The organism is Aeromonas sp. s12, from assembly GCF_040907925.1.
GTDB classification, from domain to species: Bacteria; Pseudomonadota; Gammaproteobacteria; order Enterobacterales; family Aeromonadaceae; genus Aeromonas; species Aeromonas veronii.
Window position 1 is genome coordinate 284433 of record NZ_JBFOCT010000014.1, and the last position, 57671, is coordinate 342103.

General features: G+C 59.4%; 51 protein-coding genes (1 of these 51 only partly in view). 38 read left to right on the forward strand and 13 right to left on the reverse strand.

The genetic code is table 11. From position 1 onward, the window contains the following. The 5 genes in view from cmoA to AB5Y67_RS08035 are tightly spaced (at most 52 nt apart) and all read left to right on the forward strand, a layout consistent with a single transcriptional unit that may run on beyond the window. A protein-coding gene (gene cmoA, locus AB5Y67_RS08015) for a carboxy-S-adenosyl-L-methionine synthase CmoA (RefSeq protein WP_005353159.1) crosses the window boundary here: on the forward strand, positions 1–627 show its 3' portion. The gene continues 120 nt to the left of window position 1, outside the view; the window shows 627 of its 747 coding nt (coding positions 121–747); its start codon lies off the left edge, out of view; it ends in the stop codon at positions 625–627. Further along, a complete protein-coding gene (cmoB, locus tag AB5Y67_RS08020; RefSeq protein ID WP_042056497.1) occupies positions 624–1601 on the forward strand; it encodes a tRNA 5-methoxyuridine(34)/uridine 5-oxyacetic acid(34) synthase CmoB in 978 nt (325 codons plus the stop codon). Before cmoA ends, cmoB begins: the two co-directional genes overlap by 4 nt. 52 nt (positions 1602–1653) lie before the next feature. Then, positions 1654–2442, forward strand: coding sequence for an ATP-dependent zinc protease (locus tag AB5Y67_RS08025; RefSeq protein WP_005337698.1), 789 nt, complete (start codon positions 1654–1656; stop codon positions 2440–2442). 3 nt (positions 2443–2445) lie between these two features. Further along, entirely contained in the window at positions 2446–3984 is a 1539-nt protein-coding gene (locus tag AB5Y67_RS08030) for an inactive transglutaminase family protein (RefSeq protein ID WP_005337699.1), read from the forward strand. 3 nt (positions 3985–3987) lie between these two features. Next, positions 3988–4953: an alpha-L-glutamate ligase-like protein gene (locus AB5Y67_RS08035; RefSeq protein ID WP_005353164.1), complete on the forward strand. Its 966-nt coding sequence runs from the start codon at positions 3988–3990 to the stop codon at positions 4951–4953. A 279-nt stretch (positions 4954–5232) separates the two neighbouring features. Here the strand turns inward: AB5Y67_RS08035 and AB5Y67_RS08040 are convergent, their stop codons facing one another. Next, on the reverse strand, positions 5233–5835 hold the full coding sequence (locus AB5Y67_RS08040; RefSeq protein ID WP_005337701.1) for a peroxiredoxin C: 603 nt from the start codon (positions 5833–5835) through the stop codon (positions 5233–5235). Positions 5836–5981: 146 nt separating this feature from the next. On the opposite strand from AB5Y67_RS08040, the gene AB5Y67_RS08045 reads away from it, so the two are divergent. The 3 genes from AB5Y67_RS08045 (at position 5982) to AB5Y67_RS08055 (ending at position 8022) form a co-directional block, all read left to right on the forward strand. After that, positions 5982–6890, forward strand: coding sequence for a hydrogen peroxide-inducible genes activator (locus AB5Y67_RS08045; RefSeq protein WP_005337702.1), 909 nt, complete (start codon positions 5982–5984; stop codon positions 6888–6890). A 194-nt stretch (positions 6891–7084) separates the two neighbouring features. Further along, positions 7085–7534, forward strand: coding sequence for a C40 family peptidase (locus AB5Y67_RS08050; RefSeq protein WP_005337703.1), 450 nt, complete (start codon positions 7085–7087; stop codon positions 7532–7534). A gap of 311 nt (positions 7535–7845) precedes the next feature. Continuing rightward, positions 7846–8022, forward strand: a complete 177-nt coding sequence (locus tag AB5Y67_RS08055; RefSeq protein ID WP_005337704.1) for a hypothetical protein — start codon at positions 7846–7848, stop codon at positions 8020–8022. Positions 8023–8185: 163 nt separating this feature from the next. On the opposite strand, the gene dsdC is transcribed toward AB5Y67_RS08055, so the two are convergent. Continuing rightward, positions 8186–9130 carry a DNA-binding transcriptional regulator DsdC gene (dsdC, locus tag AB5Y67_RS08060; protein WP_199427228.1) on the reverse strand — a complete coding sequence of 315 codons (945 nt, stop codon included), beginning with the start codon at positions 9128–9130 and terminating at the stop codon, positions 8186–8188. A 222-nt stretch (positions 9131–9352) separates the two neighbouring features. On the opposite strand from dsdC, the gene dsdX reads away from it, so the two are divergent. The 3 genes from dsdX (at position 9353) to AB5Y67_RS08075 (ending at position 12523) form a co-directional block, all read left to right on the forward strand. Then, on the forward strand, positions 9353–10690 hold the full coding sequence (dsdX, locus tag AB5Y67_RS08065; RefSeq protein WP_150389368.1) for a D-serine transporter DsdX: 1338 nt from the start codon (positions 9353–9355) through the stop codon (positions 10688–10690). Between the two features lie 16 nt (positions 10691–10706). Further along, a complete protein-coding gene (locus AB5Y67_RS08070; protein WP_199427229.1) occupies positions 10707–12038 on the forward strand; it encodes a D-serine ammonia-lyase in 1332 nt (443 codons plus the stop codon). Between the two features lie 308 nt (positions 12039–12346). Next, complete coding sequence (locus AB5Y67_RS08075; RefSeq protein ID WP_005337712.1) at positions 12347–12523, forward strand: hypothetical protein; 177 nt, start codon at positions 12347–12349, stop codon at positions 12521–12523. 71 nt (positions 12524–12594) lie between these two features. Here AB5Y67_RS08075 and icd read toward each other — a convergent pair whose 3' ends face one another. Both icd and AB5Y67_RS08085 read right to left on the reverse strand, forming a co-directional pair. After that, positions 12595–13848 carry an NADP-dependent isocitrate dehydrogenase gene (gene icd, locus AB5Y67_RS08080; RefSeq protein ID WP_199427230.1) on the reverse strand — a complete coding sequence of 418 codons (1254 nt, stop codon included), beginning with the start codon at positions 13846–13848 and terminating at the stop codon, positions 12595–12597. 156 nt (positions 13849–14004) lie between these two features. Beyond that, complete coding sequence (locus AB5Y67_RS08085) at positions 14005–14880, reverse strand: AraC family transcriptional regulator (protein WP_199427231.1); 876 nt, start codon at positions 14878–14880, stop codon at positions 14005–14007. A 129-nt stretch (positions 14881–15009) separates the two neighbouring features. Between AB5Y67_RS08085 and manA the strand changes: the two genes are divergently transcribed. The 5 genes from manA to AB5Y67_RS08110 all read left to right on the forward strand — a co-directional run bounded on the left by manA (position 15010) and on the right by AB5Y67_RS08110 (position 23517). Further along, complete coding sequence (manA, locus tag AB5Y67_RS08090; protein ID WP_199427232.1) at positions 15010–16209, forward strand: mannose-6-phosphate isomerase, class I; 1200 nt, start codon at positions 15010–15012, stop codon at positions 16207–16209. An 861-nt stretch (positions 16210–17070) separates the two neighbouring features. Beyond that, on the forward strand, positions 17071–18711 hold the full coding sequence (locus AB5Y67_RS08095; RefSeq protein WP_199427233.1) for a methyl-accepting chemotaxis protein: 1641 nt from the start codon (positions 17071–17073) through the stop codon (positions 18709–18711). A 523-nt stretch (positions 18712–19234) separates the two neighbouring features. After that, positions 19235–21127: a PTS fructose transporter subunit EIIC gene (locus AB5Y67_RS08100; protein WP_325793619.1), complete on the forward strand. Its 1893-nt coding sequence runs from the start codon at positions 19235–19237 to the stop codon at positions 21125–21127. 233 nt (positions 21128–21360) lie between these two features. After that, positions 21361–22113 (forward strand): DNA/RNA non-specific endonuclease, encoded by a 753-nt coding sequence (locus AB5Y67_RS08105; RefSeq protein WP_199427235.1) that lies wholly within the window; start codon positions 21361–21363, stop codon positions 22111–22113. A 300-nt stretch (positions 22114–22413) separates the two neighbouring features. Beyond that, positions 22414–23517 carry a YdcF family protein gene (locus AB5Y67_RS08110; RefSeq protein WP_199427236.1) on the forward strand — a complete coding sequence of 368 codons (1104 nt, stop codon included), beginning with the start codon at positions 22414–22416 and terminating at the stop codon, positions 23515–23517. An 82-nt stretch (positions 23518–23599) separates the two neighbouring features. Here the strand turns inward: AB5Y67_RS08110 and AB5Y67_RS08115 are convergent, their stop codons facing one another. Continuing rightward, a complete protein-coding gene (locus AB5Y67_RS08115) occupies positions 23600–23974 on the reverse strand; it encodes a DUF805 domain-containing protein (RefSeq protein ID WP_019446635.1) in 375 nt (124 codons plus the stop codon). Positions 23975–24340: 366 nt separating this feature from the next. Between AB5Y67_RS08115 and AB5Y67_RS08120 the strand changes: the two genes are divergently transcribed. Both AB5Y67_RS08120 and AB5Y67_RS08125 read left to right on the forward strand, forming a co-directional pair. Further along, positions 24341–26266 (forward strand): FAD/NAD(P)-binding protein, encoded by a 1926-nt coding sequence (locus tag AB5Y67_RS08120; protein WP_123172766.1) that lies wholly within the window; start codon positions 24341–24343, stop codon positions 26264–26266. After that, positions 26263–27468 (forward strand): cytochrome c, encoded by a 1206-nt coding sequence (locus tag AB5Y67_RS08125; RefSeq protein ID WP_123172765.1) that lies wholly within the window; start codon positions 26263–26265, stop codon positions 27466–27468. The genes AB5Y67_RS08120 and AB5Y67_RS08125 overlap by 4 nt, the downstream gene beginning before the upstream one ends. A gap of 88 nt (positions 27469–27556) precedes the next feature. Here AB5Y67_RS08125 and AB5Y67_RS08130 read toward each other — a convergent pair whose 3' ends face one another. The 3 genes from AB5Y67_RS08130 to AB5Y67_RS08140 all read right to left on the reverse strand — a co-directional run bounded on the left by AB5Y67_RS08130 (position 27557) and on the right by AB5Y67_RS08140 (position 29479). After that, positions 27557–27892 (reverse strand): DUF3634 family protein, encoded by a 336-nt coding sequence (locus AB5Y67_RS08130; protein ID WP_005353195.1) that lies wholly within the window; start codon positions 27890–27892, stop codon positions 27557–27559. Between the two features lie 106 nt (positions 27893–27998). After that, positions 27999–28967, reverse strand: a complete 969-nt coding sequence (locus AB5Y67_RS08135; RefSeq protein WP_040067899.1) for a nucleoside hydrolase — start codon at positions 28965–28967, stop codon at positions 27999–28001. Between the two features lie 218 nt (positions 28968–29185). Next, the gene (locus AB5Y67_RS08140) at positions 29186–29479 is read right to left on the reverse strand and encodes a hypothetical protein (RefSeq protein WP_005353197.1); all 294 of its coding nucleotides are present in this window, start codon (positions 29477–29479) and stop codon (positions 29186–29188) included. Between the two features lie 212 nt (positions 29480–29691). Between AB5Y67_RS08140 and AB5Y67_RS08145 the strand changes: the two genes are divergently transcribed. Genes AB5Y67_RS08145 through AB5Y67_RS08160 form a run of 4 tightly spaced genes read left to right on the forward strand, consistent with a single transcriptional unit; the run spans position 29692 to position 33471 of the window. After that, a complete protein-coding gene (locus tag AB5Y67_RS08145; RefSeq protein ID WP_199427237.1) occupies positions 29692–31137 on the forward strand; it encodes a coniferyl aldehyde dehydrogenase in 1446 nt (481 codons plus the stop codon). A gap of 11 nt (positions 31138–31148) precedes the next feature. Further along, complete coding sequence (locus AB5Y67_RS08150; protein ID WP_040067903.1) at positions 31149–31769, forward strand: TetR/AcrR family transcriptional regulator; 621 nt, start codon at positions 31149–31151, stop codon at positions 31767–31769. Beyond that, a complete protein-coding gene (locus AB5Y67_RS08155) occupies positions 31750–32268 on the forward strand; it encodes a hypothetical protein (RefSeq protein WP_199427238.1) in 519 nt (172 codons plus the stop codon). Before AB5Y67_RS08150 ends, AB5Y67_RS08155 begins: the two co-directional genes overlap by 20 nt. A gap of 18 nt (positions 32269–32286) precedes the next feature. Further along, positions 32287–33471: an iron-containing alcohol dehydrogenase gene (locus tag AB5Y67_RS08160; protein ID WP_199427239.1), complete on the forward strand. Its 1185-nt coding sequence runs from the start codon at positions 32287–32289 to the stop codon at positions 33469–33471. Positions 33472–33474: 3 nt separating this feature from the next. On the opposite strand, the gene AB5Y67_RS08165 is transcribed toward AB5Y67_RS08160, so the two are convergent. Further along, entirely contained in the window at positions 33475–33780 is a 306-nt protein-coding gene (locus AB5Y67_RS08165) for a hypothetical protein (protein WP_150389372.1), read from the reverse strand. Positions 33781–33974: 194 nt separating this feature from the next. On the opposite strand from AB5Y67_RS08165, the gene AB5Y67_RS08170 reads away from it, so the two are divergent. The 10 genes from AB5Y67_RS08170 to AB5Y67_RS08215 all read left to right on the forward strand — a co-directional run bounded on the left by AB5Y67_RS08170 (position 33975) and on the right by AB5Y67_RS08215 (position 44222). After that, positions 33975–34235 carry a GNAT family N-acetyltransferase gene (locus AB5Y67_RS08170; protein WP_005337747.1) on the forward strand — a complete coding sequence of 87 codons (261 nt, stop codon included), beginning with the start codon at positions 33975–33977 and terminating at the stop codon, positions 34233–34235. Next, positions 34222–34812: a nucleotidyltransferase family protein gene (locus tag AB5Y67_RS08175; protein ID WP_199427240.1), complete on the forward strand. Its 591-nt coding sequence runs from the start codon at positions 34222–34224 to the stop codon at positions 34810–34812. The genes AB5Y67_RS08170 and AB5Y67_RS08175 overlap by 14 nt, the downstream gene beginning before the upstream one ends. A gap of 71 nt (positions 34813–34883) precedes the next feature. Further along, a complete protein-coding gene (locus AB5Y67_RS08180) occupies positions 34884–36707 on the forward strand; it encodes a SulP family inorganic anion transporter (protein WP_368207656.1) in 1824 nt (607 codons plus the stop codon). 121 nt (positions 36708–36828) lie between these two features. Next, entirely contained in the window at positions 36829–38190 is a 1362-nt protein-coding gene (locus tag AB5Y67_RS08185; protein ID WP_199427242.1) for an MATE family efflux transporter, read from the forward strand. After that, the gene (locus tag AB5Y67_RS08190; protein WP_199427243.1) at positions 38187–38798 is read left to right on the forward strand and encodes a hypothetical protein; all 612 of its coding nucleotides are present in this window, start codon (positions 38187–38189) and stop codon (positions 38796–38798) included. Before AB5Y67_RS08185 ends, AB5Y67_RS08190 begins: the two co-directional genes overlap by 4 nt. Positions 38799–39073: 275 nt before the next feature. Beyond that, positions 39074–39289, forward strand: a complete 216-nt coding sequence (locus AB5Y67_RS08195; protein ID WP_005337763.1) for a YdcH family protein — start codon at positions 39074–39076, stop codon at positions 39287–39289. Positions 39290–39451: 162 nt separating this feature from the next. Then, complete coding sequence (locus AB5Y67_RS08200; RefSeq protein WP_199427244.1) at positions 39452–40645, forward strand: extracellular solute-binding protein; 1194 nt, start codon at positions 39452–39454, stop codon at positions 40643–40645. Continuing rightward, on the forward strand, positions 40642–42780 hold the full coding sequence (locus tag AB5Y67_RS08205; RefSeq protein ID WP_199415895.1) for a diguanylate cyclase: 2139 nt from the start codon (positions 40642–40644) through the stop codon (positions 42778–42780). Before AB5Y67_RS08200 ends, AB5Y67_RS08205 begins: the two co-directional genes overlap by 4 nt. Positions 42781–42919: 139 nt before the next feature. Then, positions 42920–43579, forward strand: coding sequence for a YceH family protein (locus tag AB5Y67_RS08210; protein WP_144715125.1), 660 nt, complete (start codon positions 42920–42922; stop codon positions 43577–43579). 85 nt (positions 43580–43664) lie between these two features. Further along, positions 43665–44222, forward strand: coding sequence for a HutD family protein (locus AB5Y67_RS08215; protein WP_042057881.1), 558 nt, complete (start codon positions 43665–43667; stop codon positions 44220–44222). Between the two features lie 114 nt (positions 44223–44336). On the opposite strand, the gene azu is transcribed toward AB5Y67_RS08215, so the two are convergent. Next, on the reverse strand, positions 44337–44777 hold the full coding sequence (azu, locus tag AB5Y67_RS08220; RefSeq protein ID WP_005337768.1) for an azurin: 441 nt from the start codon (positions 44775–44777) through the stop codon (positions 44337–44339). A 335-nt stretch (positions 44778–45112) separates the two neighbouring features. Between azu and AB5Y67_RS08225 the strand changes: the two genes are divergently transcribed. The 6 genes from AB5Y67_RS08225 (at position 45113) to AB5Y67_RS08250 (ending at position 54627) form a co-directional block, all read left to right on the forward strand. Beyond that, positions 45113–46159 carry an FAD:protein FMN transferase gene (locus tag AB5Y67_RS08225; protein ID WP_199427245.1) on the forward strand — a complete coding sequence of 349 codons (1047 nt, stop codon included), beginning with the start codon at positions 45113–45115 and terminating at the stop codon, positions 46157–46159. A 159-nt stretch (positions 46160–46318) separates the two neighbouring features. After that, positions 46319–47965 carry a tetratricopeptide repeat-containing response regulator gene (locus AB5Y67_RS08230; protein ID WP_199427246.1) on the forward strand — a complete coding sequence of 549 codons (1647 nt, stop codon included), beginning with the start codon at positions 46319–46321 and terminating at the stop codon, positions 47963–47965. Between the two features lie 66 nt (positions 47966–48031). After that, positions 48032–48994, forward strand: coding sequence for an ion channel (locus AB5Y67_RS08235; RefSeq protein ID WP_075115232.1), 963 nt, complete (start codon positions 48032–48034; stop codon positions 48992–48994). A 115-nt stretch (positions 48995–49109) separates the two neighbouring features. Further along, positions 49110–49916, forward strand: coding sequence for an exodeoxyribonuclease III (gene xthA / locus AB5Y67_RS08240; protein ID WP_199427247.1), 807 nt, complete (start codon positions 49110–49112; stop codon positions 49914–49916). A 397-nt stretch (positions 49917–50313) separates the two neighbouring features. Continuing rightward, positions 50314–51513: an efflux RND transporter periplasmic adaptor subunit gene (locus tag AB5Y67_RS08245; protein ID WP_199427291.1), complete on the forward strand. Its 1200-nt coding sequence runs from the start codon at positions 50314–50316 to the stop codon at positions 51511–51513. Positions 51514–51522: 9 nt separating this feature from the next. Then, positions 51523–54627 carry a multidrug efflux RND transporter permease subunit gene (locus tag AB5Y67_RS08250; RefSeq protein WP_325793617.1) on the forward strand — a complete coding sequence of 1035 codons (3105 nt, stop codon included), beginning with the start codon at positions 51523–51525 and terminating at the stop codon, positions 54625–54627. Positions 54628–54687: 60 nt separating this feature from the next. On the opposite strand, the gene AB5Y67_RS08255 is transcribed toward AB5Y67_RS08250, so the two are convergent. From AB5Y67_RS08255 to AB5Y67_RS08265, 3 genes are all read right to left on the reverse strand, one after another. Next, positions 54688–55773 carry an HlyD family secretion protein gene (locus AB5Y67_RS08255; RefSeq protein WP_265775795.1) on the reverse strand — a complete coding sequence of 362 codons (1086 nt, stop codon included), beginning with the start codon at positions 55771–55773 and terminating at the stop codon, positions 54688–54690. Then, on the reverse strand, positions 55770–56225 hold the full coding sequence (locus AB5Y67_RS08260; protein ID WP_123172753.1) for a hypothetical protein: 456 nt from the start codon (positions 56223–56225) through the stop codon (positions 55770–55772). The genes AB5Y67_RS08255 and AB5Y67_RS08260 overlap by 4 nt, the downstream gene beginning before the upstream one ends. Positions 56226–56371: 146 nt before the next feature. Beyond that, positions 56372–57556 carry an OmpP1/FadL family transporter gene (locus AB5Y67_RS08265; RefSeq protein WP_123172752.1) on the reverse strand — a complete coding sequence of 395 codons (1185 nt, stop codon included), beginning with the start codon at positions 57554–57556 and terminating at the stop codon, positions 56372–56374. Between the last annotated feature and the right edge of the window lie 115 nt (positions 57557–57671).

Here is a 57671-nt window from a genome sequence, read left to right on the forward strand (position 1 = left end):
AACATCATCTCCGCCATCGGCATGATGGCCGCCCGCTACGCCCAACCCGAGAGCCGACTCTATGATCTCGGCTGCTCACTGGGCGCCGCGACCCAGGCGATGCGTCGCCATGTCAGCCAGCCCGGCTGCCGCATCACCGCGGTGGATCTCTCCCATCCGATGATCGAGCGCGCCCGCGCCCACCTCTCCGGTTTCAAATCCGAGGTGCCGGTGGAGCTGGTGGAAGCAGATATCTGCGACATCGAGATCGAGAACGCCTCCGTGGTGGTGCTCAACTTCACCCTGCAATTTGTCGAGCCAGAAAAACGGGCCGCCCTGATCCAGCGCATTCATGATGGTCTGCGCCCGGGCGGGATCCTGATCCTGAGCGAAAAGTTCCGCTTCGAAGATGAACCGGTCAACGAGCTGCTCATCGATCTGCATCTCGACTTCAAGCGGGCCAATGGCTACAGCGAGCTGGAGATCAGCCAGAAACGCACTGCCCTTGAGAACGTGATGCGCACCGACAGCCTGCCGGTGCATCAGGCCCGTCTGCGGGATGCCGGTTTCGTCCATCAGGATCTCTGGTTCCAGTGTTTCAACTTCGGCTCCATGATTGCCATCAAATCCAGCGACGCCCAGCCATGATCGACTTTGCCAATTTCTATCAACTGATTGCCAAAAACCGGCTGAGCCACTGGCTGCATACCCTGCCCGCCCAGCTGCACGCCTGGCAACATGACAACCAGCATGGCGACCTGCCGCGCTGGAACCGCGCCCTCAACAAGCTGCCGGTGGTCTCCCCCGGCAACGTCGAGCTGAAAAGCCGGGTCGAGATTGGCTCGGCCGAGAGCCTTGGCGAAGGGGAGCGCAAGAAGGTCGAGAGCCTGCTGCGCCACTTCATGCCCTGGCGCAAGGGGCCGTTCACCGTGCACGGCATCCATATCGATACCGAGTGGCGCTCTGACTGGAAGTGGGATCGGGTGCTGCCCCATATCAGCCCGCTCGAAGGCCGTTACGTGCTGGATGTGGGTTGCGGCAGCGGCTACCACCTCTGGCGCATGGTGGGTGAAGGGGCTCGGCTTGCAGTCGGCATCGACCCTAGCCCGCTGTTCCTCTGCCAGTTCGAGGCCATTCGCCACTTCGCAGGCAATGATCAGCGCGCCCACCTGCTGCCGCTCGGTATTCAGGAGCTGCCGGAGCTGCGTGCCTTTGATACCGTCTTCTCCATGGGGGTGCTCTATCACCGCAAATCCCCCATCGAGCACATCGAGCAGCTGCGCAATCAATTGAAAGATGATGGCGAGCTGGTGCTGGAGACCCTGGTGATCGATGGCGGGGTCAACGACGTGCTGATGCCCACCGACCGCTACGGCAAGATGCGCAACGTCTGGTTTATTCCTTCAAGCCGCGCCCTCAAGCTGTGGGTCGAGCGCTGCGGCTTCACCGATGTGCGGATAGTAGACGAGAATATGACCAGCACCGACGAACAGCGTCGTACCGACTGGATGATTAATGAATCCCTGAGTGACTATCTGGATCCAGACAATCCGGCACTCACGGTAGAAGGACACCCGGCGCCGAAACGTGCCGTACTGATTGCCCGCAAGGCCAAAGACTAGCCGATGGCGATTCAGGAAGTTACACTGACCCAATTCCAGGAAGCACAGTTAAATGAATGACATGAAAAGCAAATTAAAAGGAATGACCCTGCTCTCCCTGCTTAGTCTCGGCGGGTGTGTCAATATGGAAAAAGCGCCTCAGGTCCCTGCTCTGACGCTGGCCGAGCTTCGTAGCGAGCTGAGCCAGAGCGAGCAACGCCTGCAAACATCCATGGAACAGCAACAGAAGCAGTATGTGCAGCAACAGCACCTGCTGGTTCAGCTCAACACAGATGTCACCAATATGAAAGAGTCCGTCAAGCAAGTAGACCACAAGCTCGCCACCCTCCCCTCCGAGCCGCCCAAGCCGATGGCCATCCCCACCGAGAAGTGCCCGGCCCCCAATCAGGGTCACACCATCGATGGCAAGCTGATGGTCGGTGAAGCCGAGTGGATCTGGGTTGATGCGGCCAACGACGCCTTCCAGGCGCGGGTCGATACCGGTGCGACCACCTCCTCCATCAGTGCGCAGGAGATCACCATTTTCGAGCGCAACGGCAAAAACTGGGTGCGCTTCTTCCTGAGCCATCAGGAAGTAGACGACAAGATCCAGATCGAAGCGCCGCTGGTACGCCATGTACGGGTGCGTCAGGCCTCTGCCGACGATCTGGACCGCCGTCCGGTAGTGCGTCTGGCCGTGCGCATTGGCGACATGACCGAGAAAGCCGAATTTACCCTGAAAGACCGTAGCGACATGACCTTCCCTGTGCTGCTGGGTCGCGAATTTTTGAAAGACATCGCCGTGGTTGATGTGGCCCGCGAATATATCCAACCCAAACCCAAGCTCAAGGATGTGAAATAATCCATGGTTTCCCGTAAGCCGTTCTATTTGCTGGTAGCCCTGCTGTACATTGTCGGCCTGGGGATGACGATCTATCACCATATCGCGTTGGATGTACCGCTGACGCCCGGTGAAAAGCGCCAGATCTGGTCCATCGAAGCCAAGCTGGAGTTCGAGGCGACCGGTGAGCCGGTGATCGCCTCTCTGGCCATTCCGGGCACCCAGCCCGGTTTCACCCTGATGAACGAGAACGCCGCCAGCCCCGGCTACGGCCTCTCCTTCGTCGAGAAAGATGGCGATGCCCGCGCCGAGTGGTCCATCCGCACCGCCTCCGGCCGTCAGGAGCTCTACTACCGCGTCGACATGATGGCGGATGCCCATGCCAAACCGGCCGCCAATCCGCAGCCGCCCGCCATCGAGAAGCAGATCGAGAGTGAGCCTTATGCCACCGCGATGAAGCAGATCCTCGAGCGGGCACAGGAGCGCTCTGCCGACGGCTACACTCTGACTCGCGAGATCATCAAGGAGATCGAGAAGCAGGAGCAGAACGCCGAGCTGCTGAAAAAGCACAAGAGCCGCGCCAACCTGATCGCCGAGCTGCTCAACAATGCTGACGTCCCCACCCGCGTGGTGCATGCCCTGAATCTGGAAGATGGCCGCCGTCGTCAGGAGCTGGTGGATTACCTGCAGGTATTCAACAGCCCGACCGACTACAAGCTGTTCAACCCGCAAACCGGTGAACAGGGTCGTCCGGCCAACCTGCTGCTGTGGGAATACAACTCCGGCGCCCTGCTGGACGTGACCGGTGGTCACAACTCCCGGGTCAGCTTCTCGATGATCGAACAGGAACAGCCGGTCAGCGTGGCACTGGCGCAGAAGTTCGAAAAATCAGAGATGATGAACTTCTCCATCCACAGCCTGCCACTGGAAGAGCAGACCCTGTTCAAGGGCTTGCTGCTGATCCCGATCGGCGTGCTGATGGTGGTGTTCCTGCGGGTGCTGGTGGGGATCAAGACCTCCGGTACCTTTATGCCGGTGCTGATCGCGGTCGCCTTTATCCAGACCTCGCTGGTCACCGGTCTCATCGGCTTCCTGCTGATCGTCGGCACCGGTCTCATCATTCGCTCCTATCTGTCTCGGCTTAACCTGCTGCTGGTCGCCCGAATATCGGCCATCATCATCATGGTTATCTCGATGATCGGCATCTTCTCCGCGTTCGCCTTCAAGCTGGGGCTGACCGACGGTATGAAGATCACCTTCTTCCCGATGATCATCCTCTCCTGGACCATCGAACGGATGTCCATCCTGTGGGAAGAAGAGGGCCCGAAAGAGGTGTTCCGCCAGGGTGGTGGCTCTCTGCTGGTTGCCGTCATCGCCTATCTGGCCATGGATAACGAACTTATTCGTCACCTCACCTTCAACTTCCTCGGCCTGCAGCTGGTGCTGATGGCGACCGTGCTGTTGATGGGTAACTACACCGGCTACAAGCTGAGCGAACTGAAGCGCTTCAAGCCGCTGGTGGACGAGATGAAATCTGGCGTCACCCCGGGTAAGGACAAGTAACCGATGTGGTTCTGGGAAAAATACACCACCCCGTGGAGCCTGTCCCAATCAGGCATCCTCGGCATGAACAAGCGCAACCACTCCTACATCAGCCGCTACAATCCGCGCAGCCTCTATCCGCTGGTGGATGACAAGCTGCAGACCAAGCAAATTGCGCTGGATGCAGGGGTCACCGTGCCTGAGCTGATCGGTACCATTCGTGCCCAACACGATGTGGGTCGCATCACCGAACTGGTAAAAGATTGGCCGGGCTTCTGCATCAAGCCGGCCCGTGGCTCGGGCGGCAAGGGGATCCTGGTGATCCTGCGTCAGGAAGATGGCCTCTTCTACAAGCCCAACGGCAGCGCCTCTACCGGTCAGGATCTGGAGCGCCATGTCTCCAACATTCTGGCAGGGCTCTATTCGCTTGGCGGCAAGCCTGACGTGGCACTGGTGGAAGGCCTCATCAACTTTGATGATGTGTTCGATGGCTACTCCTTCGAAGGGGTACCCGATGCCCGGGTCATCATCTTCAAAGGGTTCCCGGTGATGGCGATGATGCGCCTCTCCACCGCCGCCTCCGATGGCAAGGCGAACCTGCACCAGGGCGCCGTGGGGGTGGGTCTGTGCCTGCGTACCGGTCGTGCCCTGCGGGCAGTGCAGTTTGGCAATCCGCTGCGCCACCATCCGGATACCGGCCTCGACCTCTATGAGCTCAAGGTGCCCCACTGGGATACCCTGCTCACCCTGGCCGCCTCCTGCTACGAGATGTCGGGTCTGGGCTATATCGGTACTGACATGGTGCTGGACAAGTTCCGCGGCCCCATGCTGCTGGAGCTCAACGCCCGTCCCGGTCTTGCCATCCAGATCGCCAACGGTCGCGGCCTGGTGCCCAATCTCAAGACCATCGAGAAGCTGGGACAGGTGAAGATGAACGTGGAGCAGCGGGTCAATTTCGCCAAGGATCACTTCGGGATCTTTGAGGAATAACACCTCCGCTTGTGAACTGAGCGCGCTTATGGCGCGCTTTTTTTATGGCTATTGTCTGTCGGCATATCCCCCCACCCAACCATACGGATCAGCACCTCATTTCGAAACAACGAGTACGCCAGCGAACGGCTGCTTGGAATAGCGATGGAACGATGGAACGATGGAACGATGGAACGATGGAACGAGAAGAGTGTGGCCACTATGTCAGAGGATGGATAAATCTCAGGTATAAAAAAACCGGCGCCAAGACGCCGGTTCTTCAAGGAGAGTACGACTCGATTACAGGGAGTCAGCATTCTCGGACAGGTACTTGGCAACGCCGTCCGGAGAGGCTTGCATACCTTTTTTGCCTTTTTCCCACTGAGCCGGGCACACTTCGCCGTGCTCTTCGTGGAATTGCAGGGCATCGACCATGCGCAGCATCTCGTCGATGTTGCGGCCCAGCGGCAGATCGTTGACAACCTGGTGACGAACGACACCGTTCTTGTCGATCAGGAAGGAGCCACGGAACGCCACACCGGCTTCCGGATGCTCAACGTCATAGGCTTTGCAGATTTCGTGTTTCACGTCGGCGATCAGCGGGTACTTGACCTGACCAATACCGCCATCTTCCACTTTGGTGTTGCGCCATGCGTTGTGGGAGAACTGGGAATCGATGGAAACACCGATCACTTCCACGCCACGCTTCTGGAACTCTTCATAACGGTGATCGAAGGCAATCAGCTCGGACGGGCAGACGAAGGTGAAATCGAGCGGGTAGAAGAAGACAACGGCAGCTTTGCCTTTAATGTGGGATGACAGGTTGAATGAATCAACGATCTCGCCATTACCCAGAACAGCTGCGGCGGTAAAATCGGGTGCGGGACGGCCTACCAATACCATATTCAATTCCTCTTTATGTGAAGTGAACAATCCGGTGAGGATTGGGCTACCTAGAGCCAAGTCCATCTAATTCAAGCGACAAACTATAGACCCGGTGGTAGATTAGTTAAATCAAATTAAATAGATAGCATTAATCGGGTTTTTCTATGCAACGTTGGCCCAGCCTCAAACAGCTGCAATATCTGGTCGCTCTTGATGAGCACAAGAACTTCAACCGCGCCGCCAAGGCCTGTCATGTCAGCCAGTCGACCCTGAGTACCGGGATCCAGACGCTGGAGGACATGATGAACCTGCAACTGGTGGAGCGGGACCACAAGAGCTTCATTATGACCCCGGTCGGCATGGAAATCGTCGAGCGCGCTCGCAATTTGCTCTCCGATGCACGGGATCTGATGGAGCTCGGGCAACATCAGGGCGGCGTGATGCAGGGGACGGTACGTCTGGGCTGCATTCCCACCATCGCCCCCTTCCTGCTGAGCAAGCTGCTGAAAGAGTGCAGCAAAACCTATCCTGACCTCGAATTGTTGCTGCGTGAAGACACCACCAGCAATCTGCTCAAGCAGCTGGAACAGGGTCAGCTCGACTTGCTGATCCTTGCCCTGCCCATCGAGATCGGTGGATTTCACTGCAAGACCGTCGGCCAAGATCCGTTCCACATGGTGATGCCCGCCAGCATGGCGGCCGGTCTGCATACCCCGTTCGACTACAAGGAGCTGCCCAACCAGAGCATCTTCCTGCTGGAGCGGGAGCACTGCCTCACCGAGCACGCAGTAAGCGCCTGCCGCCTGCGGGACAAGAGCAAGATCAACCCGTTCGCTGCAACCAGTCTGCACACCCTGGTGCAGATGGTGGAAGCGGGTCTTGGCACCACCTTCCTGCCGCAGATGGCCATCGATGCCGGCATTCTTGCCAACTCCGATCTGGTGGCCATCCCGCTGCCGGGAGAGACCTCCTATCGCGAGATTGGGCTGGTCTGGCGCCCTAGCACCACCCGGGTACAGACCTTCTACAAACTGGCCGAGCTGCTTAAACCGCTGATCAGCCACAACGAGTGACAACAAACGCCAGCCCTCGGGTTGGCGTTTTTCAGTTCCCCGCCACATTTTTCCTCTCGGAGACTAGGTCTGGAGCCAGATCCCTGTTTATGATGGAAAAGTTGTCGCGTGCCCTCCTGCCCCCAGAACGATTTGGCAGGATATAGCGTTCGATAAATGTCTCGTTTGGTAGACCCGTCCGTGGAGAGAGCCCGATGTATCGCAAGCTGCTGCTATCCCTGCTGACTCTGCTGCTGGCCGCCTGTTCCAGCACGCCGGAGCCGCCTCCGGCACCCCGGCAGAGCAGTGCCTTTGATGGCTTCTACCAACAATGGCGCGGTGTTCCCTACCGCATGGGCGGCGCCAGCCGCGCCGGGCTAGACTGCTCCGCCTTCACCCAGCTCGCCTACAGTCAGGTGCTGGGCTTCAACCTGCCAAGAACCACCGAATCTCAGGCCAGCATTGGCAAACCGGTGGATCGCTACCGGCTGCAACACGGGGATCTGGTCTTCTTCAAGACCGGCTGGCAGCAATACCATGTGGGGGTCTACACAGGTGCCGGCGAGTTTATTCACGCCTCCACCAGCAAGGGAGTGATCCGCTCCCGCCTCGACAACGTCTACTGGAACAGTCGCTACTGGCAGGCACGTCGGGTGACCCAGTAGCCGCTCAAACGCCTGCTTGCGGCACAAGTTGCGTGCCGATATTCTCCGTCAATCCCTGTCGCTATGTCGGGACACACAACCCACGCTTATAACTCAATTGGCCCCAAAGCCTGCATATCACACCATTTTGTGATAAGGTGGTGGCCAATTTTTAACACTTTCGCCTTTTTCTCATACGCTCTCTGTCCTGATTGACAACACGCGCGGCGATAACAAGCAACGCGCGGCGAAAGTGGAGTGTGGCGCGACACTGCCGGACGGGTGTCCCACAGCTGCAGTATCAAGGGTTAAATAGATAAGGAGATCGTGCAATGAAACAGTATCAAAGCTGGCTGGGGCAATACCTGATGAGTCGCCGTGACGGTGACCACGCCATGGCATGCGAGATGGCGAGTTCCATCTGCGAGTTCTGGCAGCAGCAGGGTGATGAAAACGAGCTGGACAAGTGGCAGCAGATTTACCAGAACCATCTGGAAAAGACCACCTGATCCCGACCGTCCCCTTGCTGCCAGCCATCAGGTGTTGGCAGCAAGGCCACTCGCTACCATCCGCTGACCCCTCTCCCCCTATTTTCCCGCTACGTTAAACCGCTACCTTCGTTAACTCGCGTTTTGCCGCCTGCATGTTGCTCTCTTGCGTACCAGCCTCTGCTCATTCCATCTCGGCAGCCATCCCCTGCGCCCAGTCGATAAAGGCCTGGATCTTGGGGCACGCCCGATTGGGCAGGGTCGCCATGTAATAACGCTGCTCGCACTTGACCTCCAGCCCGGGGAAAGGGGCCACCAGCTCGTTGCGCGCCAACCGCTTGCTCACCAGATTCTTGCGACCCATGGCGATACCGGCGTGATTCATGGCGGCGATGATGGCGAGATCCGAGCGATCAAAACCCATGCTCAGCTGGCATGCCTCGAGGCTGACCCCGGCGTGGCGAGCCCAGCAGCTCCACTCATCGGTATCCGAGTCAAATCCCCACGCCTGCCGATCATGGAGCAGACGACACAGGGACAAGTTGGCGGGATTGCCGACAAGCCCGTGCTGCTCGGCATATTCCGGGCTGCAAACCGGCAGCATGAACTCATCCATCAGCGGGTGGATGGCAAGCCGATCCGGGCTCTTCTCATCGAAATAGAGGGTCAAATCAATGCCATAACCGTGCAGGTTGATGTTCTCGTTGCCGGTGATGATATTGAGCTCGATCTGCGGATGCAGGCGGGAGAAATCAGCCAACCTGGGCACCAGCCAGCACTGGGCGATAGAGGGACGCGAATAGATGGTCAGGGTACCGGAGAGTTCCTGATTCTTGATCTCCAGGATCTCCTGATTGATGAACTCCAGCGAGGATTTGAGCGCCCAGAACACCCGCTGCCCATCCGCCGTCAGTACCACCTTGCGGTGAAAACGCTCAAAGAGCTTGAACCCCAGCTCCTCTTCCAGTGCGCTGATCCGGTGACTCACGGCACTGGGACTCAGCGACAATTCATCAGCTGCCATGGCAAAGGATCCGTGGCGGGCGGCCGCCTCGAAGGTGTGCAGCTTGGCCAGCTGGTAGCTGCTCAGCAGCTTGTTGCGCGATATGTAATTATCCCCGTTATACATTCATCCCCCTCTTCGCAATGGCCGCCGATCATACACCCACAGGCCACCTTCAGGATGAAACCAAAATACCCAAAGAGTGTAATTTCGATAAATTGTGACCAATGTAGCGCCTTTGAATCACCTCAGTTCACCCAAGTGGTCGATTTCATCATTTGTCAGCCCCGCCTCATTTTCATTCAATAGCGCATAAACAATCACACACAACAGATGTCGAGGCGCAGTATGAGTTCAGAGGTATGGGTCATCGCTACCTTGCTAAGTAGCATCGTTCTTATCGTGGTCACCATAGTGAAGGGCAAGGTGCATCCTTTCCTCGCCCTGCTGCTGGCGAGCTTCTATGTCGGCACCCTGATGGGGATGAACCCGGTCAACATGGTCAATGCCATGGAAGCGGGCATTGGCGGCACGCTAGGCTTTCTCGCCGCCGTCATCGGTCTTGGCACCATACTTGGCAAGATGATGGAGGTGTCAGGGGCAGCGGAGCGCATCGGTCTCGCCCTGCAGAGATGCCGCTGGCTCTCGCCTCAGGTCATCATGGTGCTGGTTGGTCTGGTGTGCGGTATCACCCTGTTTGTCGAAGTGGGGGTAGTGCTGCTGATCCCGCTCGCCTTCTCCATCGCCCGCAAGACCAGAACCTCGCTGCTGACCCTGGCCATTCCGCTCTGCACCGCCCTGATGGCCGTGCACTGCATAGTGCCGCCCCACCCGGCAGCCCTCTACGTCACCAATCAGCTGGGGGCTGACGTCGGCTCCGTCATTGTCTATGGCCTCGCGGTCGGCCTCTTTGCCTCGCTTATCGGCGGCCCGCTGTTCCTCAAACTGCTGGGCAACCGGCTCCCGTTCAAGGTGGTACCCGATGCCTTTGCCGACATCAAAGCGCGCGATGAGGCCACTCTCCCGACCTTAAGCGCCTCGCTCTTTACCGTGCTGCTGCCCATCCTGCTGATGCTGGCCAAGACGGTCGCCGAGTTCAATATGGAGCACGCCAGCCACCTCTACACCGTGCTGGAGTTTATCGGCAACCCCATCACCGCCATGTTTATCGCCGCCTTCACCGCCTACTACGTGCTGGGGATCCGCCAGCAGATGAAGATGGAAGGGCTGCTCAACAAGACCGAGGAGTGCTTCTCCTCCATCGCCAATATCCTGCTCATCATCGGAGCGGGCGGCGCCTTCAACGGCGTACTCAAGGCAAGTGGGCTGGGCGATAGTCTGGCCACTATCCTCTCCCAGCTGGATATGCACCCCATTCTGCTCGCCTGGCTGGTGGCCATCGTGCTGCACGCCGCCGTGGGCTCCGCTACCGTTGCCATGATGGGCGCCACCGCTATCGTCTCCCCCATCATGGTGCACTACCCGGATATCAGCCCGGAGATCATGACCCTGGCCATCGGCTCCGGCGCTATTGGCTGCACCATGGTGACCGATTCCCTGTTCTGGCTGGTCAAGCAGTATTGCGGCGCCACCCTGAACGAAACGCTCAAGTACTACACCACCGCCACCTTTGTTGCCTCCCTGATGGCGCTGGCCGGTACCTTCCTGCTCTCCTTTATCGTGTAACAAGACCGAGAACACTATGAAAAACATCGACGTCCAACAGCTCACAGCGCAATTTCCACTGGTGCAATCCCTGATCGCGCTTGAGCCAGTCACCTGGTTCAACCCCAACACCACCACTCTGGCTGCCGGTCTGCCCTATGTGGGGCTCGATAGCAGCAATGTGGCAGACGCATCCGCCCGCTTGGCCCGCTTTGCCCCCTACATGTGCGAGGCCTTCCCCGAGACCCGCACCAGCAACGGCATTCTGGAGTCCGAGATCGCCGCTATTCCGGCGATGCAGGCTACGCTCAACCAGCGCTACGGGGTCGAGGTCACCGGTCGACTGCTGCTGAAAAAAGACAGTCATCTGCCCATCTCAGGCTCCATCAAGGCGCGCGGCGGTATCTACGAGGTGCTGACTCACGCCGAACAGTTGGCGATCAAGGCTGGTCTGCTGCGGGAAGAGGATGACTACCGCAAACTGTTCAGCGACGAGTTTCGCCAGTTCTTCAGCCAGTACAGCATCGCAGTGGGATCCACCGGCAACCTTGGCATGTCCATCGGCATCATGAGCGCCAAACTGGGCTTTACCGTCACCGTCCACATGTCAGCCGATGCGCGGGAGTGGAAGAAGCGCAAGTTGCGTGAACACGGCGTCATCGTGGTCGAATATGCCGAAGATTACGGGGTGGCGGTGGAACAGGGGCGCAAAGAGGCAGAGCGCGATCCCAACTGCTTCTTTATCGACGACGAGAACTCCCGCACCCTGTTCCTCGGCTACTCGGTTGCGGGCGAGCGGGTGAAAGCGCAGTTCGACCAGATGGGTATCAAGGTGGATGCCGACCACCCGCTGTTTGTCTACCTCCCTTGCGGCGTGGGTGGCGGCCCGGGCGGCGTGGCCTTTGGTCTCAAGCTCGCGTTCGGGGATAACGTTCACTGCTTCTTCGCCGAGCCCACTCACTCCCCCTGTATGTTGCTGGGGGTCCACACCGGATTGCACGATGCCATTGCGGTGCAGGATCTGGGCATTGACAACCTCACCGCAGCCGACGGCCTCGCGGTAGGTCGCGCCTCCGGCTTCGTCGGCCGCGCCATGGAGCGGCTGCTGGCGGGCTTCTACACCCTGAGCGATCAGGAGATGTATGACCTGTTGGGACTGCTGGCGCGCGATGAGCAGATCACACTCGAACCTTCTGCTCTGGCGGGTATGGCTGGCCCGTGGCGGGTGGCAACCAATCCCGAGTGGCTCACCGGGCGCGGTTGCGATGCCGCAACCATGGCACAGGCCACCCATCTGGTGTGGGCCACCGGCGGTGGCATGGTGCCCGCCGAAGAGATGGCAAAGTACCTGGCCAGCGCCAAGATCTAGGCTGTTTTGCCACTTTTATCTGCAAATCAACCCGCCATCACGGCGGGTTTTCTGTTTTGGGAACAAGGGGATGGGGCAGTTCTGTCGCAATCCATGGCGACAATTTCCCCAAGTTGGTCAGTTTGTGCTAAAATGGCGCTCATTTTTTGACATCTCGCGTCACGTTCGCCGCCAGATGGCCCATCGGGCTCTCTGCCCGGGTCGTGACTTTGCACCATCATGCCTGATGATGTTCCCCCCAAGATGAGCCGACAGGCTTCCGTCAAGGTGGGCACCCTCAAGGGCACATGAGATAAGGAGATCGGGTAATGAAACAATATCAAAGCTGGCTGGGAGATTATCTGATGAGTCGACGTGACGGAGATCACGCGATGGCTTCGGAACTTGCCAACACCATCTGCGCCTTCTGGAAGGCCCAGGGTGATGAAGCAGAAACCAGCAAATGGCAGCAACGCTATCAGCAACACGTAGAGCAGGCGCAATAAGCCCCTGCACTCTTTCACGATAAAAAACCGGCGCACATGGCGCCGGTTTTGCGTTTCTGGCAAGCAGCAGATTACATCTGGTCGATCATGTCCTGAGCAAACTGGGAGCAGGAGCGCAGGGTGGCCCCTTCCATCAGACGCTCGAAGTCATAGGTGACGGTCTTGTTGCGGATCGCCGCTTCCATCCCCTTGATGATGAGATCGGCCGCTTCGACCCAACCCATGTGGCGCAGCATCATCTCGGCGGAGAGGATCAGGGAGCCCGGGTTGACCTTGTCCTGACCGGCATACTTCGGCGCAGTACCGTGGGTCGCTTCGAACAGGGCCACACCGTCACCGATGTTGGCACCCGGTGCAATACCGATACCGCCTACCTGAGCGGCCAGCGCGTCGGAGATGTAGTCGCCGTTGAGGTTCATACAGGCGATGACGTCATACTCGGCCGGGCGCAGCAGGATCTGCTGCAGGAAGGCGTCGGCGATGACATCCTTGATGACGATGGCCTTGCCGGTTTTCGGGTTCTTGAAGGAGCACCAGGGACCGCCGTCGATCAGCTGGGCACCATACTCGTTCTGAGCCAGAGCATAGCCCCAATCCTTGAAGGCACCTTCGGTGAACTTCATGATGTTGCCCTTGTGCACCAGAGTCACGGAGTCGCGATCGTTGTCGATGGCATACTCGATGGCGGCACGCACCAGACGCTCGGTACCGGCTTTGGACATCGGCTTGATGCCGATACCACAGGACTCGGGGAAGCGAATTTTCTTCACGCCCATCTCGTTTTGCAGGAAGGCGATCACCTTGTTTGCTTCGGCACTGTCGGCCTTCCACTCGATGCCGGCGTAGATGTCTTCGGCGTTTTCGCGGAAGATCACCATGTCGGTCAGATCAGGACGTTTCACCGGGCTCGGGGTGCCGTCGTAGTAACGCACCGGGCGCAGGCAGATGTAGAGATCCAGCTCCTGACGCAGGGCCACGTTGAGGGAGCGGATACCGCCACCGACCGGCGTGGTCAGCGGGCCCTTGATGGCCACGCAATATTCACGAATGAAATCCAGGGTTTCGGCCGGCAGCCAGGCACCTTCGCCATAGACATGAGTCGATTTCTCGCCGGTATAGATCTCCATCCAGGCGATCTTGCGCTCGCCCTTGTAGGCTTTCTCGACCGCAGCATTCACCACATTCAACATGGCCGGGGTTACGTCAACACCGATGCCATCCCCTTCAATAAACGGAATGATCGGATGGTTGGGAACCTGCAGCTTGCCGTTGGCATCGACTGTGATTTTCTGACCCTGGGTCGGGATTACTACTTTGCTTTCCATCGGCATCTCCTAACTTCCGTTTGTTATCAACTTGTTTGTTGCGCGCGGCCATCTTAGCCCATTCATTTTCATAAGAAAACGACAAGAAAGCATGTCAGACCAAAGAGGTAGCCACCCGCAAGTGCGCCGTCACCACGCCTTCCCGACCCAGCCCCGTTATCCCTCCAGCTCGCTGGCCGCAGCCTGCGGCTGACTCAGGGAGCGGTACTGGGAAGGGGTCAAGCCGGTCTTCTGTTTGAACACCCGGCAGAAGTAGTTCACGTCACTGTAACCGCAGCGACTGGCCACCTCTTCAAGACGAAAGCGGTACTTTTTCAGCATGAATTTGGCCCGATCGATCCGCACCCAGCTGATGTAATCGGCAAGGCGCATATGACCCTGCTCGCGGAACAGGTGGGAGAGATGGCTGGCTGAAACGTTGAAGCGATGGGCGATGGAGTCACGGGTGATGGAGCGGTGAAAGTTCTCCTGGATATAGATGCAGATCCCGTGAAAGAGCTCTGCCCCCCGTGGCCGATCCGTGGCGGACTCCAGCAACAGCTGACGGGCACTCGCCAGCAGAGCCTGCAGCAGGTGATCATCGGTGGGGGAGCGACCGGGATCCTCGGTCAGTACGTTCAGCGCCGCCAAAATGTGTTCGATCACATGGCCCGCCCGCGCCATGATGCTGTGCTTTTGCACATCGAAAAAGTCCGGATCTTCACGGCGCTTGCTCACCAGACTGAACCCCAGCTGGCGTTTGCCAAACAGCAGGCTCAGCACCGAGCAGTCGGTGGTCCAGAGCGGCTTGTTCCAGCCGTTGGGGGGAATGTAGAGCGCCTGTCCCGGCAATACGCTGATCTCCCGGATCCCCTCCTCCCTGTCCCAGATCTGGTTGAGATACTCGCCGCTGAACACCAGTTCGAGGCGGGGAAAGTTGACCTGATAGCTGAAACTGGGTGGTACCCCCTGTTCACTGGCAAACCAGATTTGGTCAAATGGAACCTGTTCGCTCAGGGCTCCGTCGAGCAGTTGGCTGAAGATGAGAGACATGGTGATCCTGATCAAGAGAGAGGCAAGCGGTTGCGGCGCGCGCGACCGCCCATGTTATAGTCCGGTCCACAGCAGTAATGCCACCCTTTTCTGCACCCGATTTTCTTCAAACTAGACGAGGCGTCCCTTATGAGCAGTAGCGATCTGCCCTCCTTTCTGTTGATGCAAAACCCGATTCAAGGCTATGACTGGGGCAGTCATGACTCCCTCACCACCCTGTTTGGCATTCCCAACCCGCAAGGCAAACCCCAGGCCGAGCTCTGGATGGGCGCCCATCCCAACGGCTGCTCCGAGGTGACGCTGGCGGGCAGTGTGCAAAAGCTCTCTTCGGTGATCGACAGGGCTCCGGCCGCCGCGCTGGGTGAGGCCACCCTCGCCCGTTTTGGCAGCCTGCCGTTCCTGTTCAAGGTGTTGTGTGCCGAGAAGGCTCTCTCCATTCAGGTGCACCCGAGCAAGGCTCAGGCTGAAGCGGGCTTTGCCAAAGAGGAGGCCGCAGGCATCGATATCAAGGCGAGCAATCGCAACTACAAGGACCCGAACCACAAGCCCGAGCTGGTCTTTGCCCTCACCCCTTATCAGGCGATGAACGGCTTTCGCGCCATTCCCGCCATTCTGGCACTGTTCGAGCGGGTCAATCTGGCGGCCATCGCCGATCTGACCGCTGCCCTTGCCGCCAGCCAGAATGAAGCGGGCCTGCAGCACTTCTTCCACCAGCTGCTGGTACTGGAAGGGGCGCGCAAGGACGAGGCGCTGGCAGGGCTGCTAACCTATGCCGCCGCCCATCAGGATGAGGAGACGTTTGCCCTCATCACCAGTCTGGCGGCCCAGTACCCGGGAGATGTGGGCCTCTTCTCGCCGCTGCTGCTCAACGTGGTGACCCTCAAACCTGGTCAGGCGATGTTCCTCGATGCCTGCACCCCGCACGCCTATGTGCGCGGCACCGGCCTCGAGATCATGGCCAACTCCGACAACGTGCTGCGCGCCGGTCTCACCCCCAAATACATCGATGTGGCAGAGCTCTTGGACTGCACGCGCTGCCAGGCCAAACCGGATGACCAGATCCTGCTGGCCCCCCGCTGTGATGGTGCGGTACAGCACTTCGACGTGCCGGTACCTGACTTCACTTTCAGCGTCTACCCGGCTGGCGAGCATCAGCTCACCACTGCCAGCGCCGAGATCCTGTTTGCCATCGATGACACAGTGACCCTCAAGCAAGGCGAACAGTCACTTCGTCTGGAAAAGGGGCAATCTGCCTTTATTCCTGCAGCGACTGGCAGTTATCAACTGCTGGCCGAAGGACGGGTCGCCCGCGCCGGCAACCGCTGCTAATCAGCATAAGAGCCGACTCTCGTTGGAGGGGGAATATGCCTCCCCCTCCCAACAGAGCAATATGGCCTACCAATCAAGTCAGTCTGTATCTCTACAACTCTCTTATTCCTACCTTCCTTCAGGCATCTCGCTCTGAAGCCCATCCCTGACTGCATCCTGCCCACAACCAGCTCCACAGGTTTGTCGCCTGAGCTTGGCGCTACCCTGATGCAGATGACTTGGTTTGCTGAAACGAAGAAAATTCCAGCCTGCACAAGCAACGGCGACACTCTGAGTATCCGGCTAAAATGGAGGAAATAAAAATAACAACTCTACCCTCTAATATTTTCACCACCTGATGAAAACTAAAACAGCGCATAGATGCATTATCATTAAACCTTCCCCAGCCATCATCATTTGGTCTGTAAACATTTAGCACACGTAGTCATACAGAGCCATTGGTAATAAAAACGAAAGGAGTCTCTTTTGATTTTTCGAGATGCAGCCCTATTTTTTAGTCGTTCTATAATTTAATTCCAAGCAGACCATTCGATCTCTGTCGAAAACAACAACTTAAGAAAAACCATAACATTTTGATATGTAACACATTTTACTTTACACCACACCTTCAGTTGACGTAATCCGTAAAAAAGCCAGGCCGCATGGACTGACAATTCAATCAATTTAAAAGCAGGGTAATGAGAGATTTGATATTTATTTTTTGATATGCCAACCAAACCTCATTGCAGTAAAGAAATAGACCTTAAATACCCTCTGTGATTAAGATCTCTTTTATTTGATTTATTTTTAAGGTATCACATCTATTCGCCGATATAAATTTCACACAAAGATCCGCTGACAAAAATAGATAAACGAGGATATATGCTGACAAAAATGACAATTGGGCAAAAGCTGACCATGGCGTTTACCACTCTCGCAATGCTGATGCTGGGTTTTGCCTGGTTTGCCACTTTACAACTCTCCAATATTTACCGTGACGCCAGTGAGGTCAGCGACAATATCGTGCCCTCCATCCGGGCATCCAGCCAGATGCATGTGTCCTTGCTGGACGCGCGCCGTGCCGAACTGAACATGGTGATAGATGCACTGGGCAAGGATCCCGACTCCCTCAACAGCAGCACACAGTCTTTCGAAGCAGCAAAGAGTCAGTACATGGCCGCCGAGCAACGGTATGGATCGATGCCTTTTGTGTCGGAGCGAGATCGCAACATGTTTGCAGAGCTGAAAACTGCAGCAGCCAAATATTTTTCAGCCCATGGTGACTTGGAAACAGCCATACGGCAGGGAGATATTGCCAAGGTGCAGTCGCTGATCAAAAACGAATCCCGCGCAGCCCTTGAGCAGGCCGGACAGGATGGTCTGGAGCTGCGCAAGGAGAACGATCGGGTCGCCAACCTGCTGACCAAGCAGAGTGAGGCCTCCTATGAACGGGCAAAACTGCTGAGCACTACAGTCGGTGCGCTAACCTTGCTGTTCGTCGTTATTGTGGCCTGGCTGCTGATCCGGCAGATCCGCAATCCTGTGATGACCCTGCTGGAGCAGACCCGCCAGGTGGCGGCAGGCAACCTCACCAGCCAACTCGACATGAAGCAATTCTCCCATGACGAACTGGGTAAGCTGGCTCAAGGGTTCAACGAGATGCAATCCAATCTGCGTATGCTGGTCAACGAGGTCTCCGGCTCGGTAGTGCAGTTGGGCGCGGCCGCCGAAGAGATCAGCGCGGTGGCACAGCAATCGGCCAACAACATGGGCGCCCAGCAACATGAGCTCAATCAGCTGGCCACAGCCATGAACGAGATGCAAGCCACGGTACAGGAGGTGGCCCGCAACACCAACGACGCCGCCAGCGCAGCAACGTCGGCCAGCGACACAGCCGCACAAGGCAGCGAGACCGTCAATGACTCAATCGGCAGGATTGAAAAGGTGGCTACCGCCATCGAAGAGACTGCTCTGGTGATCCGCCAGCTGGGTGATGACAGCCGAAATATCGGCATGGTGCTTGAAGTCATTCAGGGGATTGCCGAGCAAACCAACCTGCTGGCACTGAATGCGGCAATCGAGGCAGCCCGAGCCGGTGAACAAGGTCGTGGTTTCGCCGTGGTAGCAGATGAAGTCCGCACTCTGGCCAAACGAACCCAAGACTCCACTTCCCAGATCAACCACATCATCTCCGAACTGCAGCAGCGTGCTAACGAAGCGGGCGTCACCATGCAACAGAGTCAGGATATGATGTCCGAGACGGTCCACACAGCTCGTGAAGCGGGAGCCTCTATTGCCGAAATAAGCAGCTCGGTTAACAGTATCTCCCACATGAATATTCAGATTGCCACCGCAACTGAAGAGCAAGGCGCGGTAAGCGAGGAGCTCAATCGCAATGTAGTCAACATCAGCAATGCCTCGGAAGAAGTGGCGACCGGCGCCAAACAAATGGCTCAGGCTTGCAACGACCTCAACCTGTTGGCAACACAACTGCAGGAGGTTGTACGCAAGTTTCGGACATAACGCCCGATTCTCCTCCCCTCATTAATCAGCTCAATAAGGCTGAAGCACTAAACAGCCCGCCATCCATAAAAGTGGCGGGCTTTGTTAAATAAGGGCTCATACAAAACCCGAAGACACCAATGCTGCACATAACAAGTGATCAGTAGATGGATTGACTCACATCAAGAGCAGCCCTCCCTCTTTCTGATTGTTCTCTCAACGCGTTTTGCCAGCACCTTCACATTTTCCGCCCTCAAAGCAGCACACAAATCTCCATACCACCGAAGGCGAAACTTTTTCGTTGCACTCATGCAAGTAGCAAGATGCATTCGCAACCAATTGTTTTTATTTAAAAAAATAAAAAATCAGGTATAGATTGGCTTTCATAATGATATGCGAGCTGGGTCACATGACGACTTGCACAGCACAAAAATCCAGTAAACGGCACATTTGTCCGATTTCGACACAGCGCCAACGGGAGAACAATATCCAGGTCAATTGTTCCCCCCATCATGCGGCTCGGCAACGGAGCCAGGAGTGTAATATGTTACCCACCATGACCAACGGCAGACTCATCTGCCTGGAGTTGAAGGCCACCAGCAAGGAGGCCCTGTTCGACGAGATGGCACAGATGCTGGCGCGCGATGGCGCCGTGTCTGATCAACAGCAATTCATCAAGGATATCTGGGCCCGCGAGCTGCTGGACTGCACCGGCTTCGAGCAGGGTGTGGCCCTGCCCCACGCCAAGAGCAAGGCGGTCAGTCGTCCGGCCATTGCCATCGGTGTCAGCCGTCAGGGTATCGAGTACGGTGCCGAAGATGGCAAACCGACCCAGCTGATCTTCATGATCGCCTCCCCGGATGGTGGTGCCAATCACCACATCGAAGTGCTGGCCGAGCTCTCTACCCGTCTGCTGGAGCCGGGCTTTATCGAGCAGATGAAAGCGGCCACTACCGTTGAGCAAGCCCTGACCCTGCTCAAACAGGGCCCGAAAATGGAAAAACCGGCGCCAGCCGCCAAACCGGCAGCCACTGCCCCGGCGGCCCCCGAAGAGCGCACCTTCAAGGATCGCCTCAACACCATGAAGCAGCACCTGCTGTTTGGTACCTCCCACATGATCCCCTTCATCGTGGCAGGCGGTGTGCTGCTGTCACTGTCGGTGATGATGAGCGGCAAGGGCGCCGTGCCGGAAGCGGGCTTCCTTAAAGACATGGCGACCATGGGTATCGCCGGTCTGACCCTGTTTACCGCTGTACTGGGTGGCTACATCGCCTACTCGCTGGCTGACAAGCCGGGCCTGGCCCCGGGCATGATCGGCTCCTGGATTGCCGTTCAGCACTATCAAACCGGTTTCCTCGGCGCCATTCTGGTGGGCTTTATCGCAGGTTTCGTGGTCAATCAGCTCAAACGGATCAAGCTGCCTGACTCCATGACCTCCCTTGGTTCGATCTTCATCTATCCGCTGATCGGTACCTTCCTTGTGTGTGGCATCGTGATGTGGGGGATCGGTGCCCCGATCGCCGCCATGATGGAAGGGATGAACCACTGGCTCTCCAGCATGGCGGGCTCAGGTAAAGTGATGCTGGGTGCCATTCTGGGTGGTATGACTGCCTTTGACATGGGTGGCCCGGTCAACAAGGTTGCGACCCTGTTTGCCCAGACTCAGGTCAACACCCAGCCCTGGCTGATGGGCGGCGTCGGTATCGCCATCTGTGTACCGCCGCTGGGTATGGCGCTGGCGACCTTCATGTCTCCGAAGCGTTACAAGAAAGAGGAGCGTGAATCCGGTAAAGCGGCCGCCATCATGGGCATGATCGGTATCAGTGAAGGTGCCATCCCGTTTGCCGCCGCTGACCCCATGCGCGTTATCCCGGCCATCGTCGCAGGCGGTATCGTCGGCAACATCACCGGCTTTATGATGCACAGCATCAACCACGCCCCCTGGGGTGGCTGGATTGTCCTGCCGGTTGTTGAAGGCAAGATGGGCTACATCCTGGGTACCATCCTCGGCGCCCTGACCACCGCCATCATCGTCAACCTGCTGAAAAAGCCGGTGAGCGAAGAAGATGACGTGACCACCACCCAAACCAGCTTCGAGATCATTGAAGCGGAAGGAGAAGCAGACGTACTTGCCATCACAGCCTGCCCGTCTGGCGTTGCCCACACCTTCCTCGCTGCCAAGAGCCTGCAGAAGGCCGCCGCCAAGCAGGGGATCAAGATCAAGGTCGAGACCCAGGGCGCCAACGGCATCATCAACCGCATCACCGCCAAGGATGTCGCCAACGCCCGCTGCGTCATCTTCGCCCACGACGTGGCTATCAAGAACCGCGAGCGCTTCACCAATATCGAGGTCATCGATGTGAAGACCAAGGAGGCGATTCACAATCCGGAAGCACTGTTGGCCCGCACGCTGGGCAACAAGGCAAACGCCGCCTGATAGCAGTCAGACAGCTCATCACAAGGGGCCCATCGCGGGCCCCTTTTCGTTGTCTGCCGAGCAACCGCATATCATCCCACCGACCAAGCCACTGATTTAAAACATATTAACCAGTCACATCACGGATCTTGGCGAGCCGTCACAGAACTGTGACGTGTAAAAAAACAGCAATTGAAGCGCTGGTCAGATCTCATGTCAAATGGCTCCGCCTACTAAACTGGAGCATCACAAAAATGATAAAAATCAATAAATTGGTTCTGGCTGTTACCCTCACCCTCACTGCCCCCCCCTTGCTGGCGGCTCACTGGACGTGTGGCGACCACGTACGCTTTGGCCTGCCCTCCGAATCGGATCAGAAGCTCTGCCGTGAAGGGTATGCGGTCGGCTACAACTACGACTACAAGGTGGCGGACTGGGTCTCCTACCGGATGACCGCCCAAAGCGCACAGGGCACAGTGCCGCGCAAGGATGCCTTCGCCGAGGACAGGGAGATCCCGGTTGCCTACCGCGCCACCCTCTCCGACTACAAGGGCTCGGGCTACGACCGTGGCCATCAGGCCCCGGCGGGGGACATGAAATCGAACAAGAACACCATGAAAGAGAGCTTCCTGCTGAGCAACATGACACCGCAGATCGGGGTGCTCAACCAGAAGGCGTGGCGCGTGCTGGAGGACAAGGTGAACAAGTGGGCGGTCTCCCGCAAGGATGTGCAGGTGATCACCGGCCCCATCTTTACCGGCTCTGAAGAGTCCATCGGTCAGGGTGTGGCGATCCCGAGCGCCTACTACAAGATCGTGATGGACCCGGCCAGACTGCAGGCCATCGCCTTTATAATGCCGCAAGAAGAGGTGCCCATCAGCCAGATCGCCGACTACCGAGTCTCGGTGCGCGAGGTGGAGGAGCAGACCCAACTCAACTTCTTCAGCGATATGCCCGAAGAGCAGCAAGAGACGCTGGAAGCCCGCATCTCCCCGATGTGGAACTGACCGCGAACACTCGCCAACAGATGGATTGACACACCATCTGTCTTGCATCACAACAGAGGGAGGGGGAGTCACGCTCCCCCTGTCCCTTTCAGATGGCTGCTGACCCGTTGCGGCCACTTTTGCGGCCACAGGTGTGGCATCACCCGACGACTCGCCCCGACTCACAGTTTACCGCACCGTTAGCTGCTATATTGCCCTCTCTTTGGCACTAACAGACTGAATTGACGCACATTTGCCTTATCCCATCGGCCCACAAGCCGCTGCGCCACGGCGCGATTCAGCCCGACAGAGGACCTTTTGATGAAACAGACCCTTCTTGCCCTCACCCTCGGCGGCCTGCTGGCGCTCTCGCCCCTCGCCCTGCAAGCGGCCGAGAGCTCGATGCAAATAGAGCACGACCTCAATACCCTGGTCAGCAAACGCCAGGCGGTGGACATGTTGCTCGGCGAAGCGCTGCAGATCTACAAGTCGCCAGCCAAAATCTCCCACGCCGGTTTTACCGCCAAGATGCCGAGCAATATGGAGCTGGTGACCGAGCGGCTGCTGGCCGCCTACCAGCTTGAACCCTACCGCACCGACCTGCTCATTTCGGCGGCCAACGCCCAGATCTACAACGGCAACCTGAGCCGCGCCATCACCTTGCTGGAGCAGGCGCAGGCCGTCGCCCCCGATGATCTCGACATCAACAGCTATCTCGCCATCTGGCAGCTGGTGAAGGGTAACAAGGAGGCTTCCCGCAGCTATCTGGCGAAAGTGGCGGATCGCAACAGTGGCCGCGCCGCGGATCTGGAGGAGATCATCGCCCGGGTGCAGCGGATCACCGCCGCCCCGCTGCAGACCGAACTGACCGAGGATCAGGTCAAGGCCACCAAGGAGGGAAAACGCGCCATCGTCACCCTGGGCTACGCCCTCAATCCCGACGGCAGCATGGACAAGATCCTGCTGGGCCGTCTGCAAACCACTCTGGCGCTGGCCAAAGCCGACCCGGAAGCGCTGATCATCCTGACCGGCGGTGTGCCCCAGAACCGCCAGACCGAGGGCAAGCTGATGGCCGACTGGCTGGCCAACCATGGCATCGACCGCAGCCGCCTGATTGAAGAGAACTACGCCACCAGCACGGTGGATAACGCCCTCTACAGCGCCTATGCCCTCGCCCGCCACCAGATTGACTATGCGGTGCTGGTAAGCTCCGCCAGCCATGTACGTCGCGGCCAGACGGTGCTGGAAATCGCCTGCGACCAGATTGGTCCGGCCAACATCAAGGTGGCGAGCGTCAGCTACCCCGACAAGCCCCTCGAGGAGCTGGCCACCCCGAGCGAGAGCGAGCTGCTCGGCATCTACCGCGACGCCCTGCGCACCTACGGCATGTGGAGCTACCGCTCCGCCCCGCTGATCGAGCGTTGATCGGCCATCAACACGAAAAAGAGAGGGAGGCATCACGCCTCCCTCTCTTTTTATTGACCGATGATTGGCCAAGCCGCGCCCGTTAGCTGACGATAAAGCCCTGTGAGGGGGCCGCTTTGGGATCGTCACCGAAGCGGTTTGGCCCCTGCTGACCGTTGCAAACCATAAAGTAGATAAGCACCAGGGTACCGATAATGGGGATAAGCCCGAGCAGCAGCCACCAAGCGCTGCGGTCGGTATCGTGCAGGCGACGGGCCGCCACCGCCAGCGAGGGCAGCAGCACCGCCAGCGAATAGATGGAGCTGATCAGCTCCTTGTCGCCGCCGATCAGCTTGTCCACCATGCCCAGCAGCAGCATAACGATGACGTTGCACAGCACGAACATCCAGTATTCGGTGCGACGGGCCCGCCCGCTGAATACCGCATATTGCTTGAGGACCGAGATATACCAGTTCATTACGCCTCCTGAGTGGCCTTTATGCCTATGAATAAAAAGAGAGTCGATAAAACAAGTAGTTAAGAGCTTAGCGCGATCATCCCCCCGAGTCGACAATGATGCCCTAACGCCTCCCAAACTAATCAGCTGCGGCAATCATTGACCGACCGAGCCGGAAGATAATTTGCCCTGCAACAGGGAAAATCACCCCCATCAGCGCATCACTCTCGTCACAAGCAGGAAAATGGTGCTTAATAATCCATTAGCAATCGTATGGACTCAGCGTGAGGATAGCGGTAGATTCGGCGCCCAATCCTGAACAGGATCTGTGTCTCCCTCCCATAATGAATCCACTTATTCATTACTTCTCCTAACACAGGGATAGCCATGAGTATTACACGCAGAGATTTTCTCAACGGCGTTGCCATCACCATTGCGGCAGGCGTCGCTCCCATCAATCTGCTCAAGGCTGCCGAAGGCGGCAGCACGCTGGCGGATAAAACCCTGGCCTACCCGCCCGCCCTCACCGGCCTGCGCGGTAACCACCCGGGCTCCTTCGAACCGGCCCACAGCATCGCCCGTGATGGCAAGCAGTATGATTTTGCCAATATTCCCCTAGAGGGAGAGTACGACCTGGTGATCGTCGGCGCCGGGATCAGCGGTCTGGCAGCCGCCTGCTTCTACCAGCAACTGCTTGGCGCGGATAAAAAGATCCTGCTACTCGACAACCACGACGACTTTGGCGGCCACGCCAAGCGCAACGAGTTCACCACCCCCGATGGCCTGCGTCTGGGTTACGGCGGCAGTGAGTCCCTGCAATCACCGCGTTCGGTCTACAGCCCGGTGGCACTCGGTCTGCTCAAGGCGCTGGAGGTCAACATCGACGAGCTGGCCGCCGGTTTCCAGCAGACCTTCTATCCGGATCTGGGGCTCAGCCGCGGCGTCTATTTCGACGAGAAGCACTTTGGCGTCAACAAGATAGTGAACGGGGATCCGGGCCACAACGTGGCGGATGATATCCCGCGCGATCGCCTGAACGGCCGGCCGCTGGCAGAGTTTATCGGTGACTTCCCCCTCGATGATGCCGACAAGGCCGCCCTGTTGGCCCTGCACGAAGCGAAGATCGACTACCTGAGCGGCATGACCCGCGAGCAGCAGGATGAGTGGGTGACTCGCAACAGCTACACCACCTTCCTGCGCGATAAAGTGGGTCTCAGCGAGCGGGCGATCACTTACTTCCAGCAGCGCACCAACGACTTCCAGGCGGTCGGCATCGACGCCACCGCCTGCGCCGATGCGCGCCTCTGCGCCTTGCCGGGTTTCGACGGCCTCAATCTGACGCCGCTGGATGCCGAGGAGCAGGCGGAGCTGGACGATCCCTACATCTTCCACTTCCCCGATGGCAACGCCGGTCTCACCCGCCTGATGGTGCGCAAGCTCATTCCGCAGGTGGCGCCGGGTCACACCATGCAAGATGTGGTGCTGGCCAAGTTTGACTACAGCAAGCTCGACCTGCCTGAGCACAAGGTGCAACTGCGCCTTGGCAGCACGGCGTTGCAGGCCAAAAACGTGCGCCTCGCCGACGGCAAGCTGGCGGTGGATGTCACCTACATCAAGGAGGGGAAACTGCATCGGGTGCGGGCCAAGCAGTCGATCATGGCTGGCTACAACATGATGATCCCCTACATGGTGCCCGAGATGCCGGAGCCCCAGAAGGAGGCGCTGCGCCAGAATGCCAAGGCGCCGCTGGTCTACACCAAGGTGGTGATCAAGAACTGGCAAGCCTTCGTCAAGCTGGGGGTACACGAGGTCTACTCCCCCGCCGCCCCTTACAGCCGGGTCAAGCTCGACTATCCGGTCAGCATGGGTGGCTACGAGCATCCCAAGAGCCCGGATCAGCCGATGTGCCTGCACATGGTCTATGTGCCGACCCTGCCGGGCAGCGGCCTCTCGGCACGCGAACAGTCCCGCAAGGGGCGCGCCATGATCCTCGGCATGCCGTTCGAGCAGCATGAGCAGATGATCCGCGAGCAGTTGCAGGGGATGCTGGGCAGCGCCGGTTTCAACCATGAGCAGGATATCCTCGCCATCACGGTCAACCGCTGGTCTCACGGTTACTCCTATGTCACCAACACCCTGTTTGATGACGAAGCGCAGTGCGAAAAATGGATTGAACTGGGTCGCCAGCCGATCGGCAACATCACCATCGCCAACTCGGATGCAGGCTGGAGCCCCTACGCCCACGCCGCCATCGACGAAGCGTGGCGCGCCGTCAACGAGCTGGTAGCCATGAGCAAGGGAGGTGCCCAATGAGCCGCGCCCTGTCACTGACCGCCAGCGCCCTGCTGCTGGCCCTGCCCGCCCTTGCCGCCAACGCAGCCCCCGCCATGTCTGCGGGGGAATACGTGGCCAAGCTGGGCGATTGCGCTGCCTGTCACACCAGCGAAACCAGCAAGCCGCTGGCGGGCGGCAAAGGGTTCCCGACCCCCATCGGCACCGTATTTGCCACCAACATCACCCCCGACAAGACCCACGGTATCGGCAACTACAGCCTGCCGGAGTTCATCAAGGTGATGCGCGAAGGGGTGGCCCGCGATGGCCATCGCCTCTATCCGGCCATGCCCTACACCGCCTACGCCAAGATGAGCGATAAGGATCTCGAAGATCTCTATCACTACCTGATGAAGGAGGTACAGCCGCTGGCTATCGCCAACAAGGAGAGCGACATCCCCTGGCCGCTCAACATGCGCTGGCCGCTGATGGGCTGGAACTGGATCTACCACGATGACAGCCGCTTCACCCCGGTGGCGGGCAAGAGCGAAGAGTGGAACCGCGGCGCCTATCTGGTGCAGGGTGCCGGTCACTGCGGCAGCTGCCACACTCCGCGCGGGCTTGGCATGCAGGAGAAAGCGCTGACCGAGGCGGATCCTGTCTACCTGAGCGGTGCGGCGCTGGATGGCTGGTATGCCCCCGATATTCGCGGCAGCCGTTACAGCAAGCAGGCGCTGATCGATCTGCTGAAAACCGGCCGCAGCCAGCATGAAGCGGTCGCGGGCCCCATGGGGGAAGTGATCACTCACAGCAGCCAGTATTTCAGCGACGCAGATCTGGCCAGCATCGCCACCTATCTCACCGATCTGAAAGATGAACCGGTGGCGGAGAAAGGGGCCCGTGCCTACGCCAGTGCCAGCGGCAAGGCGGACTACGCCATGTACTGCTCCACCTGTCACGGGGTCAACGGCAAGGGCAATGACCACGTCATCCCCTCGCTGGTCAACAACCGCACCGTGCTGGCGAGCGATCCGTCGAGCCTGATCAACGTGTTGCTGCACGGCGCCGAAACACCGGTCACCCACGGCCATCTGGGTTACCACATGCCGGGCTATGGCTGGACCATGGATGACGAGCGGCTCGCCGAGCTGGTCAACACCCTGCGCGCCTCCTGGGGCAATGAAGGCACCGCCGTCAAGGCGGCGGCGGTCAAGGCCCAGCGCGAGCTGCACGGCAAGGAGTAAGGGCTGTCAGCTCTCTCTTGGCCAAGTGCCATAAAAAACGGGCCTCCACTGGAGGCCCGTTTGCTATTGATGAACCACGTTCCGGTGCTTATCCCTTGCGGGATTTGGGCCCCGGCAGCGGCGCCGTTGGCTGGCGGTAATCGCCATAGGGGAAGATATTGCGAAACCGCTGGGCCACCGGCTCGGGGATAGAGCGGGAGAAGATCAACTTCACACCATCGCCATCGCGCTGCCCCACAATGCGACCGCGCACCGTATCGTGGCGCAGGATCTGCTTGGCATGCTCAATAAAAGCGGGTGACACCTTGCCCTGCTTGACCACTACCTTGCCGGGGGCAAGGCGGATTTCGAACAGGGCACCACGCCCAAGCTTCATCAACCACCAGATCAGCGCAATCGCCACAATCAAGGAAATCCAGGCCATCTTCATCCCTCCCAAGCTCTTGATATCAGGCAGTATAAGCGGCCGTGCGCTCCGATTGTTTGGCGCCGATCACAGCCCCCGCGTCAGCGCAATAGCGCCTCTTTGCTCAGCAATCCTTGCCCCAGCCCACCAGCGTCTCGCGATAGAGTGCCAGCAAGGCTTTATCGCGCACCGCCACCCCGACCTGCTGCGGGCGATAGGCTGCCCAGTCATCGTGGGAGTGGCGTTTGCCATCGAACTTTTGCAGGGTGTGGCCGATGGCCGGGCCGCTGGTGATAACCCGCACCGGCCCTTCCCGCAGGGTAAAGAGGGTCGGGTCAATGACATAGGCGATGGCGGACGGGTCGTGAACGTGGCAACCGGAGAGCCCCAGCTTCTCGGAGTAGAAGCGCAGATAGAAGCGGCTGACATCCCACAGGAAGCGGCCCGGCTCCCCCGCCTTATCCCTGAGTTCATCCAGATAGGCGCTGCTGAAGAAGCTCTGCTGGGTCACGTCCAGCCCGATGATCACCAACGGCCAGTCGGCGGTAAAGACCCGGTCGGCGGCATCGGGATCATCGTGAATATTGGCCTCGGCATAGGGGGTCACGTTGCCACGATGGCCGTTGACGCCAAAGGCGCCGCCCATCACTACCACCTGTTTCACCAGCGAGACAATCTCGGGCGCCTGTTGTAGCGCCAGCGCCAGATTGGTGAGCGGGCCGATAGTGACGAGGGTGATCTCCCCCGGCGCGGCTTTCACCGCCTCGACAATATATTGCCAAGCGGGGCGAGGATCCGGAGCGATAGTCACCTCCCCCGCCTCCATGTCGCCAAAGCCGCTCGGGCCGTGGACTATGGTGGTAGGGCCGACCGGCTCGCGCAGCAGCGGGGCAGCCGCACCTTTGGCCACATCCGCCTTCATGCCGTACTTCTGCTTGAGCCAGAGGGCGTTGCGGGTGCCATTGTCGATGGTGGCGTTACCAAAAACAGTGGTGATGGCGAGCAGCTCGATGGCGGGATGAGCCTCGGCAAACAGGATGGCCATGGCATCGTCGATACCCGGATCGGTATCCAGAATGATTTTATGGGTCATGAGAAATTCCTACGGTGACAAACCCTTCGGCAAAAGGGAGAGTCTACCCGGCTGACGCCCCCATATCCCGGCATGGGATCACAGAGCGGGCCTTTGCTCCCGGCAGCGGGGCGCTGCTGGCGACAATTAGCATATAAAACGCGGCCCTGTTGCCAGCGCCGCGCCCTTTATCGTTGTTCGTTATCTGCTATCTGGCAGTGATCTGCCTGACCGGATCCTCAGTGTTTGCGGTGCCAGCGCGGTGAGGTCGCCTTCTCCCCCCAGGGAGTGACGCAGGGGAGCAGAGCCCCTTCAATCACCATCTCGCTGCCTGCCAGCGCCTCGGCGATCTTCTGGTGCAGCACCCGCAGTACCTTGCCCTCGTGCTCGGCCAGCGAGTGGCCCGCAGCAAAGAATTCCGGCTGATATTGCAGTGCCAGCTTCTGGGCGAATTCGTAGGTGTTGAAGCAATCCGGCATCCGCTCAACCACATCTTCAAGCCGGGCCAACAAGCTGTTCAGTTCCCTGGTCATAGTGCTCTCTCCGTGTAGGTTAATAGCCAAAAACTACCCCTTATTAGATAAGCCACCAACGAGCAAACCACAAAAGTGTGGGGAGACACACAGTTCTCTCTTGCGTCTGGCTCGTGGTGAACGGCAGACAGCTTGCCAGCTTTACATTCCGGTAACAAACAGCTAGATTTAGACCGACTAATCAGTCGGTCATTTTTCATGCGGAGAACAACATGGGTGCGGCGCAGCTTCAACACACTCCTGAGGATATCCTCGCCATCAAATTGTCCCTGCCGGATCAGCTGGCGCGGCTCAAGCGGGCGAGTCTGGCTCATCCCATGCCTACCCTGGCCGAGCGCCGGGCGCAGCTGACCAAACTCAAGCAGGCGTTGCTCGCCCACAAGGGGCAGCTGTGCAAGGCGCTGGCGGCAGATTATGGTCAGCGCAGCCACTACGACAGCCTGATCGCCGATGTGCTGCCCTGCATCATGCAGATCAACTACACCCAGAAGCGGCTCAAGCGCTGGATGCAACCCCACCGCCGTCACACCGGCCTGCTGCTGGCCCCCGCCAAAGTGGAAGTGCACTTTCAGCCGCTCGGGGTGGTCGGCATTATCGTGCCGTGGAACTTTCCGGTGATGCTGAGCCTTGGCCCCCTCATCACCGCCATCGCGGCGGGCAACCGGGCGATGCTGAAACTCTCCGAGTTCACTCCCCATACCAATGCCGTGCTGCGCACCATGCTCACCAGCGTGTTTGACGAAAACGAGATCGCCATCATCGAGGGGGATGCCCAGATGGCGGCGGCGTTCAGCTCACTGCCGTTCGATCACCTGCTCTTTACCGGCTCCACCATGGTGGGCAAGCTGGTGATGGCCGCCGCCGCGCCCCAGCTCACCCCCCTAACCCTTGAGCTGGGTGGCAAGAGCCCTTGCCTCATCGCCCCCGACATGCCGGTCGCCACCGCGGTCGAGCGGATGATCTTCGGCAAGAGCCTCAACGCCGGGCAGATCTGCGTCGCCCCCGACTATGTGCTGCTGCCCCGCAGCGAGGTGGATAACTTTATCGCCGCCTATCGCCGCCACTTCAGCAAGCTCTACCCGCAGGGGCTCAATAGCGCCGACTACGGCGCCATCATCAACGACCGCCAGTATCAACGTCTCGTCAGCTGGCTCGATGAAGCCGAGCAGGCGGGTGCCCAGCTCCACCCCTGTGGCAGCCCGGCCCGCGATGACCAGCGTCGCCTGCTGGCGCCCCACCTGCTGACCGGAGTGCCGGGCCAGTGTCAGGTGATGCAGCAGGAGATCTTCGGCCCGCTGCTGCCGCTTATCCCCTACGACACCCTGGAGGAGGCGCTCACCTATGTGGCTGAGCGGCCCCGCCCGCTGGCCCTCTATCTGATGAGCTTCGACCCCGAGCTGCAGGCGCGAGTGACCCAGGAGACCCACTCCGGCGGCATGGCGATCAACGAGAGCCTGTTTCAGGTGGCGGCCGACGATGTGCCGTTTGGCGGCATCGGCGCCTCCGGCATGGGCCACTACCACGGCCACGAGGGGTTTCTTACCTTCTCCAAGGCGAAAACCGTGCTGACCCGCGGCAAGTTCACCACCGGCTCCCTGATCCATCCCCCCTACCACAGCTGGATCCAGAAGCTGATGATGGCCTTCTTCCTGCGCTGATGGAGATGACCATGAACCAGGCTATCCCGCAGCCACAAAACATGACCGACAAGCGCCGCCAGATCCTGGATGCCGCCCTCGCCCTCTGCGCCGAAGATGGCCTGCAGGGGGCCGCCACCGCCCGTATCGCCAAGGCGGCCGGGGTGGCCAACGGCACTCTGTTCCACCACTTTCCGAGCAAGGAGGCGCTGATCCTCGCCCTCTATCAGGATGTGAAAACCCGGATGGGGAGCGCCATCCATGAAGCAGATCCCACCCTGCCGCTGTACGACCAGACCCGCCACTACTGGCAGCTGGCGATGGAGTGGATGCAGGCTAACCCCAATGAGCTCAAATTTGTGCTGGGTTTCTTTCACTCCCCGCTGCTGGCCAGACCGGCCCGCAGCCAGATCCTGAACGATGCCCTGCGCTTTCTGCCTGCCCTGCTGGCAAAGGGGCAGGCCAGCGGCGAGCTGATGCAGGCTCCCGCACCACTGTTGCTGGAGGTGTGTCAGGGCCAGTTCCTCGCCTGCGCATCACTGTTTGTCGATCAACCGGAGCTGGGACAGGACGACTACTGGCAAGCCAGTGCCTTTGCCCTCTTCTGGTCAGCCATCTCAGGAGCCAATCCCCATGCAAACACGGATGTTTGAACCTGCGGCCGCCCTTGGCCGCCGCCTCTGGATCACCACTCTGCTCTGGGTGGTAGGTCGCACCCTCTGCCGCGCCGCCCGTACCGATGAGGCGGTACGCCGCGAATTGGCGCCTTTGCCGGACGGGTTGGCAATCCGCCTCGAAGTGGGCGGCATCGGCTACGCCATGAACATGCACAAGCAGGGTGGCCGCTGGTATCCCGGTGCGCCAGTCGCCCCCCATGCCACCATCCATCCGCTGCGGGTGCGCTTCAAGCATCCCAATATCGCCTTTCGCGCCCTGAGTTTTCGGCTCGGGGTCAATCAGGCATTTGGCGAAAACCGGCTGCTGGTGGAGGGAGACCTGACCGTTGCCATGCATCTGGTGCGGGGGCTTGAGCAGTTGCAGTCCCTGATCCTGCCCGCCTTTATCGCGCGGCCGCTGCTGCGCCACTATCCCGCCCCGACCAACAAGATCAGCCGGGCCTGCAACATCTATCTGGGTCTGGTGACCGGCTAACGCGCAAGGAGCCTTGAAATGAGCCGCTATTACGATTTTTTCTGCCCGGTCAAACTGCTGGCCGGTGAACAGGCGCTGGAGCAACTGGCCAGCGAGCTGGCCAGCCTCGGGGCCCGTCGCCCGCTGCTGCTGACCGACAAGGGGGTCAATGCCACCGGCCTTGCCACCCTGCTGGCCAATGTGCTGGCCGAGGGGGAGCTGCCGGTTGCCGCCATCTGGGACGAGATCCCGGCCGACTCTTCCACCGCCGTGGTAGAGCGGATCGCCAAACGCTATCGCGAGCTCGACTGCGACAGTCTGGTGGCGCTGGGGGGCGGCTCGGTCATCGACACCGCCAAGGCAGTCAACATTCTCACTTCCATGGGGGGGGATCATCTGCTCGACTACTCGGGCGCCGGTTGCCTGACCCGTCCCCTCAAGCCGCTGGCGGTGGTACCAACCACAGCGGGCACAGGATCAGAAGTGACATTGGTTGCAGTGATCAAGGATGAGACGAGCGGGCGCAAGGTGCCCTTCACCTCACCCTTCCTGCTGCCCCAGCTGGCGGTGTTAGACCCGCGCCTGACCCAGGGGCTGCCCCTCAATATCACCGCCGCCACCGCCATGGACGCCATGACCCACGCCATCGAGGCCTTTATCGGTACCGCCAAGAACCCGGTGAGCGATGCGCTGGCCCTGATGGCAGTGGAGAAGATCGCCAGCGCCCTGCCGCAAATCATCCACGACCCGCAAAACAAACTGCTGCGGCTGCAGCTGGCGGAAGGCTCCACGCTGGCTGGCATGGCTTTTTCCAACTCTATGGTGGGGCTGGTGCACGCCCTCGGCCACAGTCTGGGAGCCCGCTGCCATCTGCCCCACGGGCTGTGCATGAACCTCTTTTTGCCGACCGTGCTCGACTACAACCGCCCCGAGGTGGATAGCGAGCTGGCCCGGCTGCTGTTGCCGCTGGTGGGGGCAGAGCGCTTTGCCGCCACCCCGGCCCATCAGCGGGCGGAGGCGACCATCACAGCCATTCGCACCCTGCGCGACACCTTGTGGCAAGCGGTCAAGCTGCCGCGCACCATGAGCGAGGCAGGGGTAAGCGATCGCTCGCTACTGACCGAGATCCGCGATCTGGCGGTCAACGACGGTGCCCTGCTGTTCAATCGCAAGGACGCCGACCGTGAGCAGTTACTCACTCTGTTGGAGCGAGCCTGGGCCTAGTGGCTAATCGGCTACAACCTCACAAATAAACTGGAATGGCGCATCAGGATGGTGCGCCAACAATAAAAAGAGTTGATCAAAATCATCTTGGTTCTTTTTGCTCGCTCGGTTGTGGCTATACCAAATAGCCCCCGTATCCCCCATCCACAATGAGATTCTCCTGGCCAACAACAGCCGAATTTTTCTATTTTTACCTGCCATTTCAAACTGAGCCTTGAGTTCAGGGTTGGATGCATCAGAAATCGCAATCTGCCGCTGATCTGGGCTGTTCTGACTTTGAGCCAACACCTTCCGGGTAACTTTCAACATTACCGTGTCCATTTTTACCTCTTCCGAACTTGCTGATTATTGCCACATCGATTCGTGCCAAGATAAAAGCCAGAGAGCAAGAGCTGGCTCAATAATCCTGATAACAATCGATACATCATCCACTATCTGTTCTATACCTTGGCTAACAGTTATGTTGTGCCGAGAGACCCAACTTTATGCCAGAGGTGCCCACCATGAGCGACATCATCCATCAGGCCAACCAGCAGCAGTTCATCTGTATGGTGGAGGGAAAAGAGTCGAGACTGCGCTACCGGCGGCTCGACGCCAAGACCATCGACGCATACAGCACCTTCGTGCCCCCCGAGCTGCGGGTGCAGGGGATTGCCGATCAGCTGGCGCGCGCCTTCTTCAACTGGACTCAGGCGGAGGGGCTCACTATAGTGCCGAGCTGCCGCTACATTGATGTCTGGTTACGCCGCAATGCCAACAACTGAACCTCTGAACTCCGCCCTCGAACAGCAATTCCAAGCCAAAACAGAAGCCCTGCTGCGGGCCGATCCGCAGCGGATAGCCTGCCTGCAAGCCGCGGCCGAGCTCAATCTGCCCGACTGGGCGCTGGGAGCCGGTTTTATCCGCAACCTCATCTGGGATCACCTTCACCACAAGGCGGTGCCCACCCCGTTCAACGATATCGACCTTATCTATCTCGATAAAAGCGACCCGCAAGGGCTGGCCGAAGCGGAGCACGAAGCTTGGCTCGCCAAACGCCTGCCCGGCCAGCAGTGGGAAGTGCGCAATCAGGCCCGCATGCACACGCGGCAGCTGGTGGCGCCGTTTGCCAGCAGCCTTGAGGCGCTCAGCCACTGGGTCGAGGTGCCCACCTGCATCGGCGTACGCCTCACCCGGGATGGCGAGTTCGAGTGGCTTGCCCCCTACGGCTTTGCCATCAACTGGTCGCTGCAAGTGAGTGCCAACCCCAAATGTCGCCAGGACAAACAGATTTTTACCCAGCGCATCAAGGAGAAACGCTGGCAGGCTATCTGGCCTGACCTTCAGGTAAACTGGCCATAACCTGATTGCAATCTTTCGATAACCTTGGGCACACTAGGGGAAAAGCTGGTTGTAACTCAATGGGTTAAATAATGCGCGACTTCTTCTCTCTCGAACGCTGGCTACCGGGCCTCGCCGCCCTGCTGCATTACCAGCGCGCCTGGTTGATGCCAGATCTTCGCGCCGGACTCTCGGTGGCGGCCGTGGCACTGCCCGTCGCCATCGCCTATGCCGAGCTTGCCGGGGTGGGTGCCATCGTCGGCCTCTACTCCTGCATCCTGCCCATGCTGGTCTACGCCCTGTTTGGCACCTCCCGCCAGCTGATTGTCGGCCCCGATGCCGCCACCTGCGCGGTCATTGCCGCCGTGGTGACGCCGCTGGCCGCAGGCGACCCCACCCGTCACTGGCAACTGGTGATGACCATGACCGCCATGACCGGCTTCTGGTGCCTGATTGCCAACCGTTTCAAGCTGGGGGTGCTGGCGGACTTTCTCTCCCGCCCGATCCTGATGGGGCTGCTCAATGGTGTGGCCATCACCATCATGGTGGGCCAGCTCTCCAAGATCTTCGGCTTCACTTTCAGCGAACGTTACCTCATCGAGCGGATCGCCAGCGGGGCCACCTATATCACCCAGACCCATCTGCCGACCCTGGCCATGAGTCTGGTGGCCCTGCTCACCCTGCTGCTGGCCAAGCGCTACAAACCGGCATGGCCCTCCTCCATGGTGGCCATGGTGGTGACCGCTGCGCTGGTGTGGGGCTTTAATCTCGGCCAGTTTAATATCGCCACCCTGGGGACGGTGGGCTCCGGCCTGCCCGCGTTCCAGATGCCGGAATTTCCCCCCGGTCTGATGCGGGAGCTGGTACTGCCTGCGCTTAACCTGGCCATGGTGAGCTTCGTCTCCATGATGCTGACCGCTCGCAGCTTTGCAGCCAAAAACGGTTACGAAATCGACGCAGACAAAGAGTTTCGGGCCCTCGGTATGGCCAACCTCGCCTCGGCGGTCTCCCAAGGCTTTGCCATCAGCGGAGCGGATTCGCGCACCGCGGTCAACGATGCCAACGGCGGCAAGAGCCAGCTGGTCTCCATCATCGCAGCGGCGGTGATCGCCCTCATCACCTTCTATCTGACGGCGCCGCTCAAATATATACCCACCGCCGCCCTCGGGGTGGTGCTGGTGATGGCCTCCCTGTCGCTCACCGATTTTCGCGGTCTCTGGGCCCTGCGTCACTCCGATCGCTCCGCCTTCTGGCTAGCGCTGGTCACCTTTATCAGCGTGCTCACCATGGGGGTGATCCCGGGGATCACCCTCGCGGTTTTGCTCGGCTTGTTCCAGTTCCTGCGCAATGTGATGCGCCCCACCGACCAGCTGCTTGGCATGGATGACGAGGGGGTGGTGCGTACCCTGGGGGACAACGAACAGGCCAAGGCGATCCCGGGTATTCTGGTCTATCGCTTCAACTCGCCGCTCACCTACTTCAATGCCCCCTATTTCAAGCGGCGGGTGCTGGCCCTGCTGGTGCAGGATCCCCGAGCCCCCAAGTGTCTGGTGATCGATGCGGTCGCCTGCTTCACCCATCAGGACATCAGCGTGATGAGCATGGTGGGAGAGCTGCACAAAGAGCTGAAACGGCGCGGCATCCATATGGTGATGGCGGGTCGCCACGGCCAGATGACTCACTGGCTAAAGCAGGCGGGCGTGCGGGTCGGCGATGAGGGGATCATCCTCTGCCCCGACATGTATCAGGCGCTGCGCCTGACCCGCTGCTACCGCGAGCCGGTGTTCAAGGATGATGCGGTGGTGGAGAGCACCACAGATGCCATCCGCTCGAATTGGCCACAGGATGATGCCCTGCCCGACTCGGCTCGCCTCACCCTGCCAAGCGAACAGGAGGCGGGCGCCACGCCTGCCTGACCCCTTGGCCTGCTCCCCTGGCCGGTGCAATCCTGCACAAGGATTGCACCGGCCTTGGCCTTGGTGTTAAATGCGCCCCCAGAGGGCACTCCCCCGTGCCCTCCCAGCTGTTGGACATGCCATGCAATCTCAATCCCATGCAGGCCCGGGCACGCTCTTTGCGCTGACCTGGCCGCTCTTTATCGATCTCGCCCTGCACTTTCTGACCGGTGCCCTCAACACCTTCATGGTGGGTCACGTCTCCTATCAGGGAGTGGCCGCGCTGGCGGTCGGCAATCAGGTGTTCGATCTCGCCATCACATTGTTCAGCTTCGTCAGCATCGGTACCAGCGTGGTGATCACCCAGTATCTGGGGGCAGGCGATCGGGAGAAGAGTCGGGTGGTGATCCACACCGCCATCGGCTTCAACCTGCTGATCGGTCTGGTAGCGGCCATTGGCGTGATGGCGGGGGCCAGCACCATGCTGGCGCTGATGAACCTGCCTGCCAACCTGATGAGCGACGGGACGCTTTACTTGCAGATCATCGGTCTCTGCCTGTTGCCGGAAGCGGCAGCCCTCTGTCTGGCAGCCACCCTGCGCGCCCACGGCCACACCCGTCAGGCGATGTATGTGACCCTCATCGTCAACCTCATCACCTTCGTTGGCAACCTGCTGCTGCTCTACGGCTGGTTCGGCCTGCCCCAGCTTGGTGTCGCCGGTGTCGCCATCAGCACGGTCACGGGGCGACTGGTGGGTGTGGTGCTGCTGGTGTGGCTGGTAGCCCGCAAGACCAGTATTCGACTGGTGGTGCGCGATATCGTCCATCCCAGCCGGGAGATGCTGGGCAAGGTGCTCCATATCGGCCTGCCGGCGGCGGGGGAGAACCTCTCCTGGATGCTGCAGTTTATGGTGGTGACAGCCTTTGTCGGACTGCTGGGTGACAAGGCGCTGGCGACCCAATCCTACTTCTTCCAGATCTGCCTGTTTATCCTGCTGTTTGGCCTCTCCATCGGCCTTGGCAACGAGATCATCATCGGCCATCTGGCGGGGGCCAGACAGTTCGATCGCGCCTATCAGCAGCTGCTCAAGAGCCTCAAGCTGGGGCTGGCGGTCACCTGCGTCATCGCCGTGGCGGCAGCCCTCAACGGCCGCACCATCATCAGCCTCTTTACCGATGATGCCGACATCATCACCCAGGTGGCGCAACTGTTTCTTATCAGCCTTATCCTCGAGCCCGGCCGCACCTTCAATCTGGTGGTGATCAACGCCCTGCGGGCCACTGGGGATGCCCGTTTCCCCCTCTACATGGCGTTGCTCTCCATGTGGGGAATTGCCGTGCCACTCTCCTATTTCCTCGGTATCATGCAGGGTTATGGACTGGTCGGTATCTGGCTGGCGCTGGCCTGCGACGAGTGGGTGCGCGGTCTGGCCATGTTCTGGCGCTGGCGCAGTCGTCGCTGGCAAAACAAAATTCTTGTTGAAACAAAAGCGGAATCACAATGAAGAAGATAGGACTCTTGCTGGCTGCCATCCTGCTCAGCCCCCTGGCCATGGCGCAAACTGCCCCTGCCGCTCCCAAGGCTCAAGCCACCCAGACCTGGTATGTGGCCCCCATCGCCATCGATGAAACCAGCGACGCCCAGAAGGCGCTGACCAAGGACTTCATGGCCCAGATGATCAAGACCATCAAGATCAACGAGTACCAGACCGGCAAGGCGGTGGGCAACACCAAAAAGCCCAAGTGGCTGATCCGCACCAAGCTGCTCCCCGCCAGCAACGAACCACTGGTCGGCAAGAAGCACCCGCAGGGTCTCACCTACGGCAAGGGCAATCCGACCCAGGAGATCGTCGGCGAGCTGCTGATGAACGGCACCCTGGTGGCCCACATCGGCCAGGGCTGGCGCGAGCCTATCGTCCCGGGCACGCCGGTGGCCGAAAAGCTCTCCATTGCCAACTATCGCTACGCCATCGGGGATCAGGCCAAGTCGGCGGACCTGGAGGAGCTGGCGGCCCAGATTGGCTTTGAAGCGGGCAAGGTGATCCACCGCGATGGCAAGCCGCTGCCCGAGAAGAAAAAGAAAAAAGAGCAAGCGGACGAAGAGAAAGAGTAACGTCGCTGCATCCATAAAAAGGGGCCATTCGGCCCCTTTTTTGATCCTGCGCCCTCACGCCAACACTGCCCCTGTTGTGACTTGTCGCACAGTTTGGCTCACCATTCAGATTGATAAATCACTTATCTTGTTTTGATTCAACAAGTTATAAATATCCCGCCGAATACTCCAAATCATTGCCCCCAAATCCGATCAGGATCACATTTATCCCCGGCACTAAGGGGTAGCTTTGGTCTTACAGGCACAATCAAACGAAACCAAGGAGGCTCCATTACATGTTCCCAGAGTACAGAGAACTCATCTCGAAACTGAAGAGCAGTGATGTCCATTTCCAGAAGAAGTTTGACTTGCACAACGACCTGGATGCGGAGATTAGAAAGTTGGAAAAGCATCACGCCAGCGACTATAGCGCCGAGGTGAGAGATCTGAAAAAACAGAAACTCAAACTGAAAGAGGAGATATACGACATCCTCAAACAACATCCACAATAGATGCCTCGAAGAATATGCGGATAAGCAATTTATCCTCCAGCCCGGCCCACGCGCCGGGCTTTTTGTTGTTTCAGTCAATTAGTTGACACCCGAGCCTACCGATCTTGCCGGTAGTTTGTTACATTTTTCCCTTGGAATTCAGGGAATAACGGTGATGATAACATGAGCAGAAAACGATCTTTTTATCATCTCTTGCTGCTTTGCCTGTTCGCATTGAGCCACCCCCTGCAGGCTCAGGAGCCTGAACTGGAGCTGTGGCACTCCCAGCAGGCCGGTTACGTGATCGACGACGTGATCGCCCGCTTCAATCAGGAGGGGAACCACAGAGTACGGGTCACCCAGATTGAGCCGGGCAAGATCAAGGCGGATCTCCTGCTGGCGGCTCAGGCAAGGGGGCTGCCCGACCTGATGCTGATCCCCTCCGATTTTATCGGCCTCTATCGCCAGATGACCCTCGCACCCCTCCCGGCCGAGTGGTTTTCCCCCGCGCTGATGGACAGCGCCTTGCGTTATGTCACCCTGGATCGGCAACGCTGGGGCATGCCCATGATGCAGGGCAACCATCTGATGCTGTTTTACAACAAGGCGCTGGTCTCGACTCCGGTGACCCAATGGCAGCAACTGACAGCTATCACCCCGGCCCTCAAGGCCAAGGGGGTCGACCCCGTCAGCTGGCCCTATCACGACATGTACTACTTCGCCGCCTTTTTACATACCTTTGGCGGCTCGCCGGTGACCGAAGGGCGCATCTCCCTCGACAGCCCGGCCATGGTGCAGGCACTGGAGGCCTACCGCACCGTCGTCAGCGAACAGTGGGTCGATCCCGAGTGCGACTATGACACCGCCCTCACCCGCTTCAATGAGGGCAAGAGCGCCTACCTCATCAATGGGGACTGGGCCTTCAACGATCTGGTGAAGAACATGGGGGATAAGCTGGGCGTTGCCCTGCTGCCCCGCTGGCAAAGCCATCCCATGCACTCCATGAGCGGCGCCTACGTGATGGGAGCCTCCCGCTGGGCGATGGACGATGAGGATCGGCAACCCGTCATCAAGGCATTGATGGCCTTTATCCAGCGTCAGGATATTCAGCAGTCCATCTATCATCAGGGGGCGCTGCTGCCGGTCAATCAGCAGGCTTTTACCGCCATCAGCCGCCGTCCCACGCCTCAGGAAAAAGTGCTGCTGGAACAGTTCACCCTCAGTACCCCCATGCCCTCCGACAGCGCCATGTCCATCGCCTGGCAAGCGATGGAGAAAGGGTTCGAGCGCTTTAAAGAGGGGATCAGTGCCGCCGACACCGCCCGCTATATGCAGCAGCTGGCCGATCAGCAGTACCGGCAGGTCAAAACACCATGAAACATCGCACCTTTCGGCTCGGCCCGACCCTCATCATCATCCTGTTCACCGTCGCCTTGCTGCCGGCACTGCTGGCCAGCACTGTGCTGCTGATCCGCCAGCACCAAATCATCGCCCAGAGCGAGCAATCGCAGCTGGAGCGAGCCCTCACCAGCATGACCCGCGAGGCCCGCTTTCGCAGCGAGCTGATCGGCACCCAGCTCAATCAGCTCAGCCAGGATCGGGTACTCCATCAGGCCCTCGACAACTTTCTCTTCTCCAGCCATGCCCGGCTGGCGCTGGCCACCTTTGTCAAATCCAACAGCCTGCTCACCTCGGCCTACCTCATCGATGACAAGGGGTTGGTGGTGGAGTACATCAATGGCCAGGCCTCCCACCTCGAGTCGAGCAACCTGATGCCGCAGCTGATGGCCTGGGGCAAGACCCGCGAGGCAAAACAGGGCAAGCATCTGCTGCTGCCCGTCGATGATCCCGTGCTGGTCGACGACATGGAGCAAAACCGCAGCGGCGGGCTGGCGCTGGTAGCCCCCATCTATCGCAACCACCAGCGAGCAGGGGTGATGCAGACCCCTTCCGGCTTCGTGATGGCCATTCTCCCCTGGCGGCAGATGGCCCAGTTGCTGGAACCCTATCTCAAGGGGAGCGAATATCTGGTGATCTCCCAGGGCGAGAACCGTCTCTACGAAGGGGCTCACCAGAGCGCCAACGCCATGGATGACAGGGAGCCAAGCAAGATGGCGCAGCCCCTGGCCATTGGCTGGCCCCAGCTGGAGCAGGAGATCACCCCCACCATCACCCTCTACAGCTACAGCAATGACAGGGTCAGCGAGCTCAACAAATCCCAACAGCTGCTGACCGTCAGCATCGCCGTCATGTTGCTGCTGGTAGCCATCGGCTGCGTCTGGCTCACCCGCTGGCTCACCCGACCGCTGCGCTCGCTGGCCGCGCTGGTGCGCAGCTATGGCAAGGGCAATTACCAGCAACGGCAGGCGCCGCTGCGCTTTGTGGAGTACGACGAGGTGCGCCAGTTGCTGCAGGAGATGGCCAGCACCATCTCGGATCAGGTGCGGGCGCTCTATCAGCAAAATGAACAGCTGCAGCAGGCCAATAGCGAGAAAGAGGCCTTCAACCAGCGGCTGCTCGGCTTCAACGACGAACTGGAGCAAGAGGTTGCCTCGCAAACGACCGCCCTGCGCTCGGCCCTGAGCCGGGAGGAGCGCAGCCGCCATATCCTGCAATCCTGGTTGCAATTCGGTCTGCACCAGCAGCTGGATATCGATATTGCCGAGCTGGCCAGCTCCGCCCTGCTGCAACTCTCGCAGCTCTATCCTGGCCACCGCTGGGGACTGGTGATCCGCCGCGATGGCCAGCCCCACTACTCCCTGACCCAGGGGGTCGATGCCCCCTTGCGGGATGCCCTGCAGGAGAAACTGGCTCAACTGATGGATGAGGAGGTCAAACACTCCGAATGCCAGTGGGATAACGCACTCTGGAAGATCATGACTCTGCCCGGTAGCCAAAGTGGCGTGCTGTTTGGTTATCTGATGGTGAGCGCAGAAGGGCTGGAGTCCGAAGACAGGGCCATCTTGCGGCTGTTTGCCAAGCAGTTGGCGGTGGGCATCGAGGGGCGCCTCTTCACCGACGAACTGGCGCGGGTCGCCCGCACCGACAACCTCACCGGGCTGCCCAACCGGCAGGCGTTCGAAGAGGCCTTCCACCACTATCAAGCAGTGCTGGCGCGCCATCCGGAGCGTCACCTCGCCCTCTTCATGCTCGATCTCAACGGCCTCAAGCGTACCAACGACCAGTATGGGCACGAGGCTGGCGACGCCCTGCTAATCCAGATGGCTCGCCAGCTGCGCACCCTCTGCCGTCAGGATGAGAAGATTTTCCGCATCGGCGGCGACGAGTTCGTGCTGCTGGCGGAGGCGGATCACCTCGCCAGCCAGCTGCTGGCAGGTAGACTTGAGGCAAGCCAGCAGCACGCCATCGTGCAGCATGGGGAGCACAGCTTCCCGCTGCGTTTTGCCATCGGCTGGAGCAGCAGCGACCAGACCCCGCTGGCGGAGCTGAGCCGGGTGGCTGACGATGCCATGTATGCCAATAAGGCGCGCTTCTATCAGGGGCAGCGATAAAAAGCAGAGGTCCGTGGCGTTGGCGAGCCTTTCGCCAACGCCCTGATCAGCTCGCAAAAATGGCGCGCAACGCTAGACGCGGCGCGGACCATGACTAAGATAGGGGCTCTTGATGTCTCGATTTGGAAGGGAGTAGGAAATGGAGTTAGTACTTGGCCCACTGGAAGCCCGCGTCATCGGCTGTCTGATTGAAAAAGAGATCTGCACCCCGGATCAATATCCCCTCTCCCTTAATGCACTGGTCAACGCTTGCAACCAGAAGAGCAACCGCGAGCCGGTGCTGGAGCTCTCCGAGCTCGATATCCGCGCCGTGGTGGACGAGCTGATCCGCAAGCGGCTGGTGGTCAACACTGCAGGCTTCAACGCCCGGGTGCCCCGCTATCAGCACAGATTCTGCAACACCGAATTTGGCGAGCTGAAATTCAGTGCCCAGGAGCTTGGCATCGTCTGCGAACTGCTGCTGCGCGGCCCGCAAACCCCGGGGGAGCTGCGCTCGCGCACCAACCGCCTCTGCAGCTTCGATGATGTCACCGAGGTGGATGCGGTGCTGACCCAGCTCATCGAGCGTGGCCCCTACGTGGTCAAGCTGCCGCGTGAGCCGGGCAAGCGCGAATCCCGCTACGCCCACCTGTTTAGCAGCGAAGTGGATATTCAGGCGATGATGGATGCCGCCCCCGCCGCGGCCTATGCCTCCCCTGCTGCCGACCGTCTGAGCGAGCTGGAGCTGGAAGTGAGCGAGCTCAAGAGCCGTCTCGCCGCCATGGAAGCGCGGCTGGCTGCGCTGGATGGTCAGGGCTGACCGCCTTTACCATCGCCACTCTCTATCAGGGAGCCGGGGCAGATGTCCCCGGCTCCCTGCGTTTTTTCATCGTGAGGAAGTGCCCGTGATCACCCTGATTAAAGAGTCTGACCACCAGAAGATGCCCTGGAAAAACCAGCAGGGCACTACCAGCCAGATCCTCATCTCTCCCAAGGGGAGCAGCCTTGCCAAACTCGACTTTGACTATCGACTGAGCTCGGCCCCCATCAAGAGCGCGGGCCCCTTCTCCCCCTTTCCTGGCTATCAGCGCATTTTGCTGCCGGTGAGCGGGGCTGGCTTTGTGCTCAATGGTCACCCCTACGCCACCTTCGAGGCGGCGCACTTTAGCGGCGATGAGGAGACCCACTGCGAGTTGCTGAAAAAAGAGGTGACCGATCTGGGGCTTATCTACCATCCGGATCGCATCAGCGCCAACGTGCGGGTACTGAACCTCCCCTTCCCGCTGACCCTTACCCTCGAGCCAGAGAAGACCTACCTCTGTCACCTGCTGAGCGGCCAGCTGGCCGTGCAGGGCAAAGAGGTGGCCATCAACGAGACGCTGGTGGTGACCGGGGAAGAGAGCATTCACTTCGAATGCCAGAAGAAGACCGCCATCGCCTTCTTTACCCTGCAGGCCAAATAGCGCAAAAGTCGGCGGTGTGCAGTCATGCCACGCCACACACAAACAGCAGAGATGAAAAAGCCGGGAAATCCCGGCTTTTCTATTGAGGCAACCGGCTCGATGCCGGTCAACACCTTAGTTGACCTTGAAGGAGCCCTTCATCATGGCAAAGTGGCCGGGGAAGGAGCAGAAGAAGGTGAGATCCTTGCCCGCCAGACCGTCGGTCTTGAAAGTGACGCTGCTGCTCTCGCCGCCGCCGATCAGCTTGGTGTGAGCCAGCACACGGGGATCATCCTTGGGCAGATAGCCGTTCTCGGCCCCGGCGCTCATCCCGGCAGTTGCCACGGTCTGATAGTCGGCGGTGCTGGCCAGCACCCAGTTGTGACCCATGGCGGTCACGGGCAGCTTGCCGGTGTGGTTCAGGGTGACTGTCACCTCCTTGCAGGTAGCCGGCACGCTCATCTCTTTGAGGTTGTACTGCATGGCATCATTGCCTTCAATGACCAGTGCACACTCATCCGCCAGCACGGGGGCAGCCAGGGTACTCAGAAACAGCAGGGTAATCGCCTTTTTCATCATCTTCTCCTTTGATTGGCAATGGATGGCAACGACTTGGCGGATGCGGTGAACGCTTCGCAAAGATGCCGTCTAAATCGACCTTCATTTTACTCAGTTGTCTTCAATCGGCTATGGCTTTTGGCCAAAGCTGCGGGCCAGGTCACCAGACGGTGCTCTACTCGCCACTCTCTCCCTCACGGATGGACGATACGACCCGCTCCCGCCACAGGTTCAAAACTGTTTAATTTTTTCTGCTCTTTTCCCTCCGATTGCCCCTATCAGGGCTCGCCCGGCGGGCGCCCCTTGGCTAAGCTAGCGCCCCGATATGAACCTTCTCCAAATGAGAGCGCCGGATGAATGCGATAACCCCCGTGGCGGCCATGCGCGGCCTGCTGCTGACCCTGCTGCTGGCGCTGGCCGGCTGCCAGCCCACCCCGCCTGCCCAGACCTGTATTCAGGGCAAGACCATGGGCACCTACTATGTGGTGACCCTGAGCGATAGTTATCCCGGTGGGGAGCCCGCCCTCAAAAGTGACGTAGAAAGTTTGCTAGCCCGGATGAACAAAGAGATCTCCACCTACGATCCGGGTTCGCTCATCTCCCGTTTCAATCAAGGGCCCGCCAACACCCCGTTTGCCATCCCGCCCGCCATGGCCATCATAGTCCAGCAGGGGATTGATGCCGGGAAACTGACCGACGGCAAGCTGGATGTGACCGTGGGGCCTCTGGTCAATCTGTGGGGCTTTGGCCCGGACAAACGGCCGGTCAAGCGGCCCGATGAGGCAGCCATCGCCGCCGCCCGCCACAAGGTGGGCATCGACAAGCTGACCCTGACCCCGCAAGGGGATCACTTCCTGCTCGAAAAAACGATCCCGGATCTCTATCTCGACCTCTCCACCCTTGGCGAGGGGGCCGCCTCTGACGAGATTGCCGCCCTGCTCGAAGGCAAGGGGGTACACAACTACCTGATCGAAGTGGCCGGTGCGGTGCGTAGCAAGGGCAACAACAGCAAGGGCTCGCCATGGAAAGTGGCCATCGTCGAACCCTCCGATCAGCCGGGAGCGTTTTCCGATATCGTCATCCCCAACGGCATGGCGCTCAGCACCGCGGGCAGCTATCGCAACTACTACGAGCTGGATGGCCAGCGTTACTCCCATATCATCGACCCCGCCACCGGCCAGCCGGTCACCCACAAGCTGGTCTCCGCCAGCGTCATCACCCCGACCGCGCTGGAGGCCGATGCTCTCGATACCGCGCTGATGGTGATGGGGCCTGAAGCGGGGTTGGCATTTGCCAAGCAGCACCAGCTGGCTGTCTATCTCATCATCAAGACCAAACAGGGGTTCAAGGCCGAGTACACGCCGCAATTTGCTCCCTATCTGGCAGAGAAAAAACGGTGAGTTCAAGGCCCTGGCAACAGGGCCTTTTTCTTTCACTCATCGCGGACAAAAGGCGGACAAACGGAGATGGTTCGCAATCGACAACTTGGCCAATTGCCTCTTCGGGCGCTTTGGTGGCACACTTTCTCCCATCAGCCCGCAGCGCCTCGACTCAGACAGATGCAGACACCTGAACAAGAGCCAGAAAAAAAGAGCCCAGCCAAGCCACAACGCATTCTGATGGTCAATGAGCAGCGCTCGTTTCAGGTGATGATGAAGGCGATGCTGCTCAATCTGGGTATCAGCAACATCACCTACTCCAATACCGCCGAGGATGCGCGGCGACGCTGCCAGAAGAGCAGTTTCGACATCTATCTCATCGATTACGATCTCGGGGTTGGCGAAAATGGTCGCCAGCTGCTCGAGAGCCTGCGCGACAAAGATCTGATCCCGCCCCAGAGCGTGGTGATCATGGTGAGTGGCGACAGCTCCCGCGCCATGGTACTGAGCGCGCTGGAAGCCGAGCCCGACGAATACCTGATGAAGCCCTTCTCTCAGGAGCAGTTCTCGTTTCGCTTGAAGCGTGCCCTCGCCCGGCGCAACGCCCTGGCCAGCGTCTTTACCGCGCTGGCCGATGACAATCTGGCAGCCCTCATTACCGCCTGTGCCGAGCGGGCCGATGCGGTCCCCCGTTTTGCCAACTACTGCCGCTGCCTGCAGGCCGATACCCACCTCAAGCTGGGTCAGGCGCAAGAGGCGCGCGCCCTGATGCGCCAGCTGCTGGCCGGGCAGGAGAACAGCTGGGCCCGCCTGACACTGGGCAAGGCGTGCAACACCCTGGGGCTCCACGAAGAGGCGGTCAGCCATCTGCAGGCGACCCTCAAAAATACCCCGCTGATGGTGGAGGCTCACCTCTGGCTGGCAGAATCCCTGCTGGCCCTTGGCAATGACGAGCAGGCGCAGCAGGAGCTGAGACGGGCGGTGGATATCTCCCCCCAGTCGGTGCAACTCTCCCGACGACTGGCGGAGGTGTGCCTGCAGCGTCACGACTACGCCCAGGCCAAGGATGTGCTGATGTCGCTGATCGACCTGTCACGCAACTCCATTCACCGCACCCCCCATTATCTGGGGGCCTATATCCAGACCCTGACCCTCTACGCCCTCAACAGCAACGACAGCTACCACATCGCCAACCTGCAAAAGCAGGTCAATTCTGCCCTGTCGCGCATCCGCGATTCGCTGATGATGTCGGAGTTCAACTACCCGGTGTTCGAGCAGATCTGTCAGGCCCGGGTACAGATTGCGCTGGGGGAGCTGCTCAAGGGCAAGAAGATGCTCTATCGCGCCAATCAGAACTGGCTCGATGAACCTGCCACCATGCCCCCCGCCCTGCTTGGCGAGACCATCCTTGCCCTCTATCAGCTCGGCGAGTTCGAATATGCAGAGAGCCTGCAGGGGCTGCTGGCGGAGGACGAAGATCGGCTGCTCACCACCTGCATTCAGGCAACCCGGGATGACAAGACGGTGCTGGAGCGGCGTCAGCGCTACCAGCAGCTCAACGATCTGGGGATCAAGGCCTATCAGAGCGGCGAGCTGGAGCAGGCCCTCGGCCATTTTCGCGAGGCCCTGCGCCGCGCCCCCGCCAATACCGGTGCGGCTCTCAACAAGATCCAGGTGCTGCTGCAACTAATGCAGAAAAACCGCAAGAGCCCGGAGTTTGGTGCCGAGTGCAAGGACACCCTGGACGTGCTCGACGGCATCCCCCTCAACCCGGCCCAGCAGGAGCGTTTTCGCAAGCTGCGTCAGGAGTTCAACCAGTTCAGCTAAGACGCCGCCGCGCCCCCCTTTCCCCGCCTATGCTGAAACCAGTTCGGCAATGCGAGGGAAACGAAGATGGCGATGTGTCGTTATCTGGTGGCCGATGGCCGCCACTGCAGTGAAGAGGCTGGCGATCACGATCTCTGCCACTGGCATGATCCCCACCATACCCATCAGGAAGCCCGCAGCGCCGAGGCGCTTGAACAGTACGTTCGCGCTGGCGGACTCTGCCACGGCCTGCAGCTGTCACGGGCCAATCTGGCGGGTCTCAATCTGGTCAACAAGGAGTCCGATCAGGGATTTTTGCTGGAGCAGTGCAACCTCTATCGCGCCAACCTGCGCGGTGGTCACCTCTACGGCCTGCGCATGAAGGGCGGCAGCCTGATGAAGGCCGATCTCAGTGATGCCAACCTCCAGTGCGCCACCCTCGATGACGTCAACCTGCTCGGCATCCGCTGGCACAACACCCGGCTCGACAACATGCAGACCGGCAAACGGGTGATGCAGGATCGCAAGGGGCGCCGCGAACGGGATCCCAAACAGGCGCGCATCTGGTTCAAGGAGGCGGAAGAGACCTACCGGGATCTGCGCAAAGCCTCCGAGGCACAGGGGATCTTCACCATGTCCGGCAACTATATCCAGCAGGAGCTCACCATGCGCCGCCTGCAACTGCCGTTCTGGTCGACCCAGCGCTTCACCTCCTGGGTGGTCGATCTCTTCTGCGGCTATGGCGAGGCCCCGATGCGGGTGGTGCTCTTCTCGTTGCTGCTCATCTTTATCTGCAGCATTTTTTACTTCTTCTGCGGACTGCATTTTCAGGGCGAGCACCTCATCTACCAACCCGGTGCCCCGCTCGAGCAAAATGCCATCTTCCTGCTCGAATGCCTCTACTACAGCGTGGTCACCTTCACCACATTGGGGTACGGCGACTTCACTCCGGTCGGTCTCTCCAGGATCTTCGCCGCCTTCGAGGCCTTCACCGGCAGCTTTACGCTGGCGCTGTTTGTGGTGGTATTCGTCAAAAAGATGACCCGCTGACACCTCTGCCCACCCCGCGGTGCCTGCCACTGACGCAGGCCCGCGGCCAAACTTGCATCCACCGCCGATTCCTAGTCCAATAGCCACTTATAAAAATGACATGAGCATCCCGGACATGAAGATTATCTCTTTCAATATCAACGGCCTGCGCGCCCGTCTGCACCAGCTGCAAGCCATCATCGACAAGCACCAGCCCGATGTGATCGGCCTGCAGGAGATCAAGGTGCACGATGAAGCCTTCCCGCTGGCCGATGTGGAGGCCATGGGCTATCACGTGGAGTTTCACGGCCAGAAGGCCCACTACGGGGTCGCCATCATGAGCAAGCAGAAGCCGGTCAAGGTGGAGAAAGGCTTCCCCACCGATGATGAAGAGGCCCAGCGCCGGATGATCATGGCCACCTTCGAACATGAAGACGGCTCTCTCATCAAGGTGATGAACGGCTACTTCCCGCAGGGTGAAAGTCAGGATCACGAGACCAAGTTCCCGGCCAAGCAGAAGTTCTACGAGGATCTGCAGCACTACCTCGAGACCAACCACACCCCGGACGACCAGCTGGTGCTGATCGGGGATATGAATATCTCCCCCACCGATCTCGACATCGGCATCGGCGAGGCAAACCGCAAACGCTGGCTGCGGGATGGCAAATGCTCCTTCCTGCCCATCGAGCGCGAATGGATGGAGCGACTGAAAGGGTTTGGCCTCACCGACACCTTCCGCGCCGCCAACCCCACCGAGTGCGAGCGTTTCTCCTGGTTTGACTACCGCTCCAAGGGCTTTGACGAGAACCGCGGCCTGCGCATCGACCTCATCATGGCCTCGGACGCCCTCAAGGACAAGGTGACCGAGACCGGTATCGACTACGAGCTGCGCGGCATCGAGAAACCCTCCGACCACGCCCCCATCTGGGCCTGCTTCGCCTGATGCGGCGCAAGATTAACCGATGAGCCGCGACGAATTCGTAAACTGTGAAGCGGCTCGCGGTTGCCTGCGATAAAAGGGCGTAAAAAACCCATCCAGACAAGGTGCCTTATGGCACCTTATTTTTTGCAGCAAGGAGTGGCTGGCGTGATACGGTTACGAAGAGCCCGGGCCCGGGATGAACATCCCCGAAGCCCCCCGCCCAAATCGGAAAAGTCAGACTTTTTTCGTCAATCGGCAACCCTAATTGTCACTTTGAGAAGGTTGTGTTCAAGGTTGCCGCCCTATCATCTCCCATTCCAATCATAAAGAAGTTGTTTTTTTAATCATGAAGTTAATGATGTATATGGAGAAACATGCTGAACGCAGCAGCCGAAATCGATCCAACAGGAGTGTGATGATGAAGGTGCCCAATGCCGGAAGAGAGGTTTACAAACGCAGCTTGCTGACCCTGGCGCTGATCAGTGGTCTGAGCGCCTGTGGCGGCGAAACGACCCAAACGGCCCAGACCATGCCCGCCGTCCCTGTGGTGGTCGCCGAGGTCAAGCTGACCGATGTGCCGCTCACCACCGAGATGGTGGGAGAGACCGCCGGTTTTCGCGAGATCGATGTGCGCTCCCGGGTCAGTGGCATCCTGCTCAAGCGCACTTATGTGGAAGGCCAGCCGGTTACCGCCGGTCAGGAGCTGTTTCTGATTGACCCTGAGCCCTACAAGGTGGCGCTGGAGCAGGCCAAAGGGACTTTGGCTCAGGAGCAGGCCCGTCTCAACAAGGCCCGTGCCGATCGGGATCGCATCATTCCCCTCTTCAAGCGTCAGGTGGTGAGTCGCAAGGACTATGACGACACCATCGCCAACTACGAAGCGGCCATCGCCAGCCATCAGGCCGCTCAGGCCAAGGTGAAAGAGGCGGAGCTCAACCTCAGCTACACCCAGGTGACCGCCCCCATCAACGGCATGGCGAGCAAGAGCTCCCAGTCCGAGGGGAGCCTTATCTCCACCAGCGGCGACAACGGCCTGCTCACTACCATCACCCAGTTTGATCCGCTCTACGTCAACTTCTCATACTCGGAGCAGGATCGCCTCAACTTCGAAAACTCGGTAAAGAAAGGGGTGATTGAGGCGAAGGATGCCACCACCTGGCGCACCCATATCCGTCTGGCCGATGGCTCCCTCTATCCGGAGGCGGGCAAGCTCAACTTCTCCGACAATCGGGTCGATCCCCAGACCGGTACCATCCGTGCCCGGGCCATCTTCGACAACAAGGACGGCGTACTGCTGCCGGGCCAGTTTGTCCGCATGACCATCGATCTGGGCACCCGCAAAAACGCCATCGTGGTGCCGCCGCGCGCCATCGTCCAGTCCCAGGCTGACCGCATGGTGATGGTGGTCGATGCCGAGAACAAGGTGATCCCCCGTCCGGTCAAACTGGGCCCGGTGGTCTCCGAGGGCGTGCTGATCGAGAGCGGCCTGCAGGCAGGTGAGCGCTATATCGTCGAAGGCTTGATGAAGGCCCGCCCCGGCGCCGTGGTGAAACCTGTCTCTGCCGACGAGATGAAGGCGATCACCGGCAAGGTGGTCAGCCAGTCTGCGGCCAAGTAAGGAGCCCGTATGTTTTCCAAGTTCTTCATAGAACGCCCCATCTTCGCCAGCGTGATTTCGATCATCATCGTGCTGGGCGGTTTGGCGGCGATGCGGGCGCTCCCCATCGAGCAATATCCCCAGATCACCCCGCCGGTGGTCTCGGTCACGGCGTTTTATCCGGGCGCAACCCCGGAGGTGATCTCCCAGACCGTGGCAGCGCCGCTGGAGCAGCAGATCAACGGCGTCGAGCGGATGATCTACATGCAGTCGGGGTCGGCCTCCAACGGCCAGATGAACCTCAACGTCTACTTCGAGATCGGCACCGATCCGGATCAGGCCACCATCAACGTCAACAACCGGGTCTCGGCCGCCATGGCCCAGCTGCCGGAAGAGGTGAAAAAGCAGGGAGTGACGGTCAAGAAGAAATCGACCTCCATCCTGCAGGTGGTCACCCTCCAGTCACCGAACGGCTCGTTTGATACCACCTATCTGTCGAACTACGCCCTGCTCAACATCATCGACGAGCTCAAGCGGATTCCCGGCATCGGTGATACCACTCTGTTTGGCGGTACAGACTATGCGATGCGCATCTGGCTGCGGCCGGATCGACTGGCCCAGCTCGAGCTCACCCCGAGCGACGTGATCGGCGCCATTCGCGAGCAGAACACCCAGTTCGCGGCGGGCAAGATCGGTGCCCAACCCACCACGGCTCCCATCGACTTCACCTACACAGTGCAGACCAAGGGGCGCCTTGAGGATGTGAAGGAGTTCCAGAACATCATCGTCCGCTCCATGCCCGATGGCTCCAAGATCCGGGTCCGCGATGTCGCTCGGGTCGAGCTGGGGGGCAAGGATTATGATCTGGTCGCCCGCGCCAACGGCAAACCGGCCATCGGTATCGCCACCTATCTGCAACCGGGCGCCAACGCCGTCGCGGTCGCCGATGCGGTACACGCCACCATGGAGCGACTCAAGGAGCGCTTCCCGCAGGATATCGAGTACCAGATCCCCTACGACACCACCGAGTTCGTGAAGATCTCCATCGAAGAGGTGGTACACACCCTGTTCGAGGCAATCGTACTGGTATTCGTGGTGGTCTACCTGTTCCTGCAAAACTTCCGCGCCACCCTGATCCCCTGTATCGCGGTGCCGGTGTCGCTCATCGGGACCTTCGCCGGCATGCTGGTGCTCGGTTTCTCCATCAACCTGCTGACCCTGTTCGGCATGGTGCTCGCCATCGGTATCGTGGTGGATGACGCCATCGTGGTACTCGAGAACGTCGAGCGGATCATGAGCGAGAAGAAGTGTTCGGCCAAAGAGGCTGCCATCCTCGCCATGCAGGAGGTCTCCGGTCCGGTGGTCGCCATCGTACTGGTGCTCTGCGCCGTGTTCCTGCCGGTCGCCTTTATGGGCGGCATGACCGGGGTGATGTACAAGCAGTTCGCCATCACGGTCGCGGTCTCGGTCGCCATCTCCGGTCTGGTGGCTCTGACTCTCTCTCCGGCCTTGTGCGCCGTGTTGCTCAAAGAGGGACACCACAAACCGGCCCGCTTCTTCGTCTGGTTCAACGAAAAATTTGACCAGCTGACCCGCGGCTATGTGCGGGGTGTGGCCTTCCTGAACCGTCGGGTGGGGGTCGCCTTTGCCATCATCGCCGTGCTGATCCTCTCCATCTACGGCCTCTTCCTGAAAGTGCCGGGCGAACTGGTACCGAACGAAGATCAGGGCTACCTCATCTCCGCCGTCATGCTGCCGGATGCCGCCGCGATGAGCCGGACCCAGGCGGTAGCGGATCAGTTCGACAAGATCGCCATGGCCAACCCCCATGTGAAGGATGTGATCACCTTCTCGGGCTTTGACATTCTCTCCAATGCCATCATCAGCAACAGCGGCATGACCTTCATTACCCTGAAGGACTGGAGCGAGCGTCAGGGGGCCGGACAGGACTCCTTCTCGCTGGCCAAGATCTTCCAGGGCTTGAGCCTGATGGGGCTGGCGGATGGCTTTGTCGCCTCCTTCAACCCGCCTCCCATTCAGGGGATGTCCACCACAGGTGGCCTTGAGGCCTATCTGCAGAACCGTGGCACCGGCAACGCCCAGGCCTTCTCAGGCGAAGTGCAGCGCTTCCTCGAAGCGGCCAGGGCGCGCCCGGAGTTTGCCAGCGTCACCAGCACCTACCGCGCCAACGTGCCACAGGTCTATCTGGATCTGGACCGCGAAAAAGCCAAGGCACTTGGGCTGCCGATCAACGCGGTGTTCGACACCATGCAGGCCACCTTCGGCCAGGTCTATGTCAACGACTTCAACCAGTTCGGCCGTACCTACCGGGTGCAGTTGCAGTCCGAGGCAGACTATCGCGCCAAGAAGAGCGACATCCGCAACGTCTATGTCCGCTCCGACAAGGGGGAGATGATCCCGCTCAGCAGTCTGGTGACGGTGCGTGATGCCACCGGCCCCGAACTGGTCGAACGCTTCAACATCTTCCAGGCCGCCAAGATCATGGCCCAGCCCGCCCCAGGCTACAGCTCGGGTCAGGCCATCGCCGCGCTGGAAGAGGTCGCCAATGAGGCTCTTGGCAACGACGCCAAGCTGGAGTGGACCGGCTCCGCCTATCAGGAGAAAGCGGCCGCAGGCAGTGCAGGCATGGCCTTTGGTTTCGGTATCGTGATGATCTTCCTCATTCTGGCCGCTCAGTATGAACGCTGGAGCCTGCCGTTTGCGGTGATCACCGCGGTACCGTTCGCCCTGTTCGGTGCCCTGCTCGCCACCTGGCTGGTGGGGCTGACCAACAACGTCTACTTCCAGATCGGGCTGGTGACCCTGGTCGGCCTTGCCGCCAAGAACGCCATCCTGATCGTGGAGTTCGCGGTGATGAAGCACGAAGAGGGGATGAGCCTCATCGAGTCGGCACTGGAGGCGGCGCGCCTGCGTTTCCGCCCCATCGTGATGACCTCGCTCGCCTTCATCCTCGGCTGTGTGCCGTTGGTCACCTCCAGCGGGGCCGGTGCGGCAAGCCGTCACGCCCTCGGCTGGCCGGTCATCGGCGGCATGCTGGCGGCCACCTTTATCGCCATCTTCTTTATCCCGCTCTTCTTCCGCCTCATCATGAGAGGATCGGAAAAAAGGGCCTGACTATTCCGGTAAAGCTCACCAAGCCCCTCCTTCACGGAGGGGCTTTTTTATGTCACTCCGTTACATCGCAAACAGATAGGCCTTCATCGCCTTGAGGCGTACGGTGGCGGCACCGATGATGTCGATAAAGCCAAGCAGCGGATGGGGTTTATGTGCCGAAATCCAGGCTGAGCCGGTTGCCCCAATTGGCAGGTCCACACCGTCCGGCGCCAGCATGTCGAGTACCACTGTCCGGCCATGGCTCGACATGTTGTTGCCCACATGCTGTCGTACATCTTGATCCCCCTGCGCAACACTCATCTGGGCCTCCCCCGTACCAGTCAGTACTGAGTGCACCCGTGCCCGAAAGATGCGCCCGGGATAGGCATCTACATAAAACTCGGCAAACTGGCCTGGTGCTATGTTGCGAAAACTCTGATCCGGAATGCGAAACTCCAGAAACTTGCGAGAAGTGTCGTATAGGTGCATGTTGCCGGTACGGGAACCGCTGGCAATATTGACTATCGAGACCTGACCATCAAACGGAGCCCTGATCACCTTCTCTTCATTCCGTCGCTCCTGCAAGGCCAGCTCTGTCTCTAGATTCAACACCTGAGCTTCAATCGCCTGAACCTTCGCTTCACTGGCACTCAGTTGCGCCAGATCGCCATCAATTTGGGTCTGCAGCTGGTCACGGCTCTGAATACTGGCAAAGTTACCCAACTGGGTCAGCCGAGCCAATTCCTTGTGATTGAGGTTCAGTCGTGACTGGATCGCTCGCTGCTGGCTTACCTCTGACGCCACCTGGGCATGCTGGGCGTCAATCTGATAGCTCAACGCCTGAGACTTACCGTTACTCTCCCAGTCCGCAAGACTATAAATGGGCTGACCACGCGCAACACGCTGATTATGCGCAACATAAATCTGATCTATCTGATGAAACTGGTTGATGCCTAGTAAGGGTCCCAACACCGCATGAGGTGCCTTGACCGTCGCTGAATCGGTAAAATCCACCGGAGCCAAATGGCGAGAGGTAGTCAACAAACCAAGCGCCAATAACGCGCCAATTGCGGTACTCCAAAAACCCGTTTTTAGGTTCCAAGGCAATATGTTCAGCTTGACCAGCAACCAGACGATCAGGATATAGGGCAGCAGGATCTCTTTCATGATGCCTCCCCCTGATGACGGCCACGTCGAATACCATGGCCGATAATAAGGCTCATCCGCTCGCTCAGCACATCCCAACGGGCAAAGGCGATGATGACGGCAAGCACCCACCAGGTCTTGTCGATAAACAGTCCGCACAAGGAGAGCGCAAACACCAGGGTGATATGCACCGACTCAGACACCTTGGCACGGTGCACAGCGATCTCATGCAGTTGCCACAGCAGATAGACCAGATAGAGGACCACATAGAGAGTGATCACAGTAATCACCCCCATAAAGATCTCGGAATCAAGCAGTACCATGATGGCTGGCAAAGCATGGTTGAACTTGGTCGCCTCAATTGGATCGATGTGGGCACCTTTCGAGAAGAAGACAACCAGAGCGACCGTGACCAATATAAACGTCAGGCGCCAAAGCCACCGCGCTAACGCAGAGGTTGATTGTGATGACATTTGATGTTGTTCCTTGAGTAACGGATGAGCAAACAAGTGGACCTCATGAGCCACCCAGCTAATAACGCGCATCAGGCTCGACCGGATCGGCGCGACGGGCAGGATGAAGAAGCCCCCAACCAGTGAAGGCTTGCAAGGCTCACAACTCAGAACTGGTGTTGCACACCGATGTTGAAGAAGTTCAGGTAGCTGTTGTTGTAGCTGCCGGACAAATGCGGGCGACCGATCCCGTCCTGATCCACCGGCATATCACCCAGCCAGGCCAGGGTATAGCTGGCTTCCACCTTGGTGGCTGGGCTCAACTGATAACTGGCCCCCAGCCCCCAGCGCCAACCAGAACCTACTGGAAGCATCACAGTACGGTACTCATCACTCACGGCACTACTGTCATAGCCTATTCCGCTGCTCAAACGCAGTGCAGGGGTGACATCAACCTGTGCCCCCAGGCTGGCATGCCATGTATCCTTGTAATTCATATCAATGGTTTGGCTGCCCATGGCAGATGCCACACCGATATCACCAAAACGGGACCACTGCTGCCAGTTGGCACTGGCCAGCAAGGCCCACTGGTCGTTGAGCTGGTGATAGCCACTTAGCGTAATGGTCTGCGGAATCATGATCTCGACCCCTAGACCTGCCACATCAGCACGTGGGAAGAGCTGATCTTCCAGCTCCCACTTCAGTTCGGAGAAGTAGCTCAAGCCGATACGGGAGTGCTGATCCAGCTCGTAAAGTACCCCGAAGGAGGCGCCATACGCCCAGTCGCTGTTGGAGAATTCCCGCCCTTCCCCCATCCCGGACGTCAGATCCACAGAGGCTTCCAGCGAACCATTCATGGCGATCAGGCTGGCTCCCACCGACCAATTTGAGTCAATGCGGTACGCCAGACTCGGAGCAAAGGCGATGCCGGTCAGCTTGGCCGACTGGGTATAACCACGACCATCCCAGCCATCGCCATAATCGATACCCAGACCGTGACTGCCAAAGACGCCGATACCTGCGACCCATTGATCGTCGATGGCATGAGTCAGATAGAGGCTGCCGAGCGGCGCGGTCTGCAGGGCATTTCCACCGTTGTTACCGCCGTTGTCCAGATCCAGCTCAAGGTCGCCGTATACCACACCGCCATTGACCTGCAACTGGGTACCTTCCAGTTTGGTCATACCGGCCGGGTTGCTTGCGATAGTATCTGCCCCTTGGGCACGGGCGGCAGACCCTGCGTTGGCCAGCGCACTGTTGGCAGTGCTGGTCTCGTAGAGGGCAAGGCCGCCAGCCATGGCTGATGGACTCAGCAAAGCGGCAAGCATCAGCGACAGCAGTCGTGGCTGCATTTCAATACTCCTGAATAGTGAACATTGTGAGCACCCGGCAAGGTGTGCTGCTCAAAAACACGGTTTGACTCTTTGATTGTCAGCATCCGGGAGACCTGCGGCTTTATACTGCTCG

Coding starts and splice junctions, on each gene's coding strand:
- cmoB (WP_042056497.1), top strand. CDS start 624: ATGATCGACTTTGCCAATTTCTATCAACTGATTGCCAAAAACCGGCTG.
- AB5Y67_RS08025 (WP_005337698.1), top strand. CDS start 1,654: ATGAATGACATGAAAAGCAAATTAAAAGGAATGACCCTGCTCTCCCTG.
- AB5Y67_RS08030 (WP_005337699.1), top strand. CDS start 2,446: ATGGTTTCCCGTAAGCCGTTCTATTTGCTGGTAGCCCTGCTGTACATT.
- AB5Y67_RS08035 (WP_005353164.1), top strand. CDS start 3,988: ATGTGGTTCTGGGAAAAATACACCACCCCGTGGAGCCTGTCCCAATCA.
- AB5Y67_RS08040 (WP_005337701.1), bottom strand. CDS start 5,835: ATGGTATTGGTAGGCCGTCCCGCACCCGATTTTACCGCCGCAGCTGTT.
- AB5Y67_RS08045 (WP_005337702.1), top strand. CDS start 5,982: ATGCAACGTTGGCCCAGCCTCAAACAGCTGCAATATCTGGTCGCTCTT.
- AB5Y67_RS08050 (WP_005337703.1), top strand. CDS start 7,085: ATGTATCGCAAGCTGCTGCTATCCCTGCTGACTCTGCTGCTGGCCGCC.
- AB5Y67_RS08055 (WP_005337704.1), top strand. CDS start 7,846: ATGAAACAGTATCAAAGCTGGCTGGGGCAATACCTGATGAGTCGCCGT.
- dsdC (WP_199427228.1), bottom strand. CDS start 9,130: ATGTATAACGGGGATAATTACATATCGCGCAACAAGCTGCTGAGCAGC.
- dsdX (WP_150389368.1), top strand. CDS start 9,353: ATGAGTTCAGAGGTATGGGTCATCGCTACCTTGCTAAGTAGCATCGTT.
- AB5Y67_RS08070 (WP_199427229.1), top strand. CDS start 10,707: ATGAAAAACATCGACGTCCAACAGCTCACAGCGCAATTTCCACTGGTG.
- AB5Y67_RS08075 (WP_005337712.1), top strand. CDS start 12,347: ATGAAACAATATCAAAGCTGGCTGGGAGATTATCTGATGAGTCGACGT.
- icd (WP_199427230.1), bottom strand. CDS start 13,848: ATGGAAAGCAAAGTAGTAATCCCGACCCAGGGTCAGAAAATCACAGTC.
- AB5Y67_RS08085 (WP_199427231.1), bottom strand. CDS start 14,880: ATGTCTCTCATCTTCAGCCAACTGCTCGACGGAGCCCTGAGCGAACAG.
- manA (WP_199427232.1), top strand. CDS start 15,010: ATGAGCAGTAGCGATCTGCCCTCCTTTCTGTTGATGCAAAACCCGATT.
- AB5Y67_RS08095 (WP_199427233.1), top strand. CDS start 17,071: ATGCTGACAAAAATGACAATTGGGCAAAAGCTGACCATGGCGTTTACC.
- AB5Y67_RS08100 (WP_325793619.1), top strand. CDS start 19,235: ATGTTACCCACCATGACCAACGGCAGACTCATCTGCCTGGAGTTGAAG.
- AB5Y67_RS08105 (WP_199427235.1), top strand. CDS start 21,361: ATGATAAAAATCAATAAATTGGTTCTGGCTGTTACCCTCACCCTCACT.
- AB5Y67_RS08110 (WP_199427236.1), top strand. CDS start 22,414: ATGAAACAGACCCTTCTTGCCCTCACCCTCGGCGGCCTGCTGGCGCTC.
- AB5Y67_RS08115 (WP_019446635.1), bottom strand. CDS start 23,974: ATGAACTGGTATATCTCGGTCCTCAAGCAATATGCGGTATTCAGCGGG.
- AB5Y67_RS08120 (WP_123172766.1), top strand. CDS start 24,341: ATGAGTATTACACGCAGAGATTTTCTCAACGGCGTTGCCATCACCATT.
- AB5Y67_RS08125 (WP_123172765.1), top strand. CDS start 26,263: ATGAGCCGCGCCCTGTCACTGACCGCCAGCGCCCTGCTGCTGGCCCTG.
- AB5Y67_RS08130 (WP_005353195.1), bottom strand. CDS start 27,892: ATGGCCTGGATTTCCTTGATTGTGGCGATTGCGCTGATCTGGTGGTTG.
- AB5Y67_RS08135 (WP_040067899.1), bottom strand. CDS start 28,967: ATGACCCATAAAATCATTCTGGATACCGATCCGGGTATCGACGATGCC.
- AB5Y67_RS08140 (WP_005353197.1), bottom strand. CDS start 29,479: ATGACCAGGGAACTGAACAGCTTGTTGGCCCGGCTTGAAGATGTGGTT.
- AB5Y67_RS08145 (WP_199427237.1), top strand. CDS start 29,692: ATGGGTGCGGCGCAGCTTCAACACACTCCTGAGGATATCCTCGCCATC.
- AB5Y67_RS08150 (WP_040067903.1), top strand. CDS start 31,149: ATGAACCAGGCTATCCCGCAGCCACAAAACATGACCGACAAGCGCCGC.
- AB5Y67_RS08155 (WP_199427238.1), top strand. CDS start 31,750: ATGCAAACACGGATGTTTGAACCTGCGGCCGCCCTTGGCCGCCGCCTC.
- AB5Y67_RS08160 (WP_199427239.1), top strand. CDS start 32,287: ATGAGCCGCTATTACGATTTTTTCTGCCCGGTCAAACTGCTGGCCGGT.
- AB5Y67_RS08165 (WP_150389372.1), bottom strand. CDS start 33,780: ATGTTGAAAGTTACCCGGAAGGTGTTGGCTCAAAGTCAGAACAGCCCA.
- AB5Y67_RS08170 (WP_005337747.1), top strand. CDS start 33,975: ATGAGCGACATCATCCATCAGGCCAACCAGCAGCAGTTCATCTGTATG.
- AB5Y67_RS08175 (WP_199427240.1), top strand. CDS start 34,222: ATGCCAACAACTGAACCTCTGAACTCCGCCCTCGAACAGCAATTCCAA.
- AB5Y67_RS08180 (WP_368207656.1), top strand. CDS start 34,884: ATGCGCGACTTCTTCTCTCTCGAACGCTGGCTACCGGGCCTCGCCGCC.
- AB5Y67_RS08185 (WP_199427242.1), top strand. CDS start 36,829: ATGCAATCTCAATCCCATGCAGGCCCGGGCACGCTCTTTGCGCTGACC.
- AB5Y67_RS08190 (WP_199427243.1), top strand. CDS start 38,187: ATGAAGAAGATAGGACTCTTGCTGGCTGCCATCCTGCTCAGCCCCCTG.
- AB5Y67_RS08195 (WP_005337763.1), top strand. CDS start 39,074: ATGTTCCCAGAGTACAGAGAACTCATCTCGAAACTGAAGAGCAGTGAT.
- AB5Y67_RS08200 (WP_199427244.1), top strand. CDS start 39,452: ATGAGCAGAAAACGATCTTTTTATCATCTCTTGCTGCTTTGCCTGTTC.
- AB5Y67_RS08205 (WP_199415895.1), top strand. CDS start 40,642: ATGAAACATCGCACCTTTCGGCTCGGCCCGACCCTCATCATCATCCTG.
- AB5Y67_RS08210 (WP_144715125.1), top strand. CDS start 42,920: ATGGAGTTAGTACTTGGCCCACTGGAAGCCCGCGTCATCGGCTGTCTG.
- azu (WP_005337768.1), bottom strand. CDS start 44,777: ATGAAAAAGGCGATTACCCTGCTGTTTCTGAGTACCCTGGCTGCCCCC.
- AB5Y67_RS08225 (WP_199427245.1), top strand. CDS start 45,113: ATGAATGCGATAACCCCCGTGGCGGCCATGCGCGGCCTGCTGCTGACC.
- AB5Y67_RS08230 (WP_199427246.1), top strand. CDS start 46,319: ATGCAGACACCTGAACAAGAGCCAGAAAAAAAGAGCCCAGCCAAGCCA.
- AB5Y67_RS08235 (WP_075115232.1), top strand. CDS start 48,032: ATGGCGATGTGTCGTTATCTGGTGGCCGATGGCCGCCACTGCAGTGAA.
- xthA (WP_199427247.1), top strand. CDS start 49,110: ATGAAGATTATCTCTTTCAATATCAACGGCCTGCGCGCCCGTCTGCAC.
- AB5Y67_RS08245 (WP_199427291.1), top strand. CDS start 50,314: ATGAAGGTGCCCAATGCCGGAAGAGAGGTTTACAAACGCAGCTTGCTG.
- AB5Y67_RS08250 (WP_325793617.1), top strand. CDS start 51,523: ATGTTTTCCAAGTTCTTCATAGAACGCCCCATCTTCGCCAGCGTGATT.
- AB5Y67_RS08255 (WP_265775795.1), bottom strand. CDS start 55,773: ATGAAAGAGATCCTGCTGCCCTATATCCTGATCGTCTGGTTGCTGGTC.
- AB5Y67_RS08260 (WP_123172753.1), bottom strand. CDS start 56,225: ATGTCATCACAATCAACCTCTGCGTTAGCGCGGTGGCTTTGGCGCCTG.
- AB5Y67_RS08265 (WP_123172752.1), bottom strand. CDS start 57,556: ATGCAGCCACGACTGCTGTCGCTGATGCTTGCCGCTTTGCTGAGTCCA.